The 57,671-nt window shown below is 62.3% G+C and carries 44 protein-coding genes (2 of these 44 cut by a window edge); 17 read left to right on the top strand and 27 right to left on the bottom strand.

Features of this window, described 5'->3' with window-relative positions; translation table 11 throughout:
- The 8 genes from AB8A27_RS07480 to AB8A27_RS07445 form a co-directional block, all read left to right on the top strand.
- A protein-coding gene (locus AB8A27_RS07480; protein WP_441241376.1) for a tripartite tricarboxylate transporter permease crosses the window boundary here: on the top strand, positions 1-1,166 show its 3' portion. The gene continues 340 nt to the left of window position 1, outside the view; the window shows 1,166 of its 1,506 coding nt (coding positions 341-1,506); its start codon lies off the left edge, out of view; it ends in the stop codon at positions 1,164-1,166.
- 207 nt (positions 1,167-1,373) lie between these two features.
- On the top strand, positions 1,374-2,663 hold the full coding sequence (gene oxlT / locus AB8A27_RS07475; protein WP_441241375.1) for an oxalate/formate MFS antiporter: 1,290 nt from the start codon (positions 1,374-1,376) through the stop codon (positions 2,661-2,663).
- A gap of 261 nt (positions 2,664-2,924) precedes the next feature.
- Positions 2,925-4,229 (top strand): oxalate/formate MFS antiporter, encoded by a 1,305-nt coding sequence (oxlT, locus tag AB8A27_RS07470; protein WP_441241374.1) that lies wholly within the window; start codon positions 2,925-2,927, stop codon positions 4,227-4,229.
- A gap of 276 nt (positions 4,230-4,505) precedes the next feature.
- A complete protein-coding gene (locus AB8A27_RS07465; protein ID WP_441241373.1) occupies positions 4,506-4,937 on the top strand; it encodes a CBS domain-containing protein in 432 nt (143 codons plus the stop codon).
- A 343-nt stretch (positions 4,938-5,280) separates the two neighbouring features.
- Entirely contained in the window at positions 5,281-6,276 is a 996-nt protein-coding gene (locus AB8A27_RS07460; protein WP_441241372.1) for an NAD(P)H-dependent flavin oxidoreductase, read from the top strand.
- Between the two features lie 20 nt (positions 6,277-6,296).
- Positions 6,297-7,265, top strand: coding sequence for a zinc-binding dehydrogenase (locus AB8A27_RS07455; protein WP_441241371.1), 969 nt, complete (start codon positions 6,297-6,299; stop codon positions 7,263-7,265).
- Positions 7,266-7,511: 246 nt separating this feature from the next.
- The gene (locus AB8A27_RS07450; RefSeq protein WP_441241370.1) at positions 7,512-9,836 is read left to right on the top strand and encodes a PAS domain-containing sensor histidine kinase; all 2,325 of its coding nucleotides are present in this window, start codon (positions 7,512-7,514) and stop codon (positions 9,834-9,836) included.
- Between the two features lie 267 nt (positions 9,837-10,103).
- Positions 10,104-11,075 carry a Bug family tripartite tricarboxylate transporter substrate binding protein gene (locus tag AB8A27_RS07445; protein ID WP_441241369.1) on the top strand — a complete coding sequence of 324 codons (972 nt, stop codon included), beginning with the start codon at positions 10,104-10,106 and terminating at the stop codon, positions 11,073-11,075.
- Positions 11,076-11,201: 126 nt separating this feature from the next.
- Here the strand turns inward: AB8A27_RS07445 and AB8A27_RS07440 are convergent, their stop codons facing one another.
- The 5 genes from AB8A27_RS07440 to AB8A27_RS07420 all read right to left on the bottom strand — a co-directional run bounded on the left by AB8A27_RS07440 (position 11,202) and on the right by AB8A27_RS07420 (position 21,148).
- Positions 11,202-13,424, bottom strand: coding sequence for a TonB-dependent receptor (locus tag AB8A27_RS07440; protein ID WP_441241368.1), 2,223 nt, complete (start codon positions 13,422-13,424; stop codon positions 11,202-11,204).
- 320 nt (positions 13,425-13,744) lie between these two features.
- Positions 13,745-14,755 carry a Vgb family protein gene (locus AB8A27_RS07435; RefSeq protein WP_441241367.1) on the bottom strand — a complete coding sequence of 337 codons (1,011 nt, stop codon included), beginning with the start codon at positions 14,753-14,755 and terminating at the stop codon, positions 13,745-13,747.
- A gap of 246 nt (positions 14,756-15,001) precedes the next feature.
- A complete protein-coding gene (locus tag AB8A27_RS07430) occupies positions 15,002-17,965 on the bottom strand; it encodes a bifunctional [glutamine synthetase] adenylyltransferase/[glutamine synthetase]-adenylyl-L-tyrosine phosphorylase (RefSeq protein WP_441241366.1) in 2,964 nt (987 codons plus the stop codon).
- Positions 17,962-19,422 (bottom strand): sensor histidine kinase, encoded by a 1,461-nt coding sequence (locus AB8A27_RS07425; protein ID WP_441241365.1) that lies wholly within the window; start codon positions 19,420-19,422, stop codon positions 17,962-17,964. The genes AB8A27_RS07430 and AB8A27_RS07425 overlap by 4 nt, the downstream gene beginning before the upstream one ends.
- Positions 19,423-19,564: 142 nt before the next feature.
- Positions 19,565-21,148 carry a winged helix-turn-helix domain-containing tetratricopeptide repeat protein gene (locus tag AB8A27_RS07420; RefSeq protein WP_441244848.1) on the bottom strand — a complete coding sequence of 528 codons (1,584 nt, stop codon included), beginning with the start codon at positions 21,146-21,148 and terminating at the stop codon, positions 19,565-19,567.
- Positions 21,149-21,397: 249 nt separating this feature from the next.
- Here AB8A27_RS07420 and AB8A27_RS07415 point away from each other — a divergent pair, with 249 nt between their 5' ends.
- On the top strand, positions 21,398-22,138 hold the full coding sequence (locus tag AB8A27_RS07415; protein ID WP_441241364.1) for an SDR family oxidoreductase: 741 nt from the start codon (positions 21,398-21,400) through the stop codon (positions 22,136-22,138).
- Positions 22,139-22,175: 37 nt separating this feature from the next.
- On the opposite strand, the gene AB8A27_RS07410 is transcribed toward AB8A27_RS07415, so the two are convergent.
- The 4 genes from AB8A27_RS07410 to AB8A27_RS07395 all read right to left on the bottom strand — a co-directional run bounded on the left by AB8A27_RS07410 (position 22,176) and on the right by AB8A27_RS07395 (position 26,342).
- Positions 22,176-22,901, bottom strand: a complete 726-nt coding sequence (locus AB8A27_RS07410) for a response regulator transcription factor (RefSeq protein WP_092151555.1) — start codon at positions 22,899-22,901, stop codon at positions 22,176-22,178.
- A gap of 245 nt (positions 22,902-23,146) precedes the next feature.
- Complete coding sequence (locus tag AB8A27_RS07405) at positions 23,147-24,739, bottom strand: Do family serine endopeptidase (RefSeq protein ID WP_441241363.1); 1,593 nt, start codon at positions 24,737-24,739, stop codon at positions 23,147-23,149.
- 201 nt (positions 24,740-24,940) lie between these two features.
- On the bottom strand, positions 24,941-25,336 hold the full coding sequence (locus AB8A27_RS07400) for a carboxymuconolactone decarboxylase family protein (protein WP_441241362.1): 396 nt from the start codon (positions 25,334-25,336) through the stop codon (positions 24,941-24,943).
- 37 nt (positions 25,337-25,373) lie between these two features.
- Complete coding sequence (locus AB8A27_RS07395) at positions 25,374-26,342, bottom strand: Bug family tripartite tricarboxylate transporter substrate binding protein (protein WP_441241361.1); 969 nt, start codon at positions 26,340-26,342, stop codon at positions 25,374-25,376.
- 135 nt (positions 26,343-26,477) lie between these two features.
- Here AB8A27_RS07395 and AB8A27_RS07390 point away from each other — a divergent pair, with 135 nt between their 5' ends.
- Together AB8A27_RS07390 and AB8A27_RS07385 are read left to right on the top strand one after the other, a co-directional pair.
- Positions 26,478-27,377 (top strand): amidohydrolase family protein, encoded by a 900-nt coding sequence (locus tag AB8A27_RS07390; protein ID WP_441241360.1) that lies wholly within the window; start codon positions 26,478-26,480, stop codon positions 27,375-27,377.
- A 6-nt stretch (positions 27,378-27,383) separates the two neighbouring features.
- Positions 27,384-28,070 (top strand): GntR family transcriptional regulator, encoded by a 687-nt coding sequence (locus tag AB8A27_RS07385; protein ID WP_441241359.1) that lies wholly within the window; start codon positions 27,384-27,386, stop codon positions 28,068-28,070.
- 34 nt (positions 28,071-28,104) lie between these two features.
- Here the strand turns inward: AB8A27_RS07385 and AB8A27_RS07380 are convergent, their stop codons facing one another.
- The 5 genes from AB8A27_RS07380 to ccmI all read right to left on the bottom strand — a co-directional run bounded on the left by AB8A27_RS07380 (position 28,105) and on the right by ccmI (position 33,748).
- Positions 28,105-29,448: a methyl-accepting chemotaxis protein gene (locus tag AB8A27_RS07380; RefSeq protein WP_441241358.1), complete on the bottom strand. Its 1,344-nt coding sequence runs from the start codon at positions 29,446-29,448 to the stop codon at positions 28,105-28,107.
- Positions 29,449-29,605: 157 nt separating this feature from the next.
- Positions 29,606-30,094 (bottom strand): cytochrome c-type biogenesis protein, encoded by a 489-nt coding sequence (locus tag AB8A27_RS07375; protein ID WP_441241357.1) that lies wholly within the window; start codon positions 30,092-30,094, stop codon positions 29,606-29,608.
- Between the two features lie 4 nt (positions 30,095-30,098).
- Entirely contained in the window at positions 30,099-32,081 is a 1,983-nt protein-coding gene (locus AB8A27_RS07370) for a heme lyase CcmF/NrfE family subunit (protein ID WP_441241356.1), read from the bottom strand.
- Positions 32,078-32,566 carry a cytochrome c maturation protein CcmE gene (gene ccmE / locus AB8A27_RS07365; protein WP_441241355.1) on the bottom strand — a complete coding sequence of 163 codons (489 nt, stop codon included), beginning with the start codon at positions 32,564-32,566 and terminating at the stop codon, positions 32,078-32,080. Before ccmE ends, AB8A27_RS07370 begins: the two co-directional genes overlap by 4 nt.
- 63 nt (positions 32,567-32,629) lie before the next feature.
- A complete protein-coding gene (gene ccmI, locus AB8A27_RS07360; RefSeq protein WP_441241354.1) occupies positions 32,630-33,748 on the bottom strand; it encodes a c-type cytochrome biogenesis protein CcmI in 1,119 nt (372 codons plus the stop codon).
- A 331-nt stretch (positions 33,749-34,079) separates the two neighbouring features.
- Here ccmI and AB8A27_RS07355 point away from each other — a divergent pair, with 331 nt between their 5' ends.
- On the top strand, positions 34,080-34,970 hold the full coding sequence (locus tag AB8A27_RS07355) for an exonuclease domain-containing protein (protein ID WP_441241353.1): 891 nt from the start codon (positions 34,080-34,082) through the stop codon (positions 34,968-34,970).
- A 90-nt stretch (positions 34,971-35,060) separates the two neighbouring features.
- Here the strand turns inward: AB8A27_RS07355 and AB8A27_RS07350 are convergent, their stop codons facing one another.
- The 9 genes from AB8A27_RS07350 to AB8A27_RS07310 all read right to left on the bottom strand — a co-directional run bounded on the left by AB8A27_RS07350 (position 35,061) and on the right by AB8A27_RS07310 (position 42,305).
- Complete coding sequence (locus AB8A27_RS07350) at positions 35,061-35,528, bottom strand: hypothetical protein (protein WP_441241352.1); 468 nt, start codon at positions 35,526-35,528, stop codon at positions 35,061-35,063.
- Positions 35,529-35,537: 9 nt separating this feature from the next.
- Positions 35,538-36,020, bottom strand: a complete 483-nt coding sequence (locus AB8A27_RS07345; protein WP_441241351.1) for a type II toxin-antitoxin system HicB family antitoxin — start codon at positions 36,018-36,020, stop codon at positions 35,538-35,540.
- Positions 36,017-36,271 carry a type II toxin-antitoxin system HicA family toxin gene (locus tag AB8A27_RS07340; protein ID WP_441241350.1) on the bottom strand — a complete coding sequence of 85 codons (255 nt, stop codon included), beginning with the start codon at positions 36,269-36,271 and terminating at the stop codon, positions 36,017-36,019. Before AB8A27_RS07340 ends, AB8A27_RS07345 begins: the two co-directional genes overlap by 4 nt.
- Before the next feature lie 479 nt (positions 36,272-36,750).
- Positions 36,751-38,130: a hypothetical protein gene (locus AB8A27_RS07335; protein ID WP_441241349.1), complete on the bottom strand. Its 1,380-nt coding sequence runs from the start codon at positions 38,128-38,130 to the stop codon at positions 36,751-36,753.
- Between the two features lie 100 nt (positions 38,131-38,230).
- Positions 38,231-38,701: an RT0821/Lpp0805 family surface protein gene (locus AB8A27_RS07330; RefSeq protein WP_441241348.1), complete on the bottom strand. Its 471-nt coding sequence runs from the start codon at positions 38,699-38,701 to the stop codon at positions 38,231-38,233.
- Between the two features lie 98 nt (positions 38,702-38,799).
- Positions 38,800-40,176 carry a sensor histidine kinase gene (locus AB8A27_RS07325; RefSeq protein WP_441241347.1) on the bottom strand — a complete coding sequence of 459 codons (1,377 nt, stop codon included), beginning with the start codon at positions 40,174-40,176 and terminating at the stop codon, positions 38,800-38,802.
- 22 nt (positions 40,177-40,198) lie between these two features.
- Positions 40,199-40,864: a response regulator transcription factor gene (locus AB8A27_RS07320; RefSeq protein ID WP_089267078.1), complete on the bottom strand. Its 666-nt coding sequence runs from the start codon at positions 40,862-40,864 to the stop codon at positions 40,199-40,201.
- 77 nt (positions 40,865-40,941) lie between these two features.
- Entirely contained in the window at positions 40,942-41,514 is a 573-nt protein-coding gene (locus tag AB8A27_RS07315; protein WP_441241346.1) for a 3TM-type holin, read from the bottom strand.
- A gap of 2 nt (positions 41,515-41,516) precedes the next feature.
- Positions 41,517-42,305, bottom strand: a complete 789-nt coding sequence (locus AB8A27_RS07310; protein WP_441241345.1) for a glycoside hydrolase family 19 protein — start codon at positions 42,303-42,305, stop codon at positions 41,517-41,519.
- Between the two features lie 275 nt (positions 42,306-42,580).
- On the opposite strand from AB8A27_RS07310, the gene AB8A27_RS07305 reads away from it, so the two are divergent.
- The 3 genes from AB8A27_RS07305 to AB8A27_RS07295 all read left to right on the top strand — a co-directional run bounded on the left by AB8A27_RS07305 (position 42,581) and on the right by AB8A27_RS07295 (position 46,165).
- Positions 42,581-43,738 (top strand): methyltransferase domain-containing protein, encoded by a 1,158-nt coding sequence (locus AB8A27_RS07305; protein WP_441241344.1) that lies wholly within the window; start codon positions 42,581-42,583, stop codon positions 43,736-43,738.
- Between the two features lie 269 nt (positions 43,739-44,007).
- Positions 44,008-45,039: an acyltransferase family protein gene (locus AB8A27_RS07300; protein ID WP_441241343.1), complete on the top strand. Its 1,032-nt coding sequence runs from the start codon at positions 44,008-44,010 to the stop codon at positions 45,037-45,039.
- Positions 45,040-45,160: 121 nt separating this feature from the next.
- Complete coding sequence (locus AB8A27_RS07295) at positions 45,161-46,165, top strand: class I SAM-dependent methyltransferase (RefSeq protein WP_441241342.1); 1,005 nt, start codon at positions 45,161-45,163, stop codon at positions 46,163-46,165.
- Here AB8A27_RS07295 and AB8A27_RS07290 read toward each other — a convergent pair.
- The 3 genes from AB8A27_RS07290 to AB8A27_RS07280 are packed head-to-tail and all read right to left on the bottom strand — an operon-like array spanning position 46,152 to position 52,466.
- Positions 46,152-48,164 (bottom strand): DUF2793 domain-containing protein, encoded by a 2,013-nt coding sequence (locus tag AB8A27_RS07290; RefSeq protein WP_441241341.1) that lies wholly within the window; start codon positions 48,162-48,164, stop codon positions 46,152-46,154. The genes AB8A27_RS07295 and AB8A27_RS07290 overlap by 14 nt on opposite strands.
- Before the next feature lie 7 nt (positions 48,165-48,171).
- Complete coding sequence (locus tag AB8A27_RS07285) at positions 48,172-52,026, bottom strand: baseplate multidomain protein megatron (RefSeq protein WP_441241340.1); 3,855 nt, start codon at positions 52,024-52,026, stop codon at positions 48,172-48,174.
- The gene (locus AB8A27_RS07280; protein ID WP_441241339.1) at positions 52,026-52,466 is read right to left on the bottom strand and encodes an NlpC/P60 family protein; all 441 of its coding nucleotides are present in this window, start codon (positions 52,464-52,466) and stop codon (positions 52,026-52,028) included. The genes AB8A27_RS07285 and AB8A27_RS07280 overlap by 1 nt, the downstream gene beginning before the upstream one ends.
- A 189-nt stretch (positions 52,467-52,655) precedes the next feature.
- Here AB8A27_RS07280 and AB8A27_RS07275 point away from each other — a divergent pair, with 189 nt between their 5' ends.
- Positions 52,656-53,078, top strand: coding sequence for a GFA family protein (locus AB8A27_RS07275; RefSeq protein WP_441241338.1), 423 nt, complete (start codon positions 52,656-52,658; stop codon positions 53,076-53,078).
- 19 nt (positions 53,079-53,097) lie between these two features.
- Positions 53,098-53,625 carry a DUF3455 domain-containing protein gene (locus tag AB8A27_RS07270; protein WP_441241337.1) on the top strand — a complete coding sequence of 176 codons (528 nt, stop codon included), beginning with the start codon at positions 53,098-53,100 and terminating at the stop codon, positions 53,623-53,625.
- Positions 53,626-53,685: 60 nt separating this feature from the next.
- Here AB8A27_RS07270 and AB8A27_RS07265 read toward each other — a convergent pair whose 3' ends face one another.
- Positions 53,686-57,671: the 3' portion of an autotransporter domain-containing protein gene (locus AB8A27_RS07265; protein WP_441241336.1), read on the bottom strand. The gene runs 115 nt beyond the window's last position; 3,986 of the gene's 4,101 nt are visible here — the last part of the coding sequence; the start codon falls outside the window, past its right edge; it ends in the stop codon at positions 53,686-53,688.

The raw sequence follows: 57,671 nt of genomic DNA, 5'->3' as shown, positions 1-57,671 counted from the left end.
TCACCTCCTCTTTCGTCGGCGCACTGTTCGCCGTCATCATGATCACGCTCGTTGCGCCGCTGGTCGCAGGCTTCGCCTTGCGGTTCGGACCCGCGGAGAAATTCGCGGTCTACTTCCTGGCATTCTGCAGTTTCGTCGGGCTGAGTAAGGAACCGCCTTTCAAGACCATCGCTGCCATGATGATCGGCTTCGCACTCGCTGCCGTCGGGCTCGACTCGATCACGGGACAACTGCGTCTCACTTTCGGCTCGACCGAACTCCTCAATGGCTTCGACTTCCTGATCGCGGTCATCGGTCTGTTCGGTCTTGGCGAAATCTTCCTCACCATGGAAGAAGGCCTGCGCTTCCAGGGCGGCAAGGCGAAGATCGATCTTCGCGTCGTGCTCCGCACCTGGATGAGCCTGCCGCAATACTGGATGACGTCACTGCGCTCCTGCGTGATTGGTTGCTGGATGGGTGTCACGCCTGCAGGTGCCACGCCGGCATCCTTCATGAGTTACGGAATCGCCAAGCGCGTTTCCAAGAACGGCAACAATTTCGGCAAGGGCGAGATCGAAGGCGTCATCGCGCCGGAAACAGCTGCACATGCCGCTGGTACCGCCGCACTGCTACCGATGCTCTCGCTCGGCGTCCCCGGCTCGCCGACCGCTGCTGTTCTGCTCGGCGGTCTCTTGATTTGGGGGCTACAGCCCGGGCCAATGCTCTTCGTCGAGCAAAAGGAATTCGTCTGGGGCCTGATCGCCTCGATGTATCTCGGCAATCTCGTCGGCCTGATCATCGTGCTGACCTGCGTGCCGATCTTCGCAGCGATTCTGCGGGTTCCATTCAGCATTATCGCACCGCTCATCCTGGTGCTCTGTGCGATCGGTGCCTACTCGGTCCACAACTCGACCTTCGACGTCGTGATGATGCTGGTATTCGGAATCATCGGTTACGCACTGAAGAAGTGTAATTACCCCCTCGCTCCGCTGGTGCTCGCCATCGTACTTGGCGACAAGGCCGAGGAAGCCTTCCGTCAGTCGCTGCTGGGGTCGCAGGGATCGCTCGGGATCTTCTTCTCGAACACGCTGGTGAGCAGCATCATGATCCTCGGCCTGATCGCCCTGTTCTGGTCGGTAATCCAGAACGGCTTCAGCCGGCTGCGTACTCGCACTGCAGCAGCGTAACTAACAACCAAATACCTGTTCAAAACAGGAGCCGGCGGTCCAAACCGCCGGCTTTTTGCTGTCGCAACATGGAGCGACACAGCATTCAGGCATGCGAAACTTGCAGCGGCAAATTGGCAAGATTTCGCTTGTTAGTTGGCATATCATATACCAAACTATCCTTCGCAGCTGTCGAGCTCTCAATAGAACAGCGCTTTAGGAGGAATGATGACTGATGCAGTTCACGGAGCGGCGCCGACAGCCGCACGTGTCAGCGACGCGTATCGCTGGACACAACTCGCCATCGGCGTTGGCGCGATGGTGATGATCGCCAACTATCAATACGGCTGGACATTCTTCGTCCCCGACATCCAGAAGAAGTTCGGCTGGGATCGCGCCTCGATCCAGTGGGCCTTCACCCTCTTCGTGCTGTTCGAAACCTGGCTGGTGCCGGTCGAAGGATGGTTCGTCGATAAATACGGCCCGAAGATCGTCGTCCTTATCGGCGGCATCCTTTGCGCCATTGGCTGGGCGATCAACGCACAGGCCACAACGCTCAACGGCTTCTATCTCGGCATGATCATCGCAGGCATCGGCGCTGGTGGCGTCTACGGCACCTGCGTCGGCAACGCCCTGAAGTGGTTTCCCGACAAGCGCGGCCTCGCCGCCGGCATCACCGCTGCAGGCTTCGGTGCAGGCTCTGCACTCACCGTGGCGCCGATCCAGGCCATGATCAAGGATTCCGGCTTCCAGACCACCTTCCTGTATTTCGGTCTCGGACAAGGCATCATCATCGTGATCCTCGCCTTCTTCCTGTTCGCGCCAAAGGCCGGACAGGTCCCGGCGGTCACGCAGAATGCGAACATCATCCAGACCCGCCGCAACTACGCTCCGACGGAAGTGATCCGCCATCCGATCTTCTGGCTGATGTACTTCATGTTCGTGATCGTCGGTGCCGGTGGCCTGATGGTGACAGCGAACCTGAAGCCCATTGCGGCTGACTGGAAGATCGACAACGTGCCCGTCACGTTGATGGCCGTGACGATGACGGCGGTCACCTTCGCAGCCACGATCGACCGCGTGCTCAACGGCCTGACACGTCCGTTCTTCGGCTGGATCTCCGACATGATCGGCCGCGAGAACACGATGTTCATTGCCTTCGGCATGGAAGGCCTCGGCATCTGGGCACTGTATATGTGGGGCCAGGATCCGCTGTGGTTCGTACTGCTGTCGGGCTTTGTGTTCTTCGCCTGGGGTGAGATCTACTCGCTCTTCCCGTCGACCTGCACCGACACTTTCGGCTCCAAGTTCGCAACGACCAATGCCGGCCTGCTCTATACGGCCAAGGGAACGGCGGCACTTCTGGTGCCGGTCGCGAACTACATGCAGCAGTCGTCGGGCACCTGGGACAGTGTGTTCCTCATTGCAGCCGGCGCCAACATCCTCGCGTCACTGCTCGCCATTGCGGTGCTGAAGCCTTGGCGCAAGGTCGTCGTCAGCAAGGCTCAGGCGGTCTAAACGCCGAATTCCTCACGAAAACAACGCGCCCGGCTCCGGCCGGGCGCGTTTTGCGTTCTGGGCGCTCATCAGATGATTGACCGGCTTGGCCGCATGTCTCGCTGTGCTGCGGTGCACCAACGAAACTCGCGCTCGAGCTCCATCAGCCGGTTGCAAGTTGGAATATAATATACCAGTCTCCGCCAAAGCGACGCTTGCGACAATAAGCCACAGCATTTGCGACATAGGTCGCAATCAAGAGGCGCGCTCGGAGGACCCCCGATGTCTTACACCAACTCGCCCACCGCCCCCACCTCCAGCTTCCGCTGGATCCAACTCGTGATGGGCATCTTCTGCATGGCGATGATCGCCAACCTGCAATACGGATGGACGCTGTTCGTCGATCCCATCGACGCCAAGTATCACTGGGGTCGCGCCGCGATCCAGCTCGCCTTCACCTTGTTCGTCGTCGTCGAGACCTGGCTGGTGCCGGTCGAAGCGTGGTTCGTCGACAAATACGGTCCCCGCGTCGTCATCATGTTCGGCGGAGCCGTGATCAGCCTCGCCTGGGTGCTGAACTCCTATGCGGACTCGCTGGTGATGCTTTATGCCGGCGCCGTCGTCGGTGGTATCGGCGCCGGCTCGGTCTACGGCACCTGCGTCGGCAATGCGCTGAAGTGGTTTCCCGATCGCCGCGGCCTCGCTGCGGGCGCCACGGCGGCAGGCTTCGGCGCCGGCGCTGCGATCACCATCGTACCGATCGCGCATATGATTGCCGAGAGCGGCTATGAACATGCCTTCCTCACCTTCGGCATCGGCCAGGGCCTGATCGTGTTCGTGCTCGCCTTCTTCATGCGCCCGCCTCTGCAGGCCGTACCGGTGAAGAAAAAACAACTCAACCTGCCGCAGACCAAAACGGATTTCACCCCGCCGCAAGTGCTGCGCAGTCCGATCTTCTGGGTCATGTACCTGGTCTTCGTGATGGTCGCTGCCGGTGGCTTGATGACCGCAGCGCAGATCGCGCCAATCGCCCACGACTACAAGATTGCGAATTCTCCGGTGACATTGGCCGGCTTCCAGATGGCAGCACTGACCTTCGCCATCTCGCTCGATCGCATCTTCGACGGGTTCGGCCGCCCGCTCTTCGGCTGGTTGTCCGATCAGATCGGTCGTGAACACACCATGTTCATCGCTTTCGGCACGGCCGCGGTGATGCTGCTGACACTGTCGGCCTATGGCCACAATCCGCTCGTCTTCGTATTGGCGACGGCCGTTTACTTCGGCGTGTTCGGTGAGATCTACAGCCTGTTCCCGGCGACGTCAGGCGATACATTCGGCGCCAAATATGCCGCGACGAATAACGGCATGCTTTATACAGCGAAGGGCACGGCAGCGTTATTGGTACCACTCGCGAGCCTGATCGCAGCGAGCTATGGATGGCAGGCCGTATTCGTGATCGCCGTTGCACTCAACGCAACTGCCGCCCTGCTCGCTCTGTTCGTGATCAAGCCGATGCGGCGCGCATTCATTCTGGGCAGCGAGCCTGCCGTAGCGGAAGCCGCCGCGCACAGCGCCAAGACCGCCTGATCAATCGAAGCTCGTTTCAAGATTTCAGGGGCGCACGCGAGTGCGCCCCTCTTTTATGCCCACCTGGCATACCAGAACTCCGATTTGATATCCCCGGCGCGACAGGAGGGCATCGGAAAGACACGCCATGCAGCAAATAAACGTCAGAAATACTGACTTTCTTTCTTGATCCACCGCCCCTCGATATCCTCGTTTCTGCGTTGACAACTGGCATACCGTATACCAATCTTGCACCCGTAAGATTGATCCTCAGCCGATCAGCCAAGGGAGGTTGCCATGCAAGTCGGAGATATCCTGCGTAGGAAGAGCACCCGTATCGCCACTGTCCGCATGAACGAGACTGTCGCCATCGCGGCGCAGTTGCTCCGGACTGGCAATATCAGCGCGCTGGTCGTGAAGGACGTGTGCCGCACCGAAGGCAACACCGCAGTCGGCATGTTTTCGGAACGCGATGTGGTTCGCGCGATCGCCGAACACGGTGCTGCCGGCGTCAATCGCAAAGTCTCGGATATGATCTCGGTGCAGGAGCTCATCTCCTGTCGCTCAACCGACACGCTCGAACATGTGCGACACCTGATGAACAGGCATCATATTCGACATGTCCCGGTCATCGACGATTACACGCTGATCGGCGTGATCAGCATCCGCGACATCAGCAGAGCGCTCGACCATGAAGATGTGCCGCAAGCACATGCCGCGGTCGCCTGACACCTCAACTCAAACTCGCTTCGCGTTTCGGACCCATAACGACACGGACCGCCAGCAGTCCGTGGTGCCAGTTCTTTTGCCTTGTCAGCGCTCTTTGCCTTGGTGACATCTCATGAAGATCTGCATCTACGGCGCTGGCGCCATCGGTCATCGACGGGATCGGCGCGCTGCATAACGAATTCCACCAATAGGAATTAGACGCCCCGCCCCGCTGAATCCGCATGGCGTACCGCCGGCTGTCTGATGGACAAGCCCGCTTCGCAACGGCATCCTCCGCCCCCGAAAGATCAACAAGCTTCATCGGGCCCACCCGATGCGCCTGCGAGGGAACAGAGGACCAATCATGATCAAGACGCGCTTCACCGAGCTCGTGGGTGTGGAACACCCGATCGTTCAGGGCGGCATGCAGTGGGTCGGCCGCGCCGAGCTCGTCGCCGCCGTGGCCAATGCCGGCGCGCTTGGCCTGATCACCGCACTAACCCAGCCGACGCCGGAAGACCTCATCAAGGAAATCGCGCGCTGCCGCGACATGACTGACAAGCCATTCGGCGTGAATCTCACGATTCTGCCGACCATCAAGCCGCCGCCCTATGCGGAATATCGCCAGGCCATCATCGAAGCCGGCATCAAGGTGGTCGAGACGGCCGGCAACAAGCCACAGGAACACGTCACCGAATTCAAGAAGCACGGCATCAAGGTGATCCATAAATGCACCAGCGTTCGCCACGGCCTCTCCGCCGAGCGCATGGGTGTCGACGCGATCTCGATCGACGGCTTCGAATGCGCCGGACATCCCGGTGAGGACGACACCCCCGGCCTGATCCTGATCCCGGCCGCAGCCGACAAGATCAAGATCCCGATGATCGCCTCGGGCGGCTTCGGCGACGGCCGCGGTCTCGTGGCCGCGCTGGCACTCGGTGCCGAAGGCATCAATATGGGCACACGCTTCATGTGCACCAAGGAAAGCCCGATCCATCAGCTGGTGAAGGAACGCATCGTCGCCAATGACGAACGCGAGACCGACCTGATCTTCCGCACCATGCGCAACACCTCGCGCGTCGCCAAGAATGCGGTCAGCCGGCAGGTCGTCGCCATGGAGAAGGAAGGCGCCACTTTCGAGCAGATCAAGGAGCTCGTCGCCGGTGCCCGCGGCAAGCTGGTCTATTCGCACGGCGACGCCGAAGACGGCATCTGGTCGGCGGGTCAGGTCCAGGGCCTGATCCACGACATCCCGAGCTGCCAGGAGCTCGTCTCGCGCATCATGCACGACGCCGAGACGATCATTCGCGCGCGCCTCGAAGCCATGCTTGGTGGCGGCCAGCGTCAGGCCGCTGAATAGACAGAACGGAAAGCAGAGCCATGAAAGCTTATGTCTACGGCGCCAATGGCGCTGCGATCGGTGATGTCCCGAAGCCCTCGCCCACCGGCACGCAGGTGCTGGTCAAGGTGAAGGCCTGCGGCCTCAACCGCGCCGACCTCGGCATGACCAAAGGCCATGTCCACGGCGCTGCCGGAGGCGTCGGCACGGTGCTGGGAATGGAATGGGCCGGTGAGATCGCCGAGCTTGGCCCTGAGGCCAAGGGCGTCAAGGTCGGGGACCGCGTGATGGGTTCCGGTGGTGCGGCCTTTGCCGAATTCGCCGTCACCGATCACGGCCGACTGTTCCACATGCCGGCCGGCATGAGTTTCGAGGATGCATGCACCCTGCCCGTCGCCATCACCACGATGCACAATGCGCTGGTGACGAATGGCGGACTGCAGCTCGGCCAATCGGTGCTGATCCAGGGCGCCAGCTCCGGCGTCGGCCTGATGGCGCTGCAGATCGCCAGGCTCAAGGGCGCAAAGACGGTGATCGGTTCATCCACTGACGCCGCACGTCGTGCCCGCCTGAAAGACTTCGGCGCCGACCTCGCCATCGATTCCAAAGATGCCGGCTGGGTCGATCAGGTGCTAAAGGCCACGGGCGGTGACGGCGTCGACCTGATCGTTGACCAGATCTCGGGCCCCGTCGCCAATCAGAACCTGAAAGCCACGAAGGTGATGGGACGTATCGTCAATGTCGGCCGGCTCGGCGGCACGCATGGCGATTTCAATTTCGATCTCCATGCCGCGCGCCGCATCAACTATATCGGCGTCACTTTCCGCACGCGCTCGATGCAGGAGATCCGCGACATCTTCAGCGCGGTGCGTGCGGATATCTGGCCCGCCGTCGAAGCCGGCCAACTGAAGCTGCCGATCGACAAGGTCTACGCATTCGACAACATCGGAACAGCGTTCGACCACATGGAAGCCAATAAACATCTCGGCAAGATCGTGGTGACGCTCTAACGCGCGCCCTGCGAGTCTTCGACATCAATGCGCCGCGCATGATTCTCATGCGCGGCGTTCCTGTTTCGGACTCACGCAAGTGCAGAACAACGACGAAACTCTCCGGTGGATACAAATAAATTCACGTTAACGTTTCGTTGACTCTCGACAGCCCCGGCAAAGTGGATTCTTATTGGTCTTGCGATTCGAAGTGGCGGGGCAGTTGTTTCGAGCGACGCGGGGCGAGATTCTTCGAGGGGGCTAGGTATGGCGCGTGCGCATGCGGACAACGCATGCGTCCAATCCGATTCAATCAAAGGATTGGCGCAATCTATCGCGAAGCCGGCCTATCACAGGCTGCTGATCGCAGAGCCGGCACTTCGCCGAGCCGTCCCTACACTCATCATCGCTTTTCTCATCACGATCTTCTTCGGCGCCTTCGTGCAGGTGGTCGATCAAAGCCGGCAGAAGCAGGCATCGATGAAGCGCGATCTCGCAGCGCTCGCGGATCTGCTCGCCGAGCGTCTCGAGCGCAATGGCACGATCCGTCAGGATCGTTCTGCTGCCGTCGAGCGCCTGCAGAGCCTGCTGCCCAGCCTGATTCCGTCCTGGGGGATCGCTGGGGCACGCCACGTCATCGTGCTCGGCGCCGATCAGAGCATTCTCGCGCGCGTGCCGATCGATCTGCCGCCGGGCGACGCCAATCGCATCCTTGATGTCCTCAGCGCGACGCAAGCCATGGCTGCGCAGGGTCAACGTACTGATGTCGTCGATGTGAAGCTGCCCGACAACAGCCACGCATTGGCCACCCGTCGTATCGTCAAGGCGCTGCCGGGTCAGGTGGTCGTCATTCAGGAGAACAACGAGCCGATCTGGCGCTCGGACTCCGCGCTGTCGATCACGCTCTCGGCCACCACCGGCTTCGTGGTGCTGATCCTCGGCTTTGCGTTCCACTGGCAATCGACCCGCGCCCGCGAAGGCGACGCCATCAACGACGCCGTGCGTGGCCGCATCGACACCGCCCTCAATCGCGGCCGCTGCGGATTGTGGGACTGGGATCTGTCGCGCGGCCGCATCTTCTGGTCGCAGTCGATGTTCACCATGCTCGGCCTCGACAGCCGCAGCGACCTCCTGACCTTCGGCGAAGTCAACGCGCTGGTACAGTCCGACGACATCAACCTGTTCGAGATCGCCGATCAGTTGATTTCGTTCAAGATCGATCACATCGATCAGACCTTCCGGATGCAGCACAGCAACGGCCACTGGATCTGGCTCCAGCTGCGCTGCGAACTGGCCCAGGGCCAGGGCGACGGCAGCCAGCACCTGATCGGCATTGCCATCGACGTCACCGAGCAGAAGAGCCTTGCCGAGAAGACCGTCGAGGCCGACGTTCGGCTGCGCGACGCGATCGAGACCATTCCCGAAGCCTTCGTGCTGTGGGATGCCGAGGATCGCCTGGTGCTCTGCAATTCGCACTTCCAGCGCCTGCACAAGCTGCCGGACTCGGCCGTATCGCCCGGGACGTCCTACGAGACGGTACTCGAGGTCGGCAGCATGCCAGAGGTCCGCTCGCGTCTCGCCGAAGCCGGCGCTGCGGCCCCTGGCGCGCGCACCTTCGAGGCGCAGATCGAGAACGGCAACTGGCTGCATATCAGCGAGCGTCGCACCAAGGACGGCGGCTACGTCTCCGTCGGTACCGACATCACCCGTATCAAGGAGCACGAGCAGAAGCTCGTCGACAACGATCTGCGCCTTCGCGCCAGCGTCATCGATCTCAAGCACTCCCAGGCCGCGCTGGAGAAACAGGCGCTCGAACTCGCCGACCTCGCGCAGAAATATTCCGACGAGAAGAACCGCGCCGAGGAAGCCAACCAGACCAAGTCGAAATTCCTGGCCAATATGAGCCACGAACTGCGCACGCCGCTGAATGCCATTATCGGCTTCTCCGAGATCATGGGCAGCGGCATGTTCGGCAATCTCGGCTCCGACAAATATGCCGAATACTGCCACGACATTCTCACCAGCGGTCACTATCTGCTCGAAGTCATCAATGACATTCTGGATATGTCGAAGATCGAAGCAGGTCGCATGAAGCTGGATCTTGAGCCGCTCGATCTCGGACAGACGCTGTCCGAAGCGCTGCGTGTCGTCTCCGGCCGCGCCAACGACAAGAATCTGACGCTCAGCGCCGACATCGCGGCTGATGCACCGGTGGTGGCCGACCGCCGCGCCATCAAGCAGATCCTGGTCAATCTGCTCTCGAATGCAGTGAAGTTCACCCCCGATGGCGGCCGCGTCACCGTGCGCAGCCGCGTGCTGCGCGACTCCGTCGGACTGATGATCGCCGATAGCGGCATCGGTATCGCCCCGCATTCGCTGAAGCGTCTGGGACGCCCGTTCGAACAGGTCGAGAGCCAGCTCGCCAAGACCTATCACGGCTCGGGCCTCGGTCTCGCCATCGCCAAATCGCTGACCAACCTGCATGGCGGATCGATGAAGCTGCGCTCCAAGCTCGGCACCGGCACCGTGGTCTGTGTCACCATCCCGCTCCGCGGCAGACACAGGCCGGCGGAAATCTCCGAGGCCGCCTAGGCGTCGATGCTTCCCGCCTGACCGGGCGAACCACGCCCATGGCATGATGCCCAAGCGTCAAATGGCCGCTTGGGAGGCTCCCCGCCCATACCTATACTAAGGGTTGCAGGTCGCTATATTGGCGCGTCGATACGGCCGTCTGAAGGGGAGTTCCTGAACCCACGAACTACACTGTTCGTCAGCACATGGATGAGCCGTCCAGACAAGAGCGACACGGAGATTGTCGCCTGTTCAATCAACAAAAGCATTCCAGTGGAGGAAACGACGATGAAATTCAGCCATCTCGCCGCGGCGGCATTCTGTCTGACAATGCCGGGCATGGCCATCGCGCAAGACTATCCATCGAAATCCGTCACGGTGATCGTGCCTTTCACGGCCGGCGGAGCAAGCGATACGACAGCGCGCATGACGACGCAGAAGATGCAGGAAAGCTTCGGACAGTCCTTCATCATCGAGAACAAACCCGGCGCCAACGGCTCCATTGGCGCAACGCAACTCGCGCGCTCAAAACCCGATGGCTATACGCTGATGGTCGGCTCGATCGGGGTCATCGCGATCAATCCGGTACTCTACAAGGACCCAGGCTATCACCCGCTCCAGAATTTCGATCTGCTCAGTGTCGCTGTGCGCAATCCCAATGTGCTGATCACGCGCCCCGATTTCCCGGCCAATACCGTCCAGGAACTCATCGACTATCTCAAGAAGAATCCGGACAAGGTCACCTTCGCCTCATCGGGCGTGGGCTCGTCCGACCATCTGACGGCCGTGTTGTTCTGGCAGAAGACGGGGACCACCGGTATCCACACGCCCTATAAGGGCGGCTCGCAGGCCCATACGGACCTGATGGGTGGGCATGTCGACGTCTCCTTCCAGAATCTCGGCGCAGTCGCCAACTACATCCGAGGCGGCAAGATGAAAATCCTGGCCGTTACCAGTGACACGCGCTCCGATTCATTTCCGCAAACGCCAACGATGAAGGAAGTCGGCGTCAACGATCTCAATATCTATTCCTGGCAGGCCTTCGTCGCGCCCAAGGGCCTTCCCGCCGATGTGAAGACCAAGCTCGAGACATCGATCACCACCGCCCTCACCTCGCCCGATCTCAAGAAGCGACTCACCGACAGCGGCTTCGAGGTCGTGGCCAATACGAGCGCGGAATTTCAGAGCTTCCTGGAAAAAGAACTCGTCCGCTGGAAGACGGTCGTCGAGGTCGGCAAAGTCAAGCCGGAACAGCAATAACCGCGTCGCGAAACGCCACCCACACCTGATCGGGTGAATGCGCGCGCTCAAGAAACGTTGCGGCCGCCATGAGATATCACAGCGGCCGCGCATCAGATTGATCTCGTGGGCAGACGATCGGCGATATCAGAAGTTGAACGTCGTCGAGACCATGTAAGTCCGAGGCGCACCGAGGATGATATAACCCTCGTTGGTCGAGGCCTGCCAATAGTTGGTATCGAGCAGGTTTTCGACCGAGAAGCGCACGACCACCGGCTTGGCATTCCACGGCGATGCGAACGTGTAGCGCGCTCCGGCATCGTAACGAGTCCAGCTCGGGCCATAGACCGTGTTGGCCTGGTCCGTCCAGTATGACCCTGTATAGATCGCACGGCCCGTCAAAGTGAGCCCGGGGATGAAAGGCACATCCAGTTCACCGCCCAGATTGAACTGGGTGTCGGGAACATTGAAGGTGCGTTTGCCATCATAGGTGCCGTTCTCAGTCCGCTGCTGGCGCGCATCGAGGAACATGACGCCACCGAGCAAACGCATACCTTCAGTCACCTCGCCGAACGCGTTGATCTCGACGCCGCGATTTCGGCTTTCACCGCCTTGCGTCAAAGTGGGAGGCGTCGTCGAGCGGTCCACCAACTGAATCGGTCGCACGATATCGAAGGCGCTGACGGTCGTCGTGATGCGTCCCCAATCGACCTTGACGCCCATTTCGTGCTGCTTCGTGCGATAGGGCGGCAACACCTGTCCGCCATTCGCGTAGATATCGCTGACAATTATTCCTGCCTCCAGCGCCTCGATATAGTTCGCGTAGACCGAGACATTCTCCAGCGGCTTGATCACGAGTGCATAGGCAGGTGTCGTCGCCGAAGCGTCGTAACCACCGGTCCTTGCGGCGGTCCGCATATCGAACGATTCCGATTCCACATATTGGTGCCGGACGCCGACCGTCAGCTGGATACGTCCGTTCCAGACCGACATGGTATCGGCCACGCCGAAGCTTGAAAGATTGAATGTTCCGGTCGTGTTGGGTGCACGCACCGGCACATTCGGCACGGGAGATGGACGGGGGTTGTACAGGTTTGAGGTAAAACTTGTGCCGGTGTCGTTATAGATGCCGGTGTCAGCATCTGATGCCGACACATTGAAATTGATGGCGTGGTTGACTGGCCCGGTATCGACATTGGCGCGGAAACCGCCTTGGGCGGCGGTCCTCTCGTGTTCCTGATTGTTGCGCCTTGGCGAACCACTGAAATTACCGTTGAGGCTCGTGAGCCGTATATCGGAATAGAGATATTTCGTGTTGCTCTTCCCGATGCCTGCCTGCGCATAGGCCGTGAGATTTTCGGTGATATCCACTTCACCCTGAACCAGCGCATAGCGCGATTCCGAATTCCAGAATCCCCATGCTGGCATGTAGTTCGCGCGCCCGTCTGGCGGTGTCGGAACGGCCGGAAGACTACCGAGATCGACGAAACGCGTCATCGCCGTGGCATTGTTGTTCTCATAACCTATGTCCGCGGACAGCCGCACGCGCTCGCCGCGATAGTCCAACCCAAGGAAAGCGTTGCCGACTTCCTGGCTCTGATTGGCCAGCTCGGTGTTGCCGTCCTTGTAGCTTCCGTTGAAGCGAACGCCGAATTCCTTGAACTCGCCGAATCTCTGACCGACGTCCAGATGCGTCCCGAACTGCGATCGCGACGAATAGGTATTGGTGATCTCTGCGAACGGCACATCGCCCGCACGCTTGGTCACGAGATTGACATTGCCTCCGACACCGCCGCCGCTCGGCGGCATGCCGTTGAGCAGCGCAGACGGCCCCTTCAGCACCTCGACCCGTTCGATCGCAGCGAGAGACGACAGCGAGAATGCCGAAGCAATGCCGTAGAGACCGTTGATCCCATATCCCGTGCTGGAGACGCTGAAGCCGCGGATGTTCACCTGATCGAAACCGCTGAGACGCGGCACGGTGACACGCACCGACGGATCGTTCGCGAACACGTCGTCGAGCTTGCGCGCCTGCTGATCCTGGATCGTCTGTGCAGTGTAGCTGGTTTGGTTGAACGGCGTGTCCATCACGCTCCGATTGCCAAGCAGACCGACCTGGCTGCCGGACGCAACCTGGCCACCGGCATAGGCCGCCGGCAGCGATCCAATCATCCCGGTAGGCGGTGTCGTCGGCGTGCGGCGTTCCACAGGCCGAGGCGTTGCCCGCGGCGTGACTGCGGCATTTCGGCGCGGCGTGACACGACGTACCGCACGTGGCGTCGGCGCGTGCACTTCAACGGCGGGCAGCGCTTGCGAGGTCTGCGCGACGACCGTTTCGCCTGCATCAAGCAACAACGCAAATGCGCTCACTGCAGCTAGAAGAGTCTTTTTGTGAAGTGTAGTTCTGCGCGTCATTGAATCAGTCGCCCCAAAAACATCGCCGACTTCTGTCGACTAACTCAATGGGGCCTACAGGATGACATGGTGCGGTCACAATGCGGCGCGTCTAGATTCTATCTAATGCTTCACGCCGCTTCATACGCGGAACGCCGCATGCAACTCGCTGCCGCGCGCACACGATTTGACACAGGCGGAAAATTCTGCAGGACGCTGTTTTACTTCAGAGCCCTGCAAATTGTCAGATTGGATAGTAAAGCGATCGCGCGCCTCTCGGCGCACAGTCACGATTATCACTGGCGCTTTGATGTGATGTGAACGTGTCCAACCTGATTGGCCTGAGACGTGAACCAGACCACGCCATTCGGCCCTTTCGTCATGCCGAAAGGCTGCGCGTTCTCCGTCTTTAGATCGAAGAACGAAACGTCACCTGCCGGCGTGATGCGGCCGATCTTGTGAGATTTGAAAGCAGTGAACCAGACATTGCCATCAGCTCCCGCGGCGATACCTATGGGGCGCGTTTCTGCCGGCAATGGAAATTCCTTGATCTCGCCAGCCATGGAAATTCTGCCGATGTGATCGGAGCCATTCAGCGAAAACCACAGATGCCCATCGGGCCCAACCGTGATGTCCCGCGGGCGGGACTTCGAATTGCCGAGCGGAAATTCGGTGATCTTTCCGGTCTTGACGTCGAGCCGTCCGATCTTCCCGGCCCCGCTTTCCGTGAACCACAAATTCTGATCCGGACCTGTCATCACACCATAAGCTTCGGCATTCTCGGTCGGGATTACGAACTCCGAGAATTCACCGGTCAGCGTCACGCGGCCGATCTTGTTCGCCGCCATTTCCGCAAACCAGATCTGGCCATCCGGACCAACCGTAATGCCGCGCGGCCATGATCCCTTGTTGTATTTCGTGGGAGTCGTGGCCTGTGAGGGGATCACGAATGTCCCGTTGAATTCCCCTTTGGTTGAAATCCGGCGAATGGCGTTCTCTTCGCGTGACGTGAACCAAAGATTGCCGTCAGGGCCAGAGGTGATCCCCTGAATAACGCCAACCTGATCGCCCGGAACGCGAAAGGAACTCATCTCACCGTTCGGCATAACCCGAAAAATCTGGTGCTTGATAACTTCCGTCACCCACAAATTTCCATCGGGGCCGACGACGATCGCTTGCGGGCGCTGCCCTTCTCCGGGAAGTGATGTCTCGATCAGGGAGATTTCATCCGCCTTCGTCCCGGTCGGAACAAATGCAGTGATCAAGGCAAAAGCAACGGTAGCGGCGCGGAAGCCTAGAACCTGCATGTCGACTCCATATCGGCTATTTCATTTCAGTGCTGATGCATGACGACATCGCCGGCGCTGCGACATTCGGGCGCAGGCTACTGCAACATCGCGAGCCGCATTTCAGCGGCAAACGAGACGCGGACCTACAGGACGTCGGGGTGCGGTCACAATGCGGCGGGTTTAGAATCTATCCAGCCGTTCACGCGAGATCATATGCAGCCGGTCACACACAACTCGCGTCAATGCACCGCGAAGGCCGCGCCTCTACTTCTGGCCTTCGACCACCGAGAGAAACACCTGGCGCACGTCAGCCTGCGTCTCGCGGACGCGTGCTTGCAGCGACGAGAAGTCCGGCTCGTTGCTCACGCGTGCGAGCATCCGCAACAGGTCCGTGCCTGCCGTCTCCGGCTTGAACTTGTCGCTCACGCATAGCCGCAGCACCTGCGTGAGGTCGTGATAGAGCCGCACCGCCGGGCGCAGCACGTCGATGGCGGATGCCGGCAGAACGCCCAGCCGCGCCGCATTCTCCAGCACCTGCTGGGTGCTGACGCTGAGGATTTCGGGCTTCTCTGCAGCATGCGCCAGCTGCAGATATTGCGCGATGAATTCGATATCGACCATGCCGCCCGCGGCATGTTTCAGATCCCAGATATCGTCCTCGCCCTTTTCTTCGGCGATGGCCTGACGCATCTCGGCAACGTCATTGGCAATGATCGTGGTGTCGCGCGGACGCGTCAGCACGTCGCGGATGACCAGTTCGATCTTCTCTCGGAACGCAGGCGTCGCCGAAATCACCCGCGCGCGCGTCAGCGCCATATGCTCCCAGGTCCAGGCCTCGGTCTCCTGATATTCAGCGAAGGAGTCGATGCGCGACGCCAGCGGGCCTGCACGGCCCGACGGGCGAAGCCGCATATCGACCTCGTAAAGCACGCCATAATTGGTGCGCGTGGTGAAGGCGCTGATCAGGCGCTGCGTCAGCCGCGCGAAATACTGCGCGCCATGCAGCGAACGCGGCCCGTCGGAATCCGGCGCATCGTGATCGAAGTCATAGATCAGGATCAGATCGAGATCGGACGCCGCCGTCATCTCGCGGCTGCCCAGCTTGCCCATGGCCACGATTGCCGTCTGCTGGTCCTTGATGCGGCCGTGTTGCGCGACGAACTGATCGAGGACGAGCCCATGCAGCGTATGCGCGATGCCTTCGGCGACGTCGGCGAACGCAATTCCGGCCTGCTGCGCCGACACCGTGCCCGACAGGATGCGCGTGCCGATCAGGAACAGGCTCTCCTGCCCGAACAGCCTCAGACGATCGAGAAACTCCTCATAGGAATTGGCGTCTTCGAGCGTCGCTGCAAGGCGCGTGGACAGCTCGCGCTGGTCCGGCATGGCGCCGAAGAAACGCGGATCGATGAGGCCGTCCATGATCTGCGGCTGCCGCGCCAGCATGTCGCCCAGACGCGGCGCCGCGCCGAGCACAAGCGCCACCAACGCGACCAGGTCGCGGTTCTGGCTGAGCAGCGAGATCAGCCTGCCGCCGCGTTGCAACGCCTGCAGAAAGCGATCAAACGCGACCACCGCCAGATCCGGCTCTTCGGCATCGGCCAGCCCGACGATCAGCGAAGGCACGAATTCCATGAATGCCTGACGCGTGCCCTCATATTTGAGCGCGCGGTAGTCATCCGTCATCCAGTGCTGCACCGTCTCCGCCACCATGGCGGGCTTGCGGAATCCGAGCTTGGAGAAATGTTCGAGAAGCCGCTGGTCCGTTGCCCCCGCTTTGTAGTCGATGGCCGGAAGATGGACATTGTCGGTGGGATCGCCTTCAAACAGGCGGCCATAATGCCCTTGCACGCAATTGAGGTGCACCAGGAGATCGCTGGCAAAGGCCTCGCGGCTGTCATAGCCGAAGAAACGCGCAAAGCGCTCCATCGCGCCAACGTCATCGGGCAGCGCATGGGTCTGCTCGTCGGCAATCATCTGCAGCCGATGTTCGACGCGGCGCAGGAAATCATAGGCGAGCGTGAGCTCGTCGCGCGCCTCGACGGTGATCCAGTTGCTGGCAGCGAGAACGTTCAGCGCCTCCAGCGTCGGCCGCACGCGCAATTCGGGATGACGCCCGCCGGCAATCAATTGCTGCGTCTGCGCGAAGAACTCGATCTCGCGAATGCCGCCACGCCCCACCTTGACATTGTGGCCTTCGACGGAGATTTCGTTCTGCCCACGAAACGTCTGCATCTGCCGTTTCATGTCATGGACATCGGCAAGCGCGGCGAAATCCAGATGCTTGCGCCAGACGAACGGCGCGATCTCGGCCAGCAAGGCCTCGCCGGCCTTGAGATCGCCGGCACAAGGCATCGCCTTGATCATCGCCGCGCGCTCCCAGGTGCGGCCTTCGCGCTCATAGTAATACAGCGCCGACGCCGTCGACACGGCGACCGGCGTCGAAGCGGGATCGGGCCGCAGTCGCAGATCGACGCGGAACACATAACCGTCGCCGGTGCGCTGCTGCAGCAGCCGCGACACGCCCTGCGCAATGCGCACGAAGAATGAATTCGGTTCGATATCCTCGGCCAGCGTGTGGGCCTCGAGGTCGAAGAACACGATCAGATCGATGTCGCTGGAATAGTTCAGCTCACCGGCGCCCATCTTGCCCATGGCCAGCACGATCAGGCCGCTGCCCTGCTCCGGATTATCGGGGTCGGGCGGCAGGATGCGCTTGCGTGCTGCGTCCTGGCGCAGCAGATAGCGCAATGTCGTTCGGACGGAGGACACAGCGAGATCGGTCAGAGCCCGCGTGACGCGCATCACCGGCCAGACGCCACCGATGTCGCACAGCGCGATCAACAAGGCCGCTTCGGATTTCATGCGTCGCAGCAGATGCATGACATCGAGATCGCCGCCGGCGGCAGCGACATTCGCCGAGGTCTCGGCGATCAGAGTGGCCAGATGCTGTTGAGGATCGCAATGCAGCAGCCGCAATGCACGTGCGGCATCGGCACGGATCAGATCGAACAGATAGGGGGACGCCTCGGCAATGCCGAGCAGGATCGCCCTGGCATGCGGATACTGGTCGGTGATCGCGCGAAATGCGGCGGCATCGTCCGGCGCGAGATCGGCGAGCCATTCGCCGAAGCGCTGCTCGGCATCGGCGGGGGCGAACAGCTGCGGTCCGCTGACGAATTGCGCGGCCAGCGGGAGCTGGCCCTCGCCTGTTGCGGCTGAGGTCATGCCGACTTCTGTGGCACATTCCCCGTTTGACCCGCAAGGCCTTCGGCGGCCCCCGCCGGCAACGCCAGCGTGACCCGCAATCCCGGGTGATTGTCGCCAAGCACCAATTCGCCGCCATGCAGCGTGGCCACGGCAGATGCAAGACTGAGACCGAGGCCGGAACCGGGCAATGTGCGGCTCGCTTCCAGCCGCACGAAGCGCTCCACCGCATGTTTCCGATCGGCTTCGGGAATGCCTGGACCATGATCGGACACGCTGAGCAGCACCTGATCGCCCTCGCGCCGCGCCTCGATCACGATGTCCTTGGCAGCCGCAGCGTCCGCGCTATCGGCATTCTCGTCCGTGATCGCAGGTTTGCCATATTTGATGGCGTTTTCGACGAGATTGGCGAGCGCCTGGCTGATCAGTTCGCGATTGCCGCGCAGCGGCGCAGCCGTGGTCTTGACGGTCAGCGTGAGATCGCTGTCTTCGGCCAGCGGCTCATAGAGCTCGTGGATGCCCTCGGCGACCTCGGCGGCATCGAAATTGTCCATATTGCCGCGCGCCTGCCCTGATTCAGCACGTGCGATCATCAGCAGCGCATTGAAAGTCCGGATCAGGCCATCGGATTCCTCGATGGTGCGTTCCAGCGCCGCGCGATATTCGGCCTCGTTGCTGGATCGCGCCAGCGCCTCCTCAGCCCGATTGCGCAGCCGCGTGAGCGGCGTCTTGAGGTCATGGGCGATGTTGTCCGAGACTTCCTTCAGCCCTGTCATCAGCGCTTCAATGCGCTCCAGCATGGCATTGAGATTTTCCGCGAGACGGTCGAGTTCGTCGCCGCTGCGTCCGACCGGCAGACGGCCGGAGAGATCACCTGCCATGATGCGCTGGGTGGTGCCGGTCATCGCGTCGATCCGCCGCAGCACGCGGCTGGCGACGAAGATGCCTCCGCCCAGTCCAAGGACGACGACGATCAGCACCGACCACTTTGCGGCGTCGCCGACGATGTCGAACAGGCGTCGGCGTTCTTCGAGATCATGCCCGATCAGCAACCTGAAGCCGCTGCTCAATTGCGTCACCTTCACCAGCGCGCGATGGTTCGACGAGTCGGGATCGTCGAGCCGGCGATAGCCGGTCTCGGACCATCCCGTGGTCGCCATCACGCCGGGCGCCAGTGAGGACACATTGCCGGCGACGGATTGGCCCGCAGGCGTCGTGATCAGATACAGGTTGGCGCCAGGCCGCAGCGCCCGGTTCTCAATCGCAAAAACGATGCCGCGCAGGCCGCGCCGCCCGAACAGATCGCTCAGCTCGGTCATCTCGTCATTGACCGTGGTCGTAATCTGATCGTTGATCAGCCGGTGCGTATTCCAGGCGAAATAGCCGAGCAGCGATGCTGCAAACAGCGCGAACAGCAGCAGATAGGCCAGCGTCAGCCGGAAAGCCGTCGTGCGAAACAGTTTACCGATAGCCGTCACGGGTCACGCTCGGGACGTGCGGAAATGGAAGGTTCTGGAATTCATCCCCTGTTCTAGCAGGCGCAAGCTGTAACAAACAGGGCGGGAATATGAGATGTTGGTAATGTCGCTGCGCTGCAGGAATTTTGTCTTTCAGCCAGGTTCATTCCGGAAGACCGGCTTTTCGCAGGCCTTCCGATGCAAGTGCGAAGTCCTGCGGTCGCCGCACCAGCAACCAGTCGTCAATATTGCTGAGCCGCAATGTGGGATCGAGCCGGCGCACATGGCCCATCGCCTCACGCGCCTCTTCCATTCGGCCACCCAGAGCATGCGCGGCCGCCTGGAATGCGGCGACACGCAGAATGTTCGGCACCTCGCGCGACGCCTCCCGCAGGCAATCGAGCGCAGCATCAAAGCGTCGCGAATAGAGATGTGACATCGCGATTCCCGTATGCATCTGGAATGTCTCGGGATCGAGCGGACTGAGCCGCATGGCGCGTGAAAAATAGGCGATGGCCTCGTCATGCTCGCCGAGCGAAACGCGTTGATAGCCGCCGAGGTACCAGATCGTCGAGAGATTGGGATTGAGCACCAGCGCACGATCGACGTAAGCGACGCAGCTATGGAGGTCGCCGCCGAAATGCGGCCAGGCATGACCGCCGCGCGTCAGCGCCACCGCATCGTTCTTGCCAAGCGTCACAGCGCGCTCGGCAAGCCGCGCTGCTTCCTGGCCATCGACGACGCGATTGCCGAGCCAGCGGTTCATCTTGCGCCAGTAGAAACATCCCGCGGCCATCCCATAGGCCGCAGCGAAGTCGGGATCGAGCTCGATGGCTTTGTAGAAATTCGCCAATGCCGTATCGATCCCATCGCGCGTCGACAGATGAAAATTCGCCAGTCCGCGCAAGTAGTAATCATAGGCGTCGAGGCTTTCGGTCGGCTTCCGCTTGGCGCGTTCGATTTCCGCAAATTCAAGCTGCGGCGCGATGGCGCCCACGACGCTTTCCGTGATCTGGTCCTGCAGATCGAAGATGTCATCAACGACACTCTCGAAGCGCTCGCCCCACAGGTGCATGCCCGTGGTGGTATCGACGAGCTGCCCGGTGATGCGCACGCGATTCGCCACGCGGCGCACGCTGCCTTCCAGCACATAGCGCACGCCAAGTTCGCGCCCGATCTGGCGGACGTCCACGGCACGGCCTCTATAGGTGAAACTGGAATTGCGGGCGATGACGAACAGCCAGCGAAGTCGCGACAGCGCGAGGATGATATCCTCGACCATGCCATCGACGAAATAATCCTGCTGCGGATCACCGCTCAGATTGAGGAATGGCAGAACTGCGATCGACGGCCGGTCGGGCAGCGGCAGCGCAGCGTCCCGGTTCGCCGTCGATGTGGCGTGATCGGCAACCGCCGCGTCAGGCCGCACGGGCATTGCAGTCTCGGTCACATCGCCGACGAAACGAAAGCCCTTGCGCGCCACGGTCTTCAGCAGCCGCTGTTCATCGCCGCTATCGCCCAGCGCCTTGCGTACCGCATTGATGTGACTGGCCAGCGTCGACTCAGAGACGATCCGTCCCGCCCACACGGCATCGAGAAGGGCATCCTTGCTGACGACGTGGTCGCGGTTCTGCACCAGATGCAGCAGCAGGTCGAAAGCCTGCGGCGTAATCGCCACCTTGTCGCTGCCATGCGACAGCTCTCTGCGGTTGGGATCGAGGGCATAGCCTGCGAACAGATACGGCACTCGGCGCTCCATGATTGCCTGCGTTTTCGGCCGGCGGCAATGAACCGCCAAGGCCTTCAGGAGGCAACAGAATCGACCCCACAAGCTGGCCCGTCGCGCGTCATCGGCGGTGACGTGCCAGCTGCCCTCTTCTGAACGAACATCCAAGCGAAACTCAAGAGAAAACGAAGGTTGCGGCAAAGTCTTCCTGTGCACCGCAGCGCATGGTCCGCCTACACGATCATCACCGTGTGAAAGGGAGGAAATATCATGAAAATCGTCGTCATCGGAGGTAGCGGCCTCATCGGTACGCAGGTCGTAAGCGGCTTGAGGAAGCTGGGCCACAAGGTCTTCGCCGCCTCGCCGTCGACGGGCGTCAACACCCTGACGCGGGAAGGACTGGCCGAGGCCATGTCCGGGACAAACATCGTCATCGACGTGGCGAATTCGCCATCATTCGAGGACGAGCCGGTGATGGAATTCTTCCAGACATCCAGCCGTAACCTGCTCGCGGCGGGAAAAGCCGCAGGCGTCCAGCATCATCTGGCCCTGTCCGTGGTCGGGACCGAGCGCCTTCAGGCCAGCGGCTACTTCCGTGCCAAGCTGGTCCAGGAGGATCTCATCAAGGCGTCCGGAATGCCTTACACGATCCTGCGGGCGACGCAGTTCTTCGAATTCATCCCTGCCATCGTGCAAGGCGGCATAGACGGCGACGTGGTCCGTCTGGCGCCGGCTCTGATCCAGCCCATCGCATCCGCGGACGTGGCAGCCGCCATGGTGGACGTGGCCCTGGGCGCGCCAGTGAACGGCGTCGTCGAGGTGGCCGGGCCCGATCCGCTCCCGATCGACGCACTCGGGCGCAAATATCTGACGGCAAAGCAGGACCCACGCCAGGTCATCGCCGACATTCATGTCGGTTACTTCGGCACGCCGATCAATGATCGCTCCCTGACGCCCGATGCCAACGCGCGCATCGGAGCGATCGGTCTCGACGACTGGCTCAAGGGCTGATCCCGTCAAGGCGGCGGGGACGAAACGCCCTCGCCGCTTACTTCATGCCGTCGCGGACCATATAGCCGGCGCCACGAATGGTGTGCAGCAGCGGACGGTCAAAACCCTTGTCGATCTTCGAGCGCAGGCGCGAGATATGGACATCGATCACGTTGGTTTGCGGATCGAAGTGATAATCCCAGACGTTTTCCAGCAGCATGGTGCGGGTGACCACCTGCCCGGCATGTTTCATGAGATATTCGAGCAGCCGGAATTCGCGGGGCTGCAGGATCAGTTCCTGGCCGCCGCGCGTCACGCCGTGGGACAGCCGGTCGAGTTCGAGATCGCCGACGCGATAGGTCGTCTCTTCGGCGGGACCGCCCTGGCGGCGCGACAGTACTTCGACGCGCGCGAGCAGCTCGGCGAATGAATAAGGCTTCGGCAGATAATCGTCGCCGCCGGCGCGCAGGCCCTTGATGCGGTCGTCGACCTGGCCCAGCGCTGACAGGATCAGTGCCGGCGTCCGGTTACCCTTGTCGCGCAGACCGCCGATGACGGAAAGTCCATCACGCTTCGGCAACATGCGGTCGACCACCAGCACGTCGTAATCGCCGGAATCGGCAAGCGCGAAACCTTCCTCGCCATCGCTGGCGTGATCGGCGACATGGCCGACCTCACGGAAAGCCTTGACCAGATAGTCGGCGGATTCGCGGTCGTCTTCGATGATGAGCAGACGCATCTGGGGATCGGATTCGCTGTGGATCTTGTGAGTCTCGGTCACCATGGCGCGCACCGGGCTTTCATGCAAGGCGGCGGGATGCCCGCCGGTTATCCTTTGGGGCAGAAAGAAGAATAGGCGGTGAAGCTGGGGGAAACTTCACCGCCCATTAGCCTTTCAACGGAAGGGGGCTGTTTTCCATCGAAAGGAAGCAGTGGGAGCGAGTTTGTGGCTCGCCCCCTGGAAAGAGCCGTCAGCGGGGGCGACTATGCCGGCGACACTCTCCGTTCATGTGCGGTGATCAGCCGTTATCAGCTCTTGGCGAGAGGAACGGCCACGAACTTCGAGGAACCGTTCGAGCGAACCCTGATCAGCACGCTGTTCTTGTTGTCGTTGTGCGCGGCGACAATCGCCTCGCGCACATCGCCGGGATTGGTCACGCTCTTGCCGGCGACTTCGAGAATGACGTCGCCTTCCTTGAAGCCACGCTCGGCAGCGGCGCTCTTCGGGTCGACGCCAGTCACGACGACACCGTCCTTGCCGGCACCGGCGACACTGCTCGCGGGCGAGACCGTGAGGCCGAGCTTCGGCACATCGGTACCGCGCGACGACGATCCCTTGTCACCGCCGTCGATGTCGGCCTTCGCCTCCACCGTGTTCGGCAACTGGCCGAGAGTCATGGACAGAACCTTGTCCTCACCCTTGTGCAGCACGTTGATCTTCACCGTGTTGCCCGGCGCGAAGCCGCCAATGGTGCGGGCGAGTTCGCGTGCATCCTTGACCGGCGTGCCATTCACCGCGGTGATGACGTCACCCGACTTGATGCCGGCCTTGGCTGCCGGGCCGTCCGCCTGCGGCTCGGCGACAAGTGCGCCTTCCGCCTTCTTCAGGCCGAGACTATCGGCGATGTCCTGGGTCACCGGCTGAATCTGCACGCCGATCCAGCCACGCGAGACCGAACCCTTGTCCTTCAGCTGCGCAACGACCTGCTTCACCGTCGACGCCGGGATCGAGAACGCGATACCGACGCTGCCGCCGGACGGCGAATAGATCGCGGTATTGACGCCCATCACCTCACCCGAGGTGTCGAAAGCCGGACCACCCGAATTGCCCTTGTTCACGGGCGCATCGATCTGGATGAAATCGTCATAGGGACCGCTGCCGATGTCGCGGCCCGAGGCCGAAACGATACCTGCGGTCACGGTGCCGCCGAGGCCGAACGGATTGCCGACTGCCAGCACCCAGTCGCCGATCCGCGGCTTGCCTTCAGCAAGCTTGGCGAATGGAAAATCGGTGCGGCCCTCGACCTTGATCAGCGCCAGATCGGTACGCGGATCGGTGCCGATCACTTTGGCTGAATAGGTCTTGCCGTCATCGGTATTGACCTCAACCTTGTCGGCGCCATCGACCACGTGATTGTTGGTCACAGCGAAACCGTCAGCCGAGATGAAGAAACCCGAGCCCTGACCGCTCACGACGCCACGGCCGCCACGCGGACCACCGCGCATGCCCGGCGGCATGCCGTCCTGGCCGAAGCGCTTGAAGAAGCGCTCCATCGGGGAGCCCGGCTGGAACGGCGAGTCGCCGTTATTGTCGTCATCCTTCGATGCGACCTTCTCCTTCATGTTGACCTTGACCGAGATCACCGACGGCTTCACGCGCTCGACGATGTCGGCAAAGCCGACCGGCTGTGCGGCCTGCGACTTCACCGACTTGTCAACCTGCGCATGCGCAGTGGTGGTGAAGATATTGATCGGGTCATTGGAGGGCGACAGGCCATAAGCGGCAACACCAAGGCCGGCAACGACCGACGCCATCAGCGCAAATTTGCGCGCAGAGAACAGCGAGCGGCGGGACGCCTTGTAGGACGGCAGTTCGGAAAAATCGTTGGGGCGGTCGGACATCGAGAAAATCTCCAGAGCAACGGCGCAGGGGGCAAGGCGCCTTGTGTGATCTGAAGATGGAGGTTCCCACCTTACCGCGGGCTGGCAGGGGAATTAAGGTTTGGTAATCTGCGGGATGCAGTGAGGAATGCAGGTGTGGCGGGGTGACGCAGGGAAGAACGCGCCTGAATCACCCCGATATCAGCAGGTGCAGCGGCGGAATCAGCCGCTGGTCTTTTGACCCGCCTCCGGAAACAGACCGGCAAGGATCTCCCCGGCCATGTTGAAGGCTGCAACGCCGCGGAACAGTGCAGCGATACCGGCACTTGCGTGCAGTTCCTCAAGCGTGGCGCCGGCCTTGATCGCAGCCTTTGCGTGATTGGCAGCAGCTTCGGACGTCTGTACCAGCAGGATCGCGAACGACATCAATTGCACGGTCTTCTGGTCCAGCGCAGTCGGCGTCAGCGCCGCAATCCGCCAGTCTTCCAGCGCCGTCACCAGATCGGGATCGACGCGCATGCCGAGTTCCAGTCGCTTGGCGATCTTCGGCGGCGTGAAGCCAATCATGGCCTCGTAGCGTGATTTCAACTCGTCGAGTTCAGCACTTTTCTTCGTCATATGATTCCCGTTTTCAAATCGATCGTGTCGCAACGTCCTACTCGACCTTGGCACCCGACGTCTTGACCACCTGCCCCCACTTTTCGGACTCGGTACGCAGAAACGCGGCGAACGCATCCCCGGACAACGTGCCGGGCTCGGCGCCGACATCGGCGAGACGCTTCACCATGTCGGGGTCTTTCAGCACCTTGGTCACCCCGTCGATCAGCACCTTCGTCACATCGGGCGGCATCTTGGCCGGCGCCACGAGGCCAAACCATGACGACGCCTCGAAATTCGCGACGCCCGCCTCCGCCATGGTCGGCAGCTCCGGGAACAGAGGCGAGCGCGCTGCGCCAGCCACCGCAATCGCGCGGATTGTGCCGCCCTGAACCTGCGGACGAATGGCCGGCATGTTGTCGAACATCATCGGGATCTGGCCGGCGATCAGATCATTCATCGCCGGTGCCGCGCCGCGATAGGGCACGTGGATGATATCGATGCCGGCGCGCGCCTTCAGCAACTCGCCCGCCAGATGATTGGTTGATCCGAGACCGGACGAGCCGAAATTGAGTTTGCCCGGCGACGCCTTGGCGAGCGCGATCAGTTCGGCCACTGTCGTCGCCTTCACACCCGGATTGACTGCGAGCACGATCGGAACCGATGCGATCAACGCCACCGGCGTGAAATCCTGCGCGGGATTGAAGGAGAGTTGCGCGTAGAGCGATTGATTGACCGCGAGCGGTCCGGGCGCTGTCAGCAGCAACGTATAGCCATCAGCGGGTGAGCGCGCGATAGCATCCGCGCCAATGTTTCCGCCGCCGCCGGCACGGTTGTCGATCACCACCGTCTGTCCCCAGAGCTCCTGCAGCTTGGTGCCGAGCAAGCGGGCAACGACATCGTTCGATCCGCCGGCCGGAAACGGCACCACGATCTTGATGCCGCGTTCGGGAAACCCTGCATGGGCGGCCTGGCCGACCAGCGAAACCATGACCAGAGCCACCAGTGCAGAAACCACGTGCCGCATGCGAACCTCCAAATAATCGATTTTTCTTGCTTCGTCGATTTTATGTTGGCACTACTTAAGGCTGTCGTCAAATCGACTGATTGCCACCGTTTATTTTCAACGAACGAAGAACGCTTATTTGGAGGAGTTGTCGCCATGAGTTCGCATTCGCCTGGCGCCTCGCCGAAGCCCTGCCCCGGCCCCGATCGCCATCCGAAGCGTCCGGCTTTCGTGATGCCGCGTGGTGCCTGCGATACCCATGTCCACGTCTTCGGCCCGCAGGCCGAATTTCCGTTCAGCGAACAGCGCAGCTACACGCCCGAAGACTGTACCTATGACGACCTGATGCAGCTTCACGAAACGCTCGGGATCGACCGCGCCATCATCGTGCATGGCGGCGCGCATGGCACCGACAACAGTGCGACCCTCGCGGCCCTCGACCTCAATCCGCGACGGCTGCGCGGGGTTGCCGTGATTCCGTCGGGCCTGCCACGGCAGGAACTGGAAGACATGCACCTTCGCGGCATGCGCGGCTGCCGGATGTCCACCGTCGTCAGCGGCGGCGCATCTTTCGCACATCTGCAAGGCCTCGCGGACGAGACCTTCGATTTCGGCTGGCATCTCGTGCTGCACTTCAACAAAGCGAACGAGCTCGTCGATGTCGCCCCACAATTGATGCAGGTCCGCAGTCCGTTCGTGCTGGATCACCTCGCCCGGATCAGCGCCGCGGCAGGCGTCAACTCCGAACCGTTCCGGACCTTGCTGCGGCTGCTGGACACCGACCGCTGCTGGATCAAGCTCGCCAGCCTGTATCGCCTCTCTGCAGAGCCCTATCCGCATCGCGACATGCTGCCGATGATCGCGCGCGTGGTCGAAGCGCGTCCCGACCGCATCCTCTGGGGCAGCAACTGGCCACATCCGATCTGCCCGGTTGCGATGCCGAACGATGGCGACCTGGTCGATCTCATCCCGCTCTGGCTGCCGGATTCCAAAACGCAGCAATTGGCACTGGTGGACAATCCGGCTTCGCTTTACGGTTTCGAGAGCATCGGATAGGCCATCATGAGCACCGCACGCACCACCACGGCCGGCGCGATCCCGACCACCTTGTCCACCACGCTGGTCGCCCGCTTACGCGACTCGATCATGCGCGGCGAACTGCTGCCGGGCAGCAAACTCAATCTTGATCGCCTGCGTACGGCCTTCGGCGTCAGCCTCAGCCCGCTGCGCGAAGCGCTGTGTCGCCTGGAGAATGACGGCCTCGTCGCCTTGATCGACCAGCGCGGCTATCGGGTCACGCCGGTCTCGGCTGAAAATCTGACGGAGATCATCCGCCTGCGCGTCGAACTCGAAGGTCTCGCCGTCAAGGAAGCCATCGAACACGGCGATGTCGCCTGGGAAGGACGCGTGCTCGGCGCGCTGCATCAGCTGAGCCGCTGCAAGCGCGGCTCACGCTCGGCCGCCGAACAGGAAGCCTGGGAGGTCGCGCATCGCGCCTTCCATGCGGAGCTGATCTCGGCATGCCAGATGCCGTTGCTGCGGCAGTTCTGCGCGACGCTGCACGATCAGAGCGATCGCTATCGCCGGATTTTCCTGAAGAAGCACAAGCCCGATCGCGACGTGCCTGCAGAACACGCGGCGATGGCCCATGCGATGATCGAACGCCGCACGCGCGATGCAACGCGGATCTTGAAGGAGCACATTGAACGCACCGGCCGCAACATCCAGGCCGTGCTGCCATCTGGCTAGCATGGCCCGGCGGCGAGCCGGGCGAACTCCTGCGTCACATCGCCTTCACGCTGGCGATGAAGCCGTCTACCTCGTGCTTCAAGGTCTCGGCCTGCCGCGACAGATCGACGGCGGCGTCGCGTGCGTTGCTTGCCATGCGCCCGGTCTCGGATGAGGTCGACGAGATCTGCACGATGTGGTTCGAGACATCGAGCGTTCCGCGCGCAGCATCCTGCACGCTCCTGGCGATGTCCTGCGTCGCGTTGCGCTGCTGCGCCGTATCGACCTCGATGCCGGTCATGATCTGGCTGATCTCGGCGATGGTGTTGGAAATGCCGTCGATCGCACCGCGCGTCTCGCTGGTGATGCCCTGGATGCTGGCAACCTGCTGGGAGATTTCCTCCGTGGCCTTGCTGGTCTGATGCGCCAGGCTCTTCACCTCCGACGCGACCACCGCGAAGCCCTTGCCGGCCTCCCCGGCCCGCGCCGCCTCGATGGTGGCGTTGAGCGCAAGCAGGTTGGTCTGTGAAGCGATCGCCTGGACCAGTTGCACGACCGCGCCGATTTTGTCGGCCGCCTCTGACAGCGTGTGGATGGTGTCGCGGCTCCTGCGTGCCTGCTCTGCCACGCCCTCCGCCCGATGCGTGGCATCGGTCACGCGCCGGCTGATAGTGCCGATCGACGTGGTCATTTCCTCCGTCGAGCTGGCGACGGTCTGTACGCTGCTGCTGGCCTGGCCGGCGGCCTCGGCGACGGCATTCGCTTTCGAGGTCGTGTCATTTGCGGCCTGCGACAAGGACTCGGCATTACCCTGCAGAGAAGTCGCCGATAGCGCGACATTGTTGACGACGTTGGTTACCTGCGCATTGAAACGCTGGATCTTCTCGTCCAGATAGGCGGCCCGCTCACCCTTGTATTTCGCGTCCTGCAATTCCTGCGCAGTCAGACGTTGGCGCTCCATCCCGTTCGTCTTGAACACGTCGAGCGCAGCAGCCAGCAAGCCCACCTCGTTCGACTTTCCAGAGCCCGGGATAAAGGTCTCATACTTCTGATCAGCTACCTCACGCATGGCATGCACGATCGCCGCGAGTGGCCCCATGATTCCGTTGCGCACCATGAAATAGGTCGTCACGCAGACGATCGAGGCCAGCACGCCGATCGCCGCACAGGCCATCAGGAAATAGGAGAATGCGGCCTGCGCCTGATAATAAATCTGCATCGCTTTGGCATGGCTTTCGCCGCTCAATGCGCCGAACAGCGCCGACAGCCGTGTAATCTCGTTATTGAGATAGAGCACCGCGACGAAGCCCGTTCCACCACCGATCGCCAGCAAGATCAGCAACGCGGCGGCGACGGAGACCACCAGAAAACGGATCGTAAGATTGCTGTCGGAGAACATCGGATCGCCCACGCAGGTGACAGTTGAAGCGACCGCGAACGTCCCAGAAAATCGTCAAGAACTCATGAAATCACACGCAAAAGATGCGTTGATATAAATCAACCGCACAGCGCCGCGCATGACGCGGGAGGTCTGCAAGACGGCGCAAAGATAGAGGTCAGTTCGACTTGTCCTGCGCCTGCAGAAGCCGCTCGATCCGCGCTTCTTCCTCGGCTGTGAGTTTCGTCACGGCATCATCATCGCCTGCTGTCCTGCCCCGGCGCCGATTATGCCACCACAAGGCGAAACCACCGCCGATCAGCACCAGCGGCGTCAGCAGCCACAGCAGCAGCGTGTGCAGGTTGAGCCGCGGCTTGAGCAGCACGAATTCGCCATAGCGCGCCACCAGGAAATCCAGCACCTGCTTGTCGCTTTCGCCGGTGGCAATGCGCTCGCGCACCAGGAGACGCAGGTCGCGCGCCAGCGGTGCATCGGAATCGTCGATGGACTGGTTCTGGCAGACCATGCAGCGCAGTTCCTTCGACAGGTTGCGCGCGCGGCCTTCCTGCGCCGGGTCCTTCATGATTTCGTCGGGCTGCACCGCATGCGCGAGCGGCGCAGCGAGCAGGAACATGACGGCCATGAGGCTTGCGACAATGCGTGTCACGTCATTACTCCGCCGGCTGCAATGCGCGCGATGCCTTTGCCGGCTTCGGTGCGCCGACGCGCAGCCGCCGGTCGGACAGCGACAGCAGCCCGCCGAAAGCCATCAGCACCGGTCCCCACCAGATCATCAGCACCAGCGGCTTGTGATACATCCGCACGGCGATCGCACCGCCCGCGGCCTCATCGCCGAGCGAGATATAAAGCTGGCTGGCGCCGCGCGAGAGCAGCGCGGCTTCCGTGGTGGAGGACTGCCGCGCCGCGAAGTTGCGCTTCGACGGCGTCATCTCGCCGATCTCGTCGCCGCCGCGCGTCACCCTGAAGCGCGCGAGGCTCTCACGGAAATTCGGCCCCTGCCGCTGCGTCACATCCTTGAGCGTGAGCTCATAGCCGGCAAGCTTCGCCACGTCGTTCGGCTGCATGGTGCCGATATATTCGGTGTTCCAGGTGCTCTCGCAGACGATGCCGATCAGCGCCACCCCGATGCCGGCATGGGCGAAGGCCGTGCCCCAGGCCGCCCGCGGCAAACCGCGTGCACGCCGGAACGCGACACCGAGCGGCAAGCGGAACAGCATGACCCGCTCGCTGATATCGACGATCGATCCGACAATCACGAACACGCCAAGCCCGATCGCCAGCGGCGCCAGCGCCGCGCCACCGGTCGTCCATGCCCAGACCAATGCCACCGCCAGAAGTGCGGCGATGCCGGCCGCCATCAGCCGCTGCGTGACGCCTCTGAGATCGCCGCGCTTCCACGCCAGCAAAGGCCCGAACGGCATCGCCAGCAGCAGCGGCACGAACAGCGGGCCGAAGGTCAGGTTGAAGAACGGCGCGCCGACCGAGATTTTCTCCCCGGTCAGCATTTCCAGCGCCAGCGGATACAGGGTGCCGATGAACACCGTGGCGCAGGCCGTGGTGAGAAACAGATTGTTCAGCACCAGCGCGCCCTCGCGCGAGATCGGCGCGAACAACCCACCCTGCTTCAGCGATGACGCCCGCCACATGTAGAGCGTCAGGCTGCCGCCGATGAACAGGCACAGGATCATCAGGATGAACACGCCGCGCGTCGGATCGGTCGCGAAGGCATGAACCGAGGTCAGCACACCGGAGCGCACCAGGAACGTCCCGAGCAGCGACAGCGAGAAGGTCAGGATCGCGAGAAGTATGGTCCAGACCTTCAGCGCGTTGCGTTTCTCCATCACCACTGCGGAGTGCAGCAGCGCCGTGCCGGACAGCCATGGCATCAATGATGCGTTCTCGACGGGATCCCAAAACCACCAGCCGCCCCAGCCGAGTTCGTAATAGGCCCAGTAGGAGCCCATCGCGATTCCGAGCGTCAGGAAGATCCACGCCATCAGCGTCCACGGTCGCACCCAGCGCGCCCAGGCGGCATCGATGCGGCCTTCGATCAGTGCGGCGACGGCGAAGGAGAAGGCGATGGAGAAGCCGACATAGCCGAGATAGAGCATCGGCGGATGCACCGCGAGGCCGATGTCCTGCAGCACAGGATTGAGATCGCGCCCCTCGAGCGGCGGCCGCGCCAGGCGCAGGAACGGATTCGAGGTCATCAGGATGAACAGATAGAACGCCGCGGCGATCCAGCCCTGCACCGCCAGCACATGCGCGCGCAGCGACAGCGGCAGATTATTGCCGAAGGCGGCAACCAGCCCGCCGAACAGCGCGAGGATCGACACCCACAGCAGCATCGAGCCTTCGTGGTTCCCCCACACGCCAGTGATCTTGTAGAGCAGCGGCTTTGCGGAATGCGAATTCTCGAACACGTTGGCGACGGAGAAATCCGACGTGACATAGAGCGTCGTCAGCGCCAGGAACGCCAGCCCGGCGAACAGCAATTGCGCCAGCGCGGTCGAGCGCGCGACATTCATCAGCGCAGGATCGCGCAGCCGCGCGCCGATGATCGGCACCGTCGACTGGATCAGCGCCAGCGCGAGCGCCAGGACCAGTGCGTAATGTCCGGCTTCGGCAATCACTGCGTCACCACAGGCTTGGCAGCGCCCTGCGACATCACCGGCTTGCCATCAGAGCCTTCCTGCCAGCGCCCCTGCTTCTTGAGCGCGTCGGCGACTTCCTTCGGCATGTAGTTCTCGTCATGCTTCGCCAGCACCGTATCGGCCTTGAACACGCCCGACGCATCCATCGCGCCTTCGGCGACGACCCCCTGCCCCTCGCGGAACAGATCTGGCAGGATGCCCTTGTAGTTCACTGGCAGTGTCGCGCCGCCATCGGACACCTTGAAGCTGACGGCCAGATTGTCGCCGCGCACCAGTGAGCCCTGCTCGACCATGCCGCCGAGACGGAAGCGTTTGCCGACCGGTATCTGCTTTTCGGCCACCATCTGCGGCGTCGAGAAGAACACGATGGAGTCGCGCAGCGCGTTGAGCACGAGTCCGGCTGCGATGGCGAGCACCACCAGTGCTCCACCGATCATCGTCAATCGTCGCTGCTTGCGCGTCATGCGTCACCTTCAAGACACATGATGTTGTCCGAAAACCGCTTCACATTTTTCGGCATCATGCGTTTACCCATCCAGCCCGGAATCTTTCAGGCCATCGTTCAGCTTGCGCAGCCGCTCGGCATCCGTGCCGACCGCCTCCCGTGCATCCGCCAGCGCGCTCTTTGCCTTGTCGCGCTCACCGAGCACCATATAGGCACGCACCAGCCGCAACCATCCCTCGACGTCGCTGCCATCCTGCTTCAGCCGTGTGGCCAACCGATCGACCATGCCTTGGATCATCGCATTGCGGTCGCCGGCATTCATGCCCTGTACCGACGCGATCGTGTCTTCCGACAGCGCCGGCAGGTTCGGGCCTGATTTCGGAGCGCTGCCGCCGACGCGCGTCAGGGCCGCCATGACCACTGGACGCCACGGCGCGTCCGCAGGTCCCTTTGCCAGCATGTCGCGCCAGATCGCCGCCGCGTCGCTGCCACGCCCGTCTTGCTCGGCCGCGAGGCCCAGGAAGTAGCGTGCCTTGACCTCACCGGCATCGAGCGCGACAGCGCGTTCGAATTCGGTCTTGGCATCCGCGGTGATCACACCATTGGCGGCCATCGCCATGGCCTCGCCGAGATCGGCGCGGCGCGCGGCCGTATCGCCGGCATAGGTGATCGCATTGCGGAACGCCCGCACCGCATCGTCGGTACGGCCGATCTTCGCCAGCACCGGCGCAAGCACGGTCCAGCCGCGGCCATCGGTCGGGTTTTTCTCGAGATGCTGCTCGACCTGTGCGACGAGATTGTCCAACGGCTGGGTGGGACTCGGCGACTGGTTGCGCTCGGCGAGCGGAAAGTCCGGCATGGCAGGCGAACCGAGCGGCAGATAGAAGCCGACGGCCACTAGCGGCAGGCCGATCAGTGCCACCAGCGCCACCGCGCGGCGAAAACGGGGACTGCTGCCGACGGACGCCGCGCCCTCGGCATCGACCGCGGCCAGCAGACGTCGGCTGATCTCGACACGCGCCGCTTCCGCCTCGGTCGGTCCGATCAGACCGGCGGCGGTATCGCGGGTGATTTCGGCGAGCTGATCCCGGTAGACGCTGGCCTCGGTGCCACCGGCATCGGAGCGGGTCCGGCCAAGCGGCCACAACACGGCGAAAGTCGCCGCGGCGGTCATCAAGGCGAACACAAACCATAAGGCCATCAATGGGTTCCGGCGTAGTCTTGAGTCGATCCAAACGATGTCTTTGCCGGGTTACACCATGGCCACCGACGCCGTGCAATTGACTTTTACGGGACTGGCGCCGGCGGGCGATTGCTCTAGATCAATAGTGAGGGCAGCGCCCGCATGCCGTCCGGTGCATCAGGCTTCAGGTGCCTGCAGGCAATTCGATCCACGGAAGGAGGTCGAGTTAGACGCCGGCGAAGTGAAGGAAATTTTCCGGGTTTTGAAGCCCAGGGATCTGTTGGGCTAAAGACTGGTTGCCCGCTCCCCGAGGTTGCGGAATTCTGTTTTCCAAGCTGGGAGCTTGGGAATGATCAAGGATTTCATCGCACTCGATGTCGAGACGGCGAACGCCCACTTCGGCAGCATCTGTTCCGTGGGCCTTGTGCACTTCAAGGATGGAGCGGTCTTCAAGTCGCTGAACATCCTGGTGGACCCCGAAGACGCCTTCGATCCAGCCAATATTCGAATTCACGGCATCACACCCGATCAGGTTGCTGGCAGACCCAGTATGGCGCGCGTTATTCCGGTCATCAGCGCCGCGCTCGAAAATGCAGTGATCGTCCATCATAGCCCCTTCGATCGCACCGCGCTTGCTCGAGCGGCGGGTCGGTACGGGACGGGCGGCCTGCCCTGCACCTGGGTTGATTCCTGCCAGGCCGCGAAACGAACGTGGGATCAGTTTCGAGGGAATGGCGGTTACGGCCTCGCCCACCTGACCAAGTCGTTTGGGATCGAGTTTACACACCATCAGGCCGTCGACGATGCCCGCGCGGCGGGGCTGTTGATGCTGCTCGCGATCGAGGCCAGCGGAACGCCGCTTCACCGGTGGGTTGACGACATCGGGTACGCGTCGACGGTCGATACATCTCCCCGCAGAATTCAGGCGCCAGCTTATGCTGGCAAAAGGGTTGCTCAGTCCGGCCTGTCAGACGGGCCGCTGGCAGGCGAAACGATTGTCTTTACCGGCGCCCTTCAAATCGCCCGGCAGGAGGCCGCCGACGCTGCCGCCGCGGCTGGCTCGGACGTTGCCGACAGCGTCACCAAAAAGACCACCATTCTCGTCGTCGGGGATCAGGATCTCCGGATGACGAAAGGACAGGAAAAGAGTTCAAAACACCGCAAGGCAGAAGATATGATTGCCAAAGGCGCGACGATCCGGATCGTCGGCGAGACGGACTTTATGCTGATGGTGCAGTGATGCCGGACCTTGCTCTCACCTATAAGTCGCGCCTGTAACGGAAGGTTGAGGCCGGCAGGTCTTCGGCATCATTAAAGCAGAATCCTACGACTAGTCGTCCCCCTGCATCACTTCGGACGCAACGCTGCTAGGATGGGGCGGAAGTTGAGGGAGTTCAACAGTGCACTGGCTCACTACTTGAGCAAACAGTGATCTAAAGAGCTGCCAAGCAGACGCAGTGGCTACATCTTCGAACACGCGCTCGATTTGATTGTCTGAAAGGCCTCGAGAATTCCTTAAGCCGACCGCGTAAGTGGCACGAAGTTCAACTATGCGCGATGAGTCTTCGTTGCTCTTGTTTTCTTCATCCGTCCCCTTCAATCGCTCGCCGGCGCTGAACTCACAAGAGGCAATCTCAACATCTGAATGTGCGTCTCGATAAATGTTGACTCTGCCGTTGATAAAGTTTTCGCGCTCAACATCATCATCGATCTCCCGCTCCGCGCGGAGCAACTGAAGATCGACGAGAACAGGATAAAGTGGTTGAATCTGCAGCAGCTCTTCTTTGCTCGTGATCACAGCGCGACCCTAATTCCAAACGGAAAACGCTCGAGTTGCCAGCACAGGATCGCGAGAAACTTCAATATCAACAGTCTCACTGTGCCATTTCGAGTAGGCAAACGGTTTTGACGTATCAAAGAGCTTGGCCATGTAGGAAGCATTTGACCAACGCTTCATTGCAACTTCGCGTGAAACCTCCTGAGAAAGTGCCTTCTCAATCCAAGAGTTCATCGACATTCCACTTTCAATCGCCCGCATGGCAACGGCGCGATGCACGTCTGGCGCGATCCTAACATTGAAGGATCCTTTGAATGGCTTGGACGGCTCTTTATTCTGCTCGATGCATGTTTGTATGTAGTCGTCCACAAGCTCCTCGAAAGCAGCCTGAACTGATCTCGCATCATCGCTCTGAGTTGTGACGTAGTCATCGATGTGCAGGATTTGGATTAGAAGTGTGCCGTCCACGAAAGTGACGGCCCCCTGGTAATCCTTATATCGAAGATGCGTCATATGATGCCTCGATCCTCAAGTTCTTTACGATGATTGCGCACCATTCCGGCGCCGAGCTCTGGCCCATGCGGCTTGTGAAGAATAATGATGTGGCCCGTATGTGGATTCTTGTACTTACGGCGACTCCCGCCGGTTTTGCCGGTGGGTAGTTCCTCGTATCCGAGCATTCGGATCATTTTTTCAAAGTCCCGCCATGGGTATGGACCAGAGCACGCCTTGAAGGCCTCTATGAGGCCGGGAAGATGAACCATTCACGCCGCCATCTAACTTCCCGGCACTCAACTTAGCAACTAAATTTTAGTTGCATACCATCTAAGGTTAAATCCGGGCAATGTGACTTCTTGGGCGTTAGTATGGTTGATTCCGACTGCTCTACAAGCTTGCCGAGCAAAAAAGGGCCTCGTGACTGCCCGAAACCACGTAGTCATCGCCGCCCTCCGGGCTTCAGCCGGACACATAAATTGGCAAGAGGCTGCTCAGCGTCCCGGCCGAGCAACCTCTCTATCGGATACCGGGTCCCCAAGAATGCCCGGCGCCACCGCATGGGCCGGAGGCTGGGCCCGAGCGGTTAACAGATGGTTAATGACTTCATTCAAATTCGCGGGGCACATCGCCAAAGCGACCTAGGATCACTGGCTCCTCGAAGTCGCCAACCTCCATGTCGCCGCTGCGGTTGAAGGTGATCGCCCCTCTCCGCTCCTTGGCGATGCACTATGCTCGGCAGATAGCTTCAGCCGGCCCGCTTCGGCTTACGCTCGACCACGACCATGGCCTGCTCGGCGGCGCGGCTCATCAGCGCGGCATATTCCTGGCCGAACAAGACCTGGCAGAAGCGGATCGCGGCCTTGGCCTGCATCTGCCGGTAGTTGCGCACGCGGGGCTCGCCGGCGCGCAGCGACTGCACCAGCGACTCCGTGGACTTCTCGACATATTGCTGCAGGTCGGAATAGGTCCGCAGCGTCACCTCGTTGATGGCGAGTTCGCTGGCATAGGTCCGGCACACCGCGACGAAATTAATCAGCGCCACGGTCTCCTCGACCTCGGCGAAATCGATCGTCGCCGTCGCGGCAATATCCTTGTCAGGGCGCTGGCGCAGCAGACGCCGCACCCTGCCCGGTACGCTCTCGATCTCCGACTGCAGCGTCGAGGAAATCTCCACCCGGATCGCCGCCATCTGGCGGCCCCAGGTGCTGTCGTTGCGCATGTCGAGTTCGGTGCGCAGGCCGCGCACGCCGTCATGGGCGATCTTGAGATGTTCGGGGGCGCTGTCGAGCTTGCCGCGCCTGATATCGGAGCGCAGTTCGGCCGCGACGCGATTGAGATCGGACAGCGCCATGGTCACGGCAATGCCATAGGGGGTGGCGGCCACCCGGATTTCATCGTCCGAGGCCGCGATCTTCACGGCCAGCCGGATGATCTGCCACGGCGCCGCCAGCCGCTGCATCACCAGCGACAGCGCGAATGGGAGCACCTGCGGCGTGGTCAGCGTCGGCACGTTCAGCGCGCTGTTGACCGAGGCAATCTGGCTATCGCCGAAGCTGCGCAGCACGCTCGGCAGCTTACCGGCAAAGGCATCGAGTTGCTCGCGCGCCTTCAGCACCGCGCCGATGGACGGCAGGTCCTCGACCGCATGGGTTGGCCCGATGCGGGCCGCTCCGCGATTGCCCGACGTGACAGCGGCAATGGCGGCTGCTGCCGCCTGCTGGAATTTCTTGACCGCGCGCTCGATGTCCGAAGCGCCCGGCTCGGGCGATGCCGAGACGGCCATCTCGAACTCGCGCACGGCATCTGCGGTGTCGCGCTCCAGCCACTGCCAGATCGGCAGCAGCGAGGCGCGCCGGATCTGCCCGGGCCGGACGTTACCGACGCCCTCGACGAGGAACGGCTCGAGCGATTTGAACACCAGCCGGGTCGGATCCTCGACCCGCGGACGCACCGCATTCTCGTGGCCACGGACGACGCCGCGCAGCTGGTCGAGCACGAAATTGGCGACCACGACGTCCTGGCCACGTTCGATGGCGCGCTCATATTCGCGCATCAGCAGCATCTGCGACTGCTCGGGCAGTTGCGCCAAATACTCCCGCAAGCGATCGATCGAGGTTTTGTTCATGCAGCCTTAGGAATCCGTGCTTTCCGGTCGATCTACAACCGAAAATCGCCACCGATTTTTGTAGCAGGCGCCCCGTTAAGAAGGCGTTGAGGAACCGGGATCAGGCCGCCGCCCAGGTGCCCTCAGGGCTGCGGCAGGCGGTGCCGCGGGCGGTCTTGAGATCACCATTGACGGTGACGGTGTGGGAAAAGCCACGGCATTCCCGGCCCTTCTGGTTATAGGCCGGTCCGGCGACGATATTGCCATAGCGTCCCGACGTGGCGTTGCGCCAGGGCACCGGAGCGCCGGGGGCGCCGCGGTCGAGGGCGGCGATCTGGGCCTCGTAGGCCAGCCGGCGGTCCTCGTCATTCAGCTGGGCGCCGAGCTTCGCACCGATCAAGCCGCCAAAGGCGGCATTGGTCACCGCCACCGCGGCGTTCTCCTCGGACAGGCCAACGGCCGACTTGGTGCTGCTATAGGCCCGGGCGATCGTATCGGTGCCGAGGCTCAGCCCGCCGTCCGACGTCGTCATATCGCAACCACCCAGCGCCAGCGCGACGGCGGCAACACAGAAGGCGTTGAACTTGACCATGGACCGCAGACCCCAAACGCAAACCGGAACACAGAAAACGTCAAAGACGTTACGAACGGGATAATTCGGGCGACAACGGGGCGCAAGAAGGCCGGAACTCAGACACCCGGCAGCACCAGTTCGGCCCGCAGCCCGCCGATCGGCGCCTTGCCGAGCGTCAGGCTGCCGCCATAGAGCGCGGCCAGATCGACCACGATGGACAGACCCAGACCCGATCCCGGCTTGGTCTCGTCAAGCCGCTGGCCGCGGCGCGCAACCTGGGCGCGCTCGGTATCGGACAGGCCGCGTCCGTCATCATCGACGACGATCCGCAGCTTCGACGCCGGATCGGCACCATTGGTGCGCTCCACCTGCACGTCGATGGTGACGTGGGAGTCGGCCCATTTGCAGGCGTTGTCGACGAGATTGCCGGCCATCTCCTCGAGGTCCTGCTTCTCGCCGCGGAATTTCGCCGCGGCAGCCGCGTTGAGATCGATGCTGATGCCGCGGTTGCGATGAATCTTCTCCATCGTCCGGCACAACGCCTCCAGCGTCGGCGCGACCTCGGTGACGGTGCCGATGATCGTGACACGCGCCGCGATCCGCGCACGCTCCAGATGATGCGTCACCTGATCGCGCATCACATCGGCCTGCTCCAGGACCTTGTTCGCAAAGGGGTCGACGCCCCGGCTGTTCGCCTCGTTGACGATCACCGACAGCGGCGTCTTGATCGCGTGGGCGAGATTGCCGACATGGGTGCGTGCGCGCTCGACGATGGCGCGGTTGGCATCGAGCAGCGCATTCATCTCGCCCGCCAGAGGTGAGATCTCGACGGGGAATGTGCCTTCCAGCCGCTCGGCACGACCAGAGCGGATATCGGCAATGGCATCCGACATGCGCTTCAGCGGCGCGAGGCCGAAGCGGACCTGGAAGATCGTGGTGAGCACGAGCACGATCGAGAGGGCAGCGAAAGTGCCGCCGAGATAATAGTCGAAGGTGCGGGTTTCCTCGAAAATCTCGGTGGCGTCGCCGGCGACGCTGATGCGGAATTTGCCATCGGCGCCGAGATCGACGGGACGTTCCACCATGCGCAGGCGCTGGTCTTCCGGCCCGTCCACATAGCCCTGGCGGATCCCCGACGCCGTCAGCTCGACGCCCTGGTCTTCGAGCTTGGGCAGCTTCTTGTCCCATAGCGAGCGCGAGGCCCGCATCTCGGTTTTCGTCCCTTCGGTGGGCGCGATTTCCCAATACCAGCCCGACAGCGGCAGTTCGAACAGCGGCTCGCCCAGCGATGGCATGTCGTGATCGGGCGCGTCCGGCGGATTGGCGACTTCGGCGACTAAAGTGCGGAGATAGAGATTGAGACGGCGATCGAAGGCCCGCTCGGTCGCGCTGCGATAGACCGAGGACAGGACGATGCCGGTGAGCAGGAGGATCACCACCACCCAGGCCGTCGCCGACAGGAACAGCCGCGTTGCGAGCGAGCTGTTGCGCATCAGCGCATGATCCCGGAGATGATCACGGCTGCGGCGGCGTGAGCAGATAACCGAGGCCGCGCACGGTCTGGATGATATCGACGTCGAGCTTCTTGCGGATGCGGCCGACGAACACCTCGATGGTGTTGCTGTCGCGATCGAAGTCCTGATCGTAGAGATGCTCGACCAGTTCGGTGCGCGAGATCACGCGGCCGGTATGGTGCATCAGATAGGACAGCAGCCGGTATTCGTGCGACGTCATCTTGATCGGATTACCGGAAACGCTGACGCGGCCGGTGCGGGTATCCAGCGAGACAGGTCCGCAAGTGAGTTCGGACTGGGCGTGGCCGGTGGAGCGGCGCAGCAGCGCGCGAATGCGGGCCAGCACCTCTTCGAGATGGAACGGCTTGGCGACATAATCGTCGGCGCCGGCATCGAAGCCCTGAACTTTATCGCTCCAGCGATCGCGCGCGGTGAGGATCAGCACCGGCATGATGCGGTTGTTGCGGCGCCAGGCTTCCAGCACCGAAATGCCATCCATCTTCGGCAGGCCGATATCCAGCACCACGGCGTCATAGGGCTCGCTGTCGCCGAGGAAATGCCCCTCCTCGCCATCGAAGGCGCGATCGACGACATAGCCGGCATCGGTCAGCGCCGTGGTGAGCTGACGGTTGAGATCGGGATCATCTTCGACGACGAGCAGGCGCAAGTGACTTCTCCGCGTTCAACACGCCCGAATTGATGCCCGGACGCGTGAACACTCCATGAATGGCGGCAGCCGCCACCTTACTTTTTCTTCACGACCGCTTTCACCAGCTTCTCGACCATCCCGGGCGCGTCCTGCCCGGTGAGCGCGCTGACCTTTTCGCGGGTGCGGCCGCTGATATAGACGCCTAGCACGCCGAAACGGAACCCCCAATAGGTCACCAGCAGCGCCGTGGCGTTGACCAGCGCATTGATGGTCTGGATATCCCCGGTCCAGAATTCGTGCATCAGCACACACCAGAGCGCGGCGCATTCTACCGTCAATTCCAGCGCGTAGGCCGGCCGCCACCAGCGCTGCAGCGGATCGTCGCTGGCGAGTTCGGCGCGGATCGTCGCCTGGGTTTCTGATATCGCCGCGCGCTGGGTTTCGGCCTCGGCGCGGATCATGTCGGCCCAATGCGCCTCGGCTTCGGCCAGCTTGGCTGGATCGGCCGCCGGCAGTGCCGCCTGCACCGCAGCCGGCGTCAGCGTCACCGAACCCACCGCCTTGGCGAGGATTTCGCCGGCCACGCCGCCCAGCGGTCCCCCCAGCGCCGTCCCCAGCATCGGCGCGCCCAGCGCAATCACCTGTTTGGCAAGGTCACCCCAGTCCATGGTCATGTCCTCCGGAAGGCCGCAACAAGCGCCGCGATGAAAGCGGAAAGATTGGTGGGCCTGGCTGTCGGCAGTTCGGGCGCCAGCGGCGGCGATGTGATCACGGGCGATAGCCCCGCGGGCGGCAGCCCCACGGACGGCGCGGTTGCCAGCGACACATCGCGCAGCGCAGCCTTCCATTTCGCCAGCCACGCCTTGCGCTCGGCGAGGCCCACGGTTCCGCCATTGAGCCGCCGTGTGACGCCGACGATATCGTCGGCTTTCGCGAACGGCAGGCAGCCGCAATTGATGAAATCCGACACAGCGCAAGTGAGGAAGTAACGCGGATCGATCAGGTATTCGGGATGGCTGACCACATCGATCCCCGTGGCCTTCTTCACCCGCTCATAGCCCTCGCGGCCCGTTGTCTGCGACCCACCCCGGCCGCGGAAATTCCAGCCGTCATCGGAGCCGACGGCGTTGCCCATGCGGCCGTTATAGACCTTGTTGGCCAGCGCCCGCGGATTGCCGGCATAAGGTTGCGCACTCGCCATGGTCGGAAATCGCGACGGCCAGACCTGCATCATCCGCCCGGCGCTGTAGTTCATGTTCTCGACGACGTCGCGCCCTGCTCCGCATTCGTGTGAGATCTGCGCCATCACATGCGCGACGAGCAAAGGCGTGGAGATGCCGTAGCGCACAAACACCTCAGGCGCGGTCGCGATGATGCCGGCCCTGAGCCCGGGGATCTTTTGATCGCCATTCGGCCACAGCCTGTCGAGCGCCTGCCTCAACGCGTCCAGATCGGTCATTTCGGATTTTCCGTTGTCATGAAATCAAAAAGCCGCCCCGGAAACGGGACGGCTTGGAAATTGTGCAGCGCGGCTGATTCAAAGGGATCGTGGCCCGCCGAGCATTGTCCGCCTCACATTAATGCGATAGCCAATGACGGCCGACGCCGCTGCGTATGGCGACGAACCAGCCGCCACTGCTATGCGCGTCGCCGCGCGCATGCTTGAGAGGAACGATGAAGTCAATCTTGCTTGGATTGCGCGAGCGTGCGCTTCACACTACCAAGATGCTCTCAATGCTGGAGCGTATTGCCAGCAAGGTCGAGGGCGATGGTAAGGGAACCACCGCGGCGGCCGGATCCCAGCCCAACTTTCCCGATATCAGTCACGTGCTGCACGACTCCCGCTCGGCATTCCTGCGCGCGATGCCGCGCGTGTCCGGGACGATCATGAGCGCGGGCTGTGCCGGCACCTGGTATTTCGACTGGGTGGCATCGAGAACGACGCATGCCGGGCGCCACATCGGCATCGAGTTCTACAGCCCCAAGCCGGATGACCTCCCCAGAAATGTCGACTGGATCGTGAACACGGTCGGCAACATGGAGGGCGTCAAAGACGAGGAATGCGAGCTCGTATTTTCCGGTGAGAATCTCGAGCATCTCTGGCCCGAAGACGTCATCGGCTTTTTCCTCGAAAGCTGGCGCGTGCTGAAGCCTGGCGCAGTTCTCGTTGTCGACAGCCCCAACCGTTTGGTGACCGAGCCGCTGATCTGGAGCCATCCCGAGCACACCATCGAGTTTACGCCCGATGAAGCGCGGCGACTTGCCGAACTGTCCGGCTTTGAAGTCACTGCCATGAAGGGCATCTGGATCGCCAGAGACCCGGACACAGGACGCGTTCTGCCGCTTGCGCCAAATGACAGTCCCGCGGATTGGCCTGCCGTTGAGCGCATTGCAGCGGCATCTTCGAACCCGAACGACTCGCTGATCTGGTGGATGGAAGCCAGGAAGACGGGAACGCCCAAGCCCGACGAACTGAAATCCTTCGTCGATGGAATCTTCGAGACCGCCTGGGTTGAGAGATCCGGCAGATTTCAGACGATCGTCGGAACGCGTTCGCCCGGGAACAAGTCAGTCTCCTGTGCAGCCGGCGCCGCCGGAGTCCTTGTCTATGGCCCCTACATGCCATTGAAGGCGGGACCTCATTCGGCGAGCTTCAGCATCAAGGCCGAGGCCGTGGCCGACAAGAACGCGGTGGTTGTCCGCTGCGACGTCCTCGGCAACAAGGCCCAGGTCCTGGCGGTCAAGGAACTGACGGTTGACGATCTCGCCCGACAGAATGGCGAGGTGCGGCTTGAGTTTGACCTTCCCGAGCTCGAATTCGGCATCCAGGCCCGGTGCATATCTACAGGAGTGGCCGCCCTGGAATGCAGGCTTCCGGTGGTCATCCTGTAGTGAGCCTGGATCGCTACGGGTGTAGGCGCTGTGACTGCCAGCTCACTCCTAGAAGCGTTCATCTATGCATAATTAGCCGGTCGCATGAGGCTGGCCGAAACTCGCATCGTCGCGTCAAGGGCAAAACGCCCTAAGCAAGAAGCTCTGCCGCCACGCGACCGATCTTGACGGCATTTTTCAGGCTTCTCAGACAGGGGAATCCCCGCGTTGCATGTTTACGCAGTAGCTGAGCGACTATAGGTTACTCGGCTAGAGGCAAGGGGCTGGGCGTGGGAACTTTACGTTTTGCATTGGCTATCGTGGTTGCGTTGTCACACACCGGCACGGTGTTCTTTGGCTACAACACTGGCGTGGTTGCCGTCGTATCTTTCTTCATGATCAGCGGCTATGTGATGGCTCTACTGGTTGAGAAGCACTACGGTTCGGTTGGCCGCGTCGGACACTTTTATCTGGATCGCGCCGCTCGCCTCTTCCCACAGTTTTGGTTGTACTGCCTCCTTGGAGGATTGATGCTTTGGTGGACCGGCTACAGGGACGTATTCTCAAGTGGTTGTACCGGAGGCAAGGTCGCTCTTAACGCACTCGTTATTCCACTCAATTTCTTTCAGTTCGGGAACCTCGAGAGCTGCATGCTCATTCCACCAGCTTGGAGTCTCGGGCTTGAGATCACCTTCTATCTTGTTGCTCCATTTTTTCTCCTCTCACCCAAAACGCGATGGATATCGCTGCCCGCATCGCTGCTTGTTTTTGGAGCGGCCTACATCGGCGCGATTGACTCCGACATGTTCGGCTATCGACTATTGCCGGGCGTGCTATTCATTTTCTTAACGGGCGCTGCATTTTCCGGACGCGACCGCTTATCGAAGATCATCCCCGTTACCGTGTGGGTATTGGCTGCCGCATCTGCGGTATTCTTTCCACCGAACGACACAACCTCACCAATGATAAAAGAGGTTCTTTTGGGTGTAGTTCTTGCTATTCCCGCGCTTGCGATCACGCGACGACTGCCTCACTTCAAAATTGACGATGTTCTCGGAAATCTAAGCTATGGGATTTTTCTCAACCACTTCCTGATCATATGGGCACTTCGACATTTTGGCCACGAGACAGACTGGGTATATTTTCTCATCTTGTTCTTTTCCTCAGCCGCACTCGCGACGATTTCTTTCCACCTGATAGAAAGGCCCGTCATCTCTTGGAGGAGGTCGTTGCGCTCGCGCAACGACCTAAATCTCGGCGTCGGCCTGAACCCAGCCACAAGCGAGATTGAAATAGAGGGGCGATACGCCGCCGGAGGCTAACCTTATAGAGCCGCTCAAGTTTAGGCTCACGACACGTTGCAAAGCGGCCAGTAGAATGGGATCGACGGTCGCCTTACGTGCTTGGTTGCACAGATAGAATTCCATCGCACGGAGCGCGATAATGTTCAATACAGGCCTACTAGCACCATTTCTCAAACGATCACGGCGCTCGACGCCCCAGCGAGTGGTGCATACTCCAGAGCCTGTGCAACTTCTGGCGCAATCAGCACCGGAAATGCGCAAGTTTTCGTCGATTGAAGAGTTTGATGAGTTCGATCGTGAACTTCGTGCAACAGGCGATCGTGACATGGTCCACATCCTGTCAAATAGCTATTTGATGCCGATCGAGATCAATCACTTTCCGAGTGACCCGTTTTCAGAAGAATACATGCAAGCTGTTCTTGCACTTCACGCAAGAATATCGGGCCGATCGAATTACGACGCTCAGACAATGGAATTGTCCCCGATCAGCTTCGAAGAAATGATAGCAACGCCTTCCGCTTACCAAGGGTCCAGCGAATGGCTAGGAAACCACTTGGAGAGCTACGGGCACGTCATCAAAAAACTCGACGTCAAGCCAGGCATGTCAGTAGTTGAGTTTGGGTGCGGGGACGCTGAAATATCATTGCATCTTGCACGCCTTGGATGTTCCGTAACTGTCGTCGATATCGAGAAGACTTGCATCGACGTTGTGAGGGAAAAGTCTCAAAGAATGAAACTAAGCATCGAAGCAATCCATGGCGGCTTCGACGCTGACCTCGGTGATCAGAAATTCGATCGCGCCTTTTTCTATCAATCCTATCACCACGCTATACGGCATCGTGAATTGCTGGATCACATTGCATCGATGTTGAAGCCAGACGGTTTCATAGTATTCGGCCCTGAACCAATTATCGACCCGAACGGACCGTGGCGTCACGCAGTTCCTTATCCTTGGGGACCGCGTTTTGATGGCCTATCCCTGAGAGCGATGCGCTCCTATGGGTGGATGGAACTCGGGTTTCAAGAAGCATACTTCGCGGAAATGCTTCGAAGAGCGGGATGGTCATATGATCTGCAGAAATCAGAAACCAACGGACTCGTCTTCAGCGTGACCGCCAAGCGACCTGCTGCTATATCTCGCTAGAGACTCTCAAAACACCAAAATTGTTTCCGATCATGGCGTACCAACGTCCGACTGTGAGCCCCGAAAACCCGGTGACAGAAATACGACCACCTGCTGCACTCAAGATGTTCCCACTTACGCTGGGTGATGCGGTAGAGGGGTTAGCAACGTAGTTATCCGATGTAGTAAAAGTCCCTACGGTTGCAACAGTCGGAGCGAGTCTCATCGGTGGCTGCAGAATCGCATTAAAGTTGATTGTTGTTGTGCTGTTATCCGCGACGCCTGTGAGCCCCTCCAACGTCCGGAAGTATGAAACACATAACCCAAATTCCTGCCCGTAGAGCCGCTGATCATACGTCGTCGCGACGCCTCCTTCTTCCAGCTGCACATTCGTGATGCCGAACGTGTCGTTGGCGGTATACGACTTGTCATCGTTCCAGACGACGACGGCGAGGTTGTTGAACGTGCCATTGAGCACGGCGCTCACGCTATACTGGGCCGAGCTCGTCGTGACATTCAGATTGGCGGGCGTGTTGGCCCAGCTCCAGTTCGCCGCCAGCGTCGGCGTCACGCCATCGGCGCCCCATGACGCGACGGGATCGCCGGTCGTGGCATCTTCTGTACCGCCCCATTGCGCAATGCCCGCCTTCATATTGCCCAGGCGCGCATTGCCGACCTGCATCAGCATCGACAGCGTCACGGTCTTGCCCCGCAGATCCTTACAGTTGCGCCCCTCGATGACCTGGAAGAACCCGCCCTTGTCTGTCGAGCCTGAAAACTGAAAGACCGCGCCGGGAACGTTGCCGCCCGCTGCATTGAAATTGTCGGCGAAGATGGTGGCCGACGTGAACTCGCCGATCATGCGCCACCGGTCGGCGCTATAGGCGTTGTCGGTCACGCCGCCTCCTGCACCGCGCTGATTGATGGCGAACTGACCGTTGATGATGCGATTGCGGCCGAGCACGCCGGCATTGGCGCGCGCCTGCGCCTGCTGCGTGGCTGTGAGGGATTGGGCGCTGTCGGCACGGATGCTGGTGCCGCCGGAGATCGATTGCCAGCGGGCGGCGGTGCCGTTGTAGCGCAGCAGTGCGCCCTGCTTCGCCATCAGCGTGAGATGGCCGCCGAACGCGAACCTGTTGGCCGCTGCGGATGCGGCGCTGTCGTCCAGCAGCGTGATCGGCTGGCCGCCCACATTGATGAGGCTGACGATGCGTCCCTCGCTGCCGCCGGCCAGCCCCGAAACGCTGCGCGCCGCGTCTGCCGACAGCTGCAGCACCGCAGCCCCGGCGGCGCCTGCCGGGCCGTAATCATTCACATTCGCAGTGAGCTCGGCCGGAGCCACGACGCCGGTCAGCAACAGCCCGCGCGGCAGCGTGGCATTGCCGCTCGCCGGGTCCACCATCAGGGCCTCGATCCAGCTTGATCCGTCCGGCGAGACCTTCAGCTTGAACGCATCGGAGCCGATCAGGCCGAATTCCGCCCGGCCGGAATAGGCATCCGAGAACACGACCGACGCCGCGCGCGCCGCGCTGTCCTTCGAGACCTGCACCCGCATGTCACCGGTGCCTGCATCGGCCGCGCCAATCGCTGCAAACAATGCGGCGTTGGATTTGACGCTGAGCAGATTACTGCTGTCGGCGGAAGTGTTGATGCCGAGATGCGGCACGCTGTCCAGCGAGGGGGAGCCCACGGCACGCCACAGCGTGCCGTCGAACACCACCATCACGTCATCGGCGATGGACCAGACGCACCAGCCAGGCTTCGGCGCAAGAAACGCCCAGGCGCCATCCTGCCACGTGGCGATCGCCAGTGCGTGGCCGCTCCAGGCACCGCTCGCACCCGCGGCCACCACATGGCGTTCGCCCTCGACCGGCGATGCCGGTGGCACGGTCCGCGTCATATCACGCACCGAGATCTGGATCGCGGCGTCGAGAATGCGCAGCGCCTCGTTATGGGTGACGTGTTTCTGCGCCTGCCCGCCATCGATGAAGGGCAGTCCAAGATTTGGCGTGTCGGTCATATCGGCCTCAGAGCGTCAGGATTAGTTCCGTGGAATGGCCCGCCCCCACCGTGCCGGAGAGCTGCGCGACGCGCAGATGCAGGCTCGGCTGCGGCGCGCCGAAATCGGCGACCTCGTCGGCCACCGCATAGAGCGCTTGCGCTGTGGTGCAGACGATACTGCGGACGACGGAGCTACCGTCGAGGATCTCCAGCCGGTACGCCTCGCCGTCTTCGCCGAGGGGCACTTCGGCATTCCAGCCATCGCCGTCGAGACGCGTGCGCCTGATCCAGGAAATGTGGACGCCGTCCGCCTTGCGCGCGGCTTTCACATGCACCGGCGCCAGTGGCAGCAGCGCGCTGCGATCCGGCGTCAGCACCAGCGCGACCGCCGAGGCGTCGTCATGGCTGCGGCCGTTGCCGACGACGCGCAGCGAGAGCGGTCGTTCGAGTGCGTCGAGGCCCCGTGCGATCGGCACCAGGCTTCTGTCGAGCATCACGAATGGCGCACCGGCCGGCAACAGCGCTGCCATTGCGGATTCCGAACCCGCCTGCCCGCGCAGCAGCCGCGACAGACGATAGGTACTGGCCTCGACCAGTTCGGCATTGGCAAACTGGATGATCTCCCAGTCGCCTTCCGCATTCTGCACGGCTGCGGAATTGCTGCCGCCCAGCACCCGCGCATCCGATAGCGAAGCCAGCGCACCGCCATGCAGCCGCACGCGACATGTCGTGGCATTGTCCCATCGTGCGGTCGGCCCGGCCGGCAGCGCATCCAGCGTCTCGCCGATGACCGCGGGCGTCGCTGCAACCGCGGCCACCTGGAAACTCGCGCCATCCCTGGATTGCCAGACCACCACCGAGCCCGGCCATGGATTGGCAAACAGCGCGAGCCGGGTCAGCACGTCGGCATTGGCGCCGTCGATCACCGGCAGGTTCAGCGCGATCGCCTGCACCGGCCCGAGCGCCGCCGGTACCGGCGGCAGCTTGATCTCGGGCGCCAGCAGCGGCACGGCAAACACGTCGGGATCGATGCCGCGCGCCGTCACCTGCCGCGCCTGTGTATCGACGAGCCCGCTGATCTCGAACAGCCGTCGCCGCCCGTTCAGCGTCAGCCCAATCACATCGCCCGGCGCCAGCGCCAGCGCGTTCATGCCGAGCGCGAATTCGGCCCGCTCTCGCCCGGCCCACAGGTCCTGCAGCCAGACCTCGGCGCGCTGCGTCGCCGCTATATCGCTGGTGATGACGGCAAGGTCCGCATGCAGCATGCGGCTCGCGCCGCCGGTGAGTTTGCGCGATGTCACCGCCGAGCGCCGATAGTCCGTCAGCGCATCGCTGAAACCGATACTGACCTGGCGGGGCAATTCAGTCTCCTGCGCGCGCACCAGCCGCGCCAGCGCGCCGTCATCGGCTGCCACCAGATCGTCTTCGGTGAATTCCGCTGCGGGCAGCCCGCCGCGCGGGATGAAACGCAAAGTGCCATCGGCCGCCGTCGCATCAAAGGCATAGGCCAGTGACAGCGGCTCGATCATCGCCCGCGGCGCCATCGGCCGGTCCACCACATAACCATCGCAGCCACCCAAGAGTGCCGACGCATCGATCCCCGTCACGCCGGCGTCAACAGCCAGCCTCTCGACCAGCGCATCCAGCGGCGCACCGCCGAGCCGGCCGTTCAGCCAGTGACCGGTATGCCAGTTGGCGCCGTCGCCCCAGATGTCATCGGCCGCGGGAAAGATTGGATAGGGCCGCGAATCCCAGGTCCACATGTGAATGGCGGATACGTCGATCATGCGGCCGCCATAGACAGGCGACACTGGATTCTCCGCGTCGCTGGCGCCGAAGGCCGGATCGAAGGCGGAGATCAATGCTTCCAGATGACGCCGCTGCATCAGGTCGTCGCGGACGCCGCTGGAGAAATACGGCGCAAAATTCTCCGACGATTTCGGATCGGGAAACACGCTCGGCTGGTTGGCGCCCTTGTCGACCGCGGGACAGCCGACTTCCGTCAGCCAGATCGGCTTGCTGCGCGGAACCCATGCGGTCGCGCTGCCGAGCTCCGCATGGCCGACGCGCTCATGATGCGCATTGCCCCACCAGTTCCAGAGATCCTTGACGCGATGGATCCACGGCTTGCCGAGACCATCGGTGATGGCAACACGATCCTGCGCATCGCGTGCATCGTCATCCGGATAGTACCAGTCATAGGCCTCGCCGCCGGCCACATTGCCGCGCAGATAGGCGCGATCATAGATCGTGTCGGCGAGATCGCGATCGAGATGATCGGCTTCATCGCGCCAGTCGGATAGCGGCGCGTAGTAATCGATCCCGACCGCATCGATCGCGGCCGATGCCCAGAGCGGATCGAGCGGAAAACGGATCTCCGACGCGTCCGCGCCAACGACATGAGCGCCGTATTCGGTCCAGTCCGCGCCATAGGTCACCGCCGTGCCGCCCCCGACGATCGCCTTCACGTCGGTTGCGAGCGCCATCAGTTGAGCGACAGCGGAATAGACGCCGGGCGCCGAGCGCACGCGCGTCAGCCCCGGCAATTCCGAGCCAATCAGGAAGCCATCGACGCCGCCGGCAAGCGATACGAGCTGCGCATAGTGCAGCACCATCCGGCGATAGTTCCAGACACCTCCGGCGAAGAAACTGTCGATCTGCGCGCCGGCCGTTGCGGTGCCGTCAGGCGAGCCCGGTCGTCCCGGTGCGGGATCACAGGTGATGCGGCCGCGCCAGGGATAGGCCGGTTGCGTGCCCGCTCCGCTCCACGGATCGGGCAAGCCATTGCCGGATGACACGTCCATGATGACGAAGGGATAGAAAGTGATCTTCAGCCCGCGCGCTTTCAGCTCGCCGATCAGATGCATGACGCTGTCGTCGGACGGCGTACCGCCGAATGCCGCGCGTCCGTCGATTTGCGACACCACATAGGCGGAGGGTCGCGTGACGCCGGTCACCGACCAGGACAGCGGGCTGGTCGTCTTGGCGGGATTGTCGATACCCGGCCGCACCACGCAATATTCGGCGCGCAGATCCGAGCCGAACCACGCCACGACGATGGCGACGCGTTGCAGGTTCGGGCACAGGCCCTGCAGATCATCCAGCGCCGCCACCACATCGGACCGCGCCGAGCCGTGATGACGGTTCTCCGGCGCCGATTGTCCCGGGCCTAGCAGCTGCACCACCGTGGACGGCTCATAGCCGAATTCGGTGGTGCCGGGGATCAGCGTCACCGCGCGCACCATCTGTTCGAGCAGGCCGATCGGCCGGATGATCTCGAAGGACAGTTGCGGAAGCCGGTTACCGAAATTCGCGAGAGGCAAGCGCTCGAACACGACATAAGCCAGCCCGCGATAGGCCGGCGCGTTGCCCGCGCCCTCTTTCGCAACGATCAGCCCGTCCGGCATCTGGTCTTCGGTGCCGCGATAGACGCGAAGATTGATGCCATCGAGATCGAGCGGCTTGCCATCGGCCCAGATCCGCCCGACGCGGCCGATCACGCCGTCACACAGGCCCACCGCGAAATTCGCAAAGTAACTATAGGTCGTCGTCGTTGTGGCCGGCCCGCCGCCGAGACCCTTGCCGCCATTGGTCGGCACCGCCTCCGACGTTGCAACTTCCTCGATCCGCGTCGCCCAGATCACCTGGCCGCTCAACCGCGCACGGCCATAGACGCGCGGGATCGGCGCGCCCTCGGTCGACGCCATCACATCGAGATCGGCCAGTTGCGGCCCGCTTGTGGTCTGATCATTTGAGCCGAATAGCGCGCTATCGACCGCGCCGCCGAGCGCCGCACCGGCGAGCTGGCCCGCAATCGCACCAAGCGGGCCGAACAGGCCACCGATCGCGCTTCCCGCGGTCGAGAGAACCAGTGTGGACATCAGCTCACTCCGGGAAAGCGAAACGCAAGAGCAAGACGACGACGCCACCACGGTGTCAGGGCGACCTCGCAGACGGCCGCACCATCATGGGCATGAATCATTGTGCCCGCGCCGCTCGCAATCGCAGCATGTTTGGCGACGAAACCGTCGCGCCAGCGAAACAGCAGGACGTCGCCGGCGCCAACCTCATCCACGGCAATCGGCAGCAAATGCCGCAGCGCCGCCTGCGCCAGCGCCTCCTCGCCTCGTGCCTCCGCCCAGTCCGGCGCGTAAGGCGGCGGCGCTTCCGGCTCATCGCCGATGCAATGACGCCAGACGCCGCGCACGAGGCCGAGGCAGTCGCATCCGACACCTTTGAGCGACGCCTGATGCTGATAGCGCGTGCCGATCCAGTCGCGCGCCTCGCTGACGATGGCGGCCCGCGTGAGCGTTTCGATCATATTGTCTATCCCGCAATCCATGACTGCACTGCGCGCACGCCACGGTCTGACCGCATTCTGCGACGACACATCTTGTTCCTGTGATCGGCTCTCATTCGATCGAATGACGCTTCGCCTCGCGCAGCACTGCTAGCAGCATGCCCAGCGCGCCCCGCTTCGCGGCGAGGCACAAGCAAGAGGAAACGAGCGATGACACATGTCGGAAAGTGTTTCTGCGGCGCGGTCGAACTGGAAGTGGACGGCGCGCCGGAGGCGATGGGTTACTGCCACTGCAGTTCATGCCGTTCGTGGTCCGGCGGGCCGGTCAATGCCTTCAGCCTGTGGAAGCCGAGTGCCGTGCGGATCACCGCAGGCGCCGAACATATTGCGAGCTTCCAGAAGACACCGCTCAGCCAGCGGCAATATTGTGCAAAATGCGGTGGACACCTGCTGACCAATCATCCGACATTCGGTCTGGTCGATGTCTTTGCGGCGACCATCCCGACACTTCGTTTCGAACCCGGTGTCCACGTCAATTATGCAGAGGCCGTGCTGCCGATGAAGGACGGCCTGCCGAAGCTCAGGGACTTTCCCTCGGAACTCGGCGGCTCCGGCGAAGTCGTCACTGAATAGACATCACGCGCGAGGTCCCATGAACGATCATATGAAACGCAAAGTGAAGTGCAGGCTGTTCGGGGCGGCGCTCGTCGCCGCCCTCGCCGCGCTGACACATCCGGTCGCGGCTCAGGTGCCGTCCGAAATTGCCGAGCCGGATGCCACGACTGTCGCGATCTATCACGGCGAAGGCGCTCAGGTGTATGAGTGCATGGCCGCCTCCGACGGCAAGCTCTCCTGGACCTTCCGCGAGCCGATCGCCACACTGCTGTCCAATGGACTGACCGTAGGCCGCCACTATGCGGGCCCGCATTGGGAACTCACCGATGGCAGCACGCTGGGGGGCAAAGCGGTTGGCCGCGTACCAGGTAAAACCGCGAGCGATATCCCGTGGCTCAAATTGACGGCGACTGACCGGCATGGCGACGGCAAGCTCGCAAAGGTCGACGTGATCCAGCGCATCAACACCAAAGGCGGCGTTGCCACCGGTTCATGCGATCATGCCGGCCAGTTTCTCAGCGTGCCCTATTCGGCGGACTACGCATTCCTGCGCAAGAATCGATAGTTCCAGTTAATCGAAAGCACAGCGACATGATGCGATGGGCCAAAACCGGAAGTCGTCACCTCACCACGCATACCGCACTACGCCCTTGCCGGCGTAGCTCCTGGTGAGCTGGGAGAACTCGCCTTCGAAGGTGCTGGCGACGGACCAGCCGTTCAGCCATTTCTTTTCGACGGAGGCGGTGACGAGTGCGGAGTCGCTGGCCTGCGCGGCGCCGCCAACGACAAAGGATGCACCCGGCAATGTCTGGAACGTCGCACCGATGCTGCGGCCGGGATTGAAACCATGCGCCCATGCCAGGCGCCCCCGCAGCGTGACGATTCCGTCCGGCATCGCATATGATTTGTCGCTGCGCAGGCCGAGTTCGCTGCGCGTATCGGTGACACTCTTTGATGCGTAGGCCAGCGCAAAGGTGTTGACGCCGGTGACCGCCTGCTCGGCATAGGCCGGCAGATCGAAGGTGGTGAACTGTCCTGCCGCGTAGGGCGTGATGCCGATGCCGCCCATCCACGGGCTGACAAAGCGATAGCCGCCTTCGACGCGACCCGAGAAGGCATTGGCGTTGAACTGCGCGCGCAACTGGTCGATGCCGGCCACCGTCACGGTGCGATTGGTGGTGATGTCCTGCCAGCCATAGGCTAGCGCGCCGGAGAGATACGCCGCACCCGCATTGTGCCGGATGAAGGCGCCGGCCTGGAACATATCGGATCGGCCAGAACCGCCATTGACGACACTGAAGGTCGTACCACCGCCCGCCAGCGCAAAGCCTGCCAGCGTATTCGGCGAGATACGGTAGTCGGCGCCGACCGCGATGCCTGCGATGCGGCTGGTCGTGTTGTTGGAGCCGAGTGTCGTGTTGCCGTTCGTGGTCTGCGAGCCGCCATAGCCTGCCGCCCACACGCTCCAGCGCTGCGCGAACGGATCGGCCATGACCGGCGCCTTGGTGAACATCGCATGGGCATCGCGCGCCGCACCGGAGCGCGGCATGTCCGGTGAGGCATAGGCCGATGCACCCGCGGACGATCCCGCTGAAACCGGATCGCCGCGACCGTCGATGAAGGGATCGGTCATCACGCCCATGAACTGGTTCATCGCACTGAAGGTCGTCTGCTGCGAGCCGGTGGCGGTCTCGCCCGATACCTGCGACAGCGCGGATGAGAGATTGCCGCCGGTGAGACCAAACAGCGCGACAAAGGCTGGCGGCAGCGCACCGCCAGTGTTGAAGAAGTTGTTGAGCGCACCCGCGACATTCTGCTGAGTGCCGCCCAATGCTCCGCCGAGGCCGAGCGACGCCGTGAGATTCAACAGCACGTCGGTCGGCGTGTAGCTCAGGCCGACGTTAAAATTCGGCAGCCCGCTCACGCCACCGAAACTGGTGCCGCCGAGGCCGCCGGCCGCCGACAGGATGGTGTAGTTCTTGCTGACATAGCTGCCCGGCAGGAAGACCGTCTGCACGGTGGCGCCAGTGAGCGTCGCGGCGCCTGTGACATTGGTGCGGTCGGCCGATGCCGAGACCTCGACGCGGTAGATGCCGCCGGCGCCGAACGCCAGATTGCCGCCGACCGTCAGCGTGCCAATCGAATTGCCGGGCGCGAGCACGCCGCCGCCGTTGATGGTAGCACCGCCGACGGTGCCGGTGCCGCCGAGCGTGCCACCGGCATTGACCGTCACCGCCGAATTGGCGATGGAGCCATTGACCGCCAGCGTGCCGCCATTGACCGTGGTCGCCCCGCTATAGGTGTTGGTCGCGGTCAGGATCGTGGTGCCGTTCTCCACCGTCACCGCCCCCGCGCCGGAGATAATCGGGGCGAAGTTGTAGTTCGAGGCGGTGTGGTTGAAGACGATGCGGCCGGTGCCTGCCCCGAACGCGACCGAGGGTGTGGTCAGCGTGCCCGGCGCGGCCGCGGCCTGGCCGGAGGCGGCGCCGATATTGAGCGTGCCGGTCGAGCCGGCCAAAGCGGCGATTTGCATGCCCGAAGCCGTCGAGACGGCGCCGCCATTGGCGATCGTCAGTGTGCCGGTGCCGGAATTGCCAACAAAGAGCGTGCCGGAATTGGCCCAGGACGAGCCGGCGCCATCAACCGTCACGGTGCCGGTCGAGCCGGCATTGACGCCGATCCAGCCGGTGACGTTGCTCACCGCGCCGCCGTTCTCGATCGTCAGAGTGCCGGCGCGGGAATTGCCGACCGAGAGGTTGCCGGAATTGGTCCAGGACGACCCGGCGCCGTTAACCGTCGTGGTGCCGGCGTTGATATAACTGGTGTAGGTGTTCGCCTTGCCGCCGTTCTGGATCGTCAGCGTGCCGGTGCCGAAAGAGCCGACAACGAGGCCGGAATTGGTGAAGGACGACCCGGCGCCATCCACCGTCACGGTGCCGGTCGAGCCGGCAAGTTCGCCGATAGTGACGACGCCGGGGCTGCTCGCCGCGCCGCCGTTCCGGATCGTCAGCGTACCGGTGCCGAGAACGCCGACATAGACATTGCCGGAATTGGTCCAGGACGACCCGGCGCCGTCGACCGTCACGGTACCGGTCGAGCCGGCATGGACGCCGAGCAAGCCGATGCCTGCGTTGCTTACCGTGCCGCCGTTCTGGATCGTCAGCGTGCCGGTGCCGGCAACGCCGACGTTGAGCGTGCTGGAATTGGTCCAGGACGAGCCGGCGCCGTCAACCGTCGCGGTGCCGGTCGAGCCGGCATTATTGCCGACATAGCCGTCGGCGTCGCTCACCTTGCCACCGCTCTGGATTGTGAGCGTGCCAGTGCCGAAATTGCCGACATAGAGCCCGCCGGAATTGGTCCAGGCCGACCCGGCGCCATCAACCGTCGCGCTGCCGGTCGAGCCGGCAGTGAAGCCGAGAACGCCGGTGACGTCGCTCACTGCGCCGCCGTTCTGGATCGTCAGCGTGCCGGCGCCGGAATAGCCGACAATGAGAGTGCTCGAATTGGTCCAGGTCGAGCCGGCGCCGTCAACCGTCGCGCTGCCGGTCGTGCCGGCAGTGAAGCCGAGATAGCCGAAGCCGGCGTTGCTCACCGCGCCGCCGTTCCGGATCGTCAGCATGCCGGTGCCGGAGCGGCCTACATAGAGGTCGCCGGAATTGGTCCAGGCCGAGCCGGCGCCATCAACCGTCACGGTGCCGGTCGAGCCGGCAAGGGAGCCGAGATAGCCGGTGACGTTGCTCACCGTGCCGCCGTTCCGGATCGTCAGCGTGCCGGTGCCGGAATCGCCGACAATGAGGTCGCCGGAATTGGTCCAAGACGAGCCGGCGCCGTCCACCGTCGCGGTGCCGGTCGAGCCGGCATTAACTCCGAGATCGCCGGTGAGGTTGCTCACCTTGCCGCCGTTCCGGATCGTCAGCGTGCCGGTGCCGGAATTGCCGACATAGAGGTCGCTGGAATTGGTCCAGGTCGCGCCGGCGCCATCAACCGTCACGGTGCCGGTCGAGCCGGCAAAGTAGCCGAGAGAGCCGAAGCCGCCGTTGCTCACCGCGCCGCCGTTCTGGATCGTCAGCGTGCCGGTGCCGAAACGGCCGACAACGAGGTCGCCGGAATTGGTCCAGGCCGAACCGACGCCGTCAACCGTCGCGGTGCCGGTCGAACCGGCATTGGCGCCGAGATAGCCGTAGTTGCTGCTCACCGTGCCGCCGTTCTGGATCGTCAGCGTGCCGGTGCCGGAATAGCCGACAAAGAAATTGCTGGAATTGGTCCAGGCCGCGCCGGTGCCATCAACCGTCGCGGTGCCGGTCGAGCCGGCAAGGGAGCCGAGATAGCCGGTGAGGTTGCTCACCGTGCCGCCGTTCCGGATCGCCAGCGTGCCGGTGCCGGAAACGCCGACAATGAGAAAATGCGCCTGCGCGCCGGCCGCTCCGACCACTGTGGCATTGGGCGCAACGGTGTCGATATTCACGTCGACCGCGCTGGTTGGAACGCCGGCCGACCAGTTGGTGCCGATGAACCAGTCGGTTGAGGTGCCGCCGGTCCAGTCGGTGGCGCGCGACGGCGTCGATGTTGCCAGGACCAGTCCGAGCGCCACCATGGAGCTGGTGCCCAGCA

Source organism: Tardiphaga sp. 768_D3_N2_1 (assembly GCF_052076105.1).
Lineage (GTDB): Bacteria > Pseudomonadota > Alphaproteobacteria > Rhizobiales > Xanthobacteraceae > Tardiphaga.
This window is presented reverse-complemented; position numbering and strand designations above follow the sequence as displayed.

Coding starts and splice junctions, on each gene's coding strand:
- oxlT (WP_441241375.1), top strand. CDS start 1,374: ATGACTGATGCAGTTCACGGAGCGGCGCCGACAGCCGCACGTGTCAGC.
- oxlT (WP_441241374.1), top strand. CDS start 2,925: ATGTCTTACACCAACTCGCCCACCGCCCCCACCTCCAGCTTCCGCTGG.
- AB8A27_RS07465 (WP_441241373.1), top strand. CDS start 4,506: ATGCAAGTCGGAGATATCCTGCGTAGGAAGAGCACCCGTATCGCCACT.
- AB8A27_RS07460 (WP_441241372.1), top strand. CDS start 5,281: ATGATCAAGACGCGCTTCACCGAGCTCGTGGGTGTGGAACACCCGATC.
- AB8A27_RS07455 (WP_441241371.1), top strand. CDS start 6,297: ATGAAAGCTTATGTCTACGGCGCCAATGGCGCTGCGATCGGTGATGTC.
- AB8A27_RS07450 (WP_441241370.1), top strand. CDS start 7,512: ATGGCGCGTGCGCATGCGGACAACGCATGCGTCCAATCCGATTCAATC.
- AB8A27_RS07445 (WP_441241369.1), top strand. CDS start 10,104: ATGAAATTCAGCCATCTCGCCGCGGCGGCATTCTGTCTGACAATGCCG.
- AB8A27_RS07435 (WP_441241367.1), bottom strand. CDS start 14,755: ATGCAGGTTCTAGGCTTCCGCGCCGCTACCGTTGCTTTTGCCTTGATC.
- AB8A27_RS07430 (WP_441241366.1), bottom strand. CDS start 17,965: ATGACCTCAGCCGCAACAGGCGAGGGCCAGCTCCCGCTGGCCGCGCAA.
- AB8A27_RS07415 (WP_441241364.1), top strand. CDS start 21,398: ATGAAAATCGTCGTCATCGGAGGTAGCGGCCTCATCGGTACGCAGGTC.
- AB8A27_RS07410 (WP_092151555.1), bottom strand. CDS start 22,901: ATGGTGACCGAGACTCACAAGATCCACAGCGAATCCGATCCCCAGATG.
- AB8A27_RS07405 (WP_441241363.1), bottom strand. CDS start 24,739: ATGTCCGACCGCCCCAACGATTTTTCCGAACTGCCGTCCTACAAGGCG.
- AB8A27_RS07400 (WP_441241362.1), bottom strand. CDS start 25,336: ATGACGAAGAAAAGTGCTGAACTCGACGAGTTGAAATCACGCTACGAG.
- AB8A27_RS07395 (WP_441241361.1), bottom strand. CDS start 26,342: ATGCGGCACGTGGTTTCTGCACTGGTGGCTCTGGTCATGGTTTCGCTG.
- AB8A27_RS07390 (WP_441241360.1), top strand. CDS start 26,478: ATGAGTTCGCATTCGCCTGGCGCCTCGCCGAAGCCCTGCCCCGGCCCC.
- AB8A27_RS07385 (WP_441241359.1), top strand. CDS start 27,384: ATGAGCACCGCACGCACCACCACGGCCGGCGCGATCCCGACCACCTTG.
- AB8A27_RS07380 (WP_441241358.1), bottom strand. CDS start 29,448: ATGTTCTCCGACAGCAATCTTACGATCCGTTTTCTGGTGGTCTCCGTC.
- ccmE (WP_441241355.1), bottom strand. CDS start 32,566: ATGACGCGCAAGCAGCGACGATTGACGATGATCGGTGGAGCACTGGTG.
- ccmI (WP_441241354.1), bottom strand. CDS start 33,748: ATGGCCTTATGGTTTGTGTTCGCCTTGATGACCGCCGCGGCGACTTTC.
- AB8A27_RS07355 (WP_441241353.1), top strand. CDS start 34,080: ATGATCAAGGATTTCATCGCACTCGATGTCGAGACGGCGAACGCCCAC.
- AB8A27_RS07345 (WP_441241351.1), bottom strand. CDS start 36,020: ATGACGCATCTTCGATATAAGGATTACCAGGGGGCCGTCACTTTCGTG.
- AB8A27_RS07340 (WP_441241350.1), bottom strand. CDS start 36,271: ATGGTTCATCTTCCCGGCCTCATAGAGGCCTTCAAGGCGTGCTCTGGT.
- AB8A27_RS07335 (WP_441241349.1), bottom strand. CDS start 38,130: ATGAACAAAACCTCGATCGATCGCTTGCGGGAGTATTTGGCGCAACTG.
- AB8A27_RS07330 (WP_441241348.1), bottom strand. CDS start 38,701: ATGGTCAAGTTCAACGCCTTCTGTGTTGCCGCCGTCGCGCTGGCGCTG.
- AB8A27_RS07325 (WP_441241347.1), bottom strand. CDS start 40,176: ATGCGCAACAGCTCGCTCGCAACGCGGCTGTTCCTGTCGGCGACGGCC.
- AB8A27_RS07315 (WP_441241346.1), bottom strand. CDS start 41,514: ATGGACTGGGGTGACCTTGCCAAACAGGTGATTGCGCTGGGCGCGCCG.
- AB8A27_RS07310 (WP_441241345.1), bottom strand. CDS start 42,305: ATGACCGATCTGGACGCGTTGAGGCAGGCGCTCGACAGGCTGTGGCCG.
- AB8A27_RS07305 (WP_441241344.1), top strand. CDS start 42,581: ATGCTGGAGCGTATTGCCAGCAAGGTCGAGGGCGATGGTAAGGGAACC.
- AB8A27_RS07295 (WP_441241342.1), top strand. CDS start 45,161: ATGTTCAATACAGGCCTACTAGCACCATTTCTCAAACGATCACGGCGC.
- AB8A27_RS07290 (WP_441241341.1), bottom strand. CDS start 48,164: ATGACCGACACGCCAAATCTTGGACTGCCCTTCATCGATGGCGGGCAG.
- AB8A27_RS07285 (WP_441241340.1), bottom strand. CDS start 52,026: ATGTCCACACTGGTTCTCTCGACCGCGGGAAGCGCGATCGGTGGCCTG.
- AB8A27_RS07280 (WP_441241339.1), bottom strand. CDS start 52,466: ATGATCGAAACGCTCACGCGGGCCGCCATCGTCAGCGAGGCGCGCGAC.
- AB8A27_RS07275 (WP_441241338.1), top strand. CDS start 52,656: ATGACACATGTCGGAAAGTGTTTCTGCGGCGCGGTCGAACTGGAAGTG.
- AB8A27_RS07270 (WP_441241337.1), top strand. CDS start 53,098: ATGAACGATCATATGAAACGCAAAGTGAAGTGCAGGCTGTTCGGGGCG.